At 54.8% G+C, this 57,671-nt stretch carries 48 protein-coding genes (1 of these 48 running past the window's edge); 8 read left to right on the plus strand and 40 right to left on the minus strand.

The window, feature by feature from the left end; translation table 11 throughout:
- The 8 genes from GON22_RS26465 to GON22_RS17620 form a co-directional block, all read right to left on the minus strand.
- Positions 1 to 2,585: transglutaminase domain-containing protein (locus GON22_RS26465; RefSeq protein WP_272898811.1), on the minus strand; the 2,585-nt coding region annotated here is incomplete at its 3' end.
- A complete protein-coding gene (locus GON22_RS17590) occupies positions 2,578 to 4,161 on the minus strand; it encodes a DUF58 domain-containing protein (RefSeq protein WP_160397419.1) in 1,584 nt (527 codons plus the stop codon). The genes GON22_RS17590 and GON22_RS26465, both read right to left, overlap by 8 nt.
- On the minus strand, positions 4,158 to 5,195 hold the full coding sequence (locus GON22_RS17595; RefSeq protein ID WP_160397420.1) for an AAA family ATPase: 1,038 nt from the start codon (positions 5,193 to 5,195) through the stop codon (positions 4,158 to 4,160). The genes GON22_RS17590 and GON22_RS17595 overlap by 4 nt, the downstream gene beginning before the upstream one ends.
- Before the next feature lie 137 nt (positions 5,196 to 5,332).
- Entirely contained in the window at positions 5,333 to 6,739 is a 1,407-nt protein-coding gene (locus GON22_RS17600) for a polysaccharide deacetylase family protein (protein WP_160397421.1), read from the minus strand.
- A 611-nt stretch (positions 6,740 to 7,350) separates the two neighbouring features.
- The gene (gene nrdF, locus GON22_RS17605; protein WP_160397491.1) at positions 7,351 to 8,301 is read right to left on the minus strand and encodes a class 1b ribonucleoside-diphosphate reductase subunit beta; all 951 of its coding nucleotides are present in this window, start codon (positions 8,299 to 8,301) and stop codon (positions 7,351 to 7,353) included.
- Between the two features lie 57 nt (positions 8,302 to 8,358).
- Complete coding sequence (nrdE, locus tag GON22_RS17610) at positions 8,359 to 10,443, minus strand: class 1b ribonucleoside-diphosphate reductase subunit alpha (protein ID WP_160397422.1); 2,085 nt, start codon at positions 10,441 to 10,443, stop codon at positions 8,359 to 8,361.
- Entirely contained in the window at positions 10,430 to 10,795 is a 366-nt protein-coding gene (nrdI, locus tag GON22_RS17615; RefSeq protein WP_160397423.1) for a class Ib ribonucleoside-diphosphate reductase assembly flavoprotein NrdI, read from the minus strand. Before nrdI ends, nrdE begins: the two co-directional genes overlap by 14 nt.
- A gap of 447 nt (positions 10,796 to 11,242) precedes the next feature.
- Entirely contained in the window at positions 11,243 to 11,596 is a 354-nt protein-coding gene (locus GON22_RS17620; RefSeq protein WP_160397424.1) for an ArsR/SmtB family transcription factor, read from the minus strand.
- Between the two features lie 383 nt (positions 11,597 to 11,979).
- Between GON22_RS17620 and GON22_RS17625 the strand changes: the two genes are divergently transcribed.
- Positions 11,980 to 12,969 (plus strand): cation diffusion facilitator family transporter, encoded by a 990-nt coding sequence (locus tag GON22_RS17625; protein WP_160397492.1) that lies wholly within the window; start codon positions 11,980 to 11,982, stop codon positions 12,967 to 12,969.
- A gap of 76 nt (positions 12,970 to 13,045) precedes the next feature.
- Here GON22_RS17625 and bcp read toward each other — a convergent pair whose 3' ends face one another.
- Both bcp and GON22_RS17635 read right to left on the minus strand, forming a co-directional pair.
- Entirely contained in the window at positions 13,046 to 13,543 is a 498-nt protein-coding gene (bcp, locus tag GON22_RS17630; RefSeq protein WP_160397425.1) for a thioredoxin-dependent thiol peroxidase, read from the minus strand.
- Positions 13,544 to 13,657: 114 nt separating this feature from the next.
- Positions 13,658 to 15,892 carry an MMPL family transporter gene (locus tag GON22_RS17635; RefSeq protein WP_160397426.1) on the minus strand — a complete coding sequence of 745 codons (2,235 nt, stop codon included), beginning with the start codon at positions 15,890 to 15,892 and terminating at the stop codon, positions 13,658 to 13,660.
- Positions 15,893 to 16,126: 234 nt separating this feature from the next.
- Between GON22_RS17635 and GON22_RS17640 the strand changes: the two genes are divergently transcribed.
- A complete protein-coding gene (locus tag GON22_RS17640) occupies positions 16,127 to 16,744 on the plus strand; it encodes a TetR/AcrR family transcriptional regulator (protein ID WP_160397427.1) in 618 nt (205 codons plus the stop codon).
- 225 nt (positions 16,745 to 16,969) lie between these two features.
- On the opposite strand, the gene GON22_RS17645 is transcribed toward GON22_RS17640, so the two are convergent.
- The 3 genes from GON22_RS17645 to GON22_RS17655 are packed head-to-tail and all read right to left on the minus strand — an operon-like array spanning position 16,970 to position 19,642.
- Positions 16,970 to 17,761 carry an ABC transporter permease gene (locus GON22_RS17645; RefSeq protein ID WP_160397428.1) on the minus strand — a complete coding sequence of 264 codons (792 nt, stop codon included), beginning with the start codon at positions 17,759 to 17,761 and terminating at the stop codon, positions 16,970 to 16,972.
- 7 nt (positions 17,762 to 17,768) lie between these two features.
- Positions 17,769 to 18,563 (minus strand): ABC transporter permease, encoded by a 795-nt coding sequence (locus GON22_RS17650; RefSeq protein WP_160397429.1) that lies wholly within the window; start codon positions 18,561 to 18,563, stop codon positions 17,769 to 17,771.
- Entirely contained in the window at positions 18,560 to 19,642 is a 1,083-nt protein-coding gene (locus tag GON22_RS17655) for an ATP-binding cassette domain-containing protein (RefSeq protein WP_160397430.1), read from the minus strand. The genes GON22_RS17650 and GON22_RS17655 overlap by 4 nt, the downstream gene beginning before the upstream one ends.
- A 171-nt stretch (positions 19,643 to 19,813) precedes the next feature.
- Here GON22_RS17655 and GON22_RS17660 point away from each other — a divergent pair, with 171 nt between their 5' ends.
- Complete coding sequence (locus tag GON22_RS17660) at positions 19,814 to 20,869, plus strand: LCP family protein (protein WP_160397431.1); 1,056 nt, start codon at positions 19,814 to 19,816, stop codon at positions 20,867 to 20,869.
- A gap of 153 nt (positions 20,870 to 21,022) precedes the next feature.
- The gene (locus GON22_RS17665; protein ID WP_160397432.1) at positions 21,023 to 22,339 is read left to right on the plus strand and encodes a glutamate-1-semialdehyde 2,1-aminomutase; all 1,317 of its coding nucleotides are present in this window, start codon (positions 21,023 to 21,025) and stop codon (positions 22,337 to 22,339) included.
- Positions 22,340 to 22,447: 108 nt separating this feature from the next.
- Here GON22_RS17665 and GON22_RS17670 read toward each other — a convergent pair whose 3' ends face one another.
- From GON22_RS17670 to GON22_RS17700, 7 genes are all read right to left on the minus strand, one after another.
- Entirely contained in the window at positions 22,448 to 23,182 is a 735-nt protein-coding gene (locus tag GON22_RS17670; RefSeq protein WP_160397433.1) for a nucleoside phosphorylase, read from the minus strand.
- Positions 23,183 to 23,268: 86 nt separating this feature from the next.
- Positions 23,269 to 24,129, minus strand: coding sequence for an inositol monophosphatase family protein (locus GON22_RS17675; protein ID WP_160397434.1), 861 nt, complete (start codon positions 24,127 to 24,129; stop codon positions 23,269 to 23,271).
- Positions 24,130 to 24,247: 118 nt separating this feature from the next.
- Positions 24,248 to 25,069, minus strand: a complete 822-nt coding sequence (locus tag GON22_RS17680; protein ID WP_160397435.1) for a sulfite exporter TauE/SafE family protein — start codon at positions 25,067 to 25,069, stop codon at positions 24,248 to 24,250.
- A gap of 84 nt (positions 25,070 to 25,153) precedes the next feature.
- Positions 25,154 to 26,185 (minus strand): UV DNA damage repair endonuclease UvsE, encoded by a 1,032-nt coding sequence (gene uvsE / locus GON22_RS17685; protein WP_160397436.1) that lies wholly within the window; start codon positions 26,183 to 26,185, stop codon positions 25,154 to 25,156.
- Complete coding sequence (locus GON22_RS17690) at positions 26,182 to 26,502, minus strand: hypothetical protein (protein WP_160397437.1); 321 nt, start codon at positions 26,500 to 26,502, stop codon at positions 26,182 to 26,184. The genes uvsE and GON22_RS17690 overlap by 4 nt, the downstream gene beginning before the upstream one ends.
- 69 nt (positions 26,503 to 26,571) lie before the next feature.
- A complete protein-coding gene (locus GON22_RS17695; RefSeq protein ID WP_160397438.1) occupies positions 26,572 to 27,705 on the minus strand; it encodes a D-alanine--D-alanine ligase in 1,134 nt (377 codons plus the stop codon).
- Between the two features lie 45 nt (positions 27,706 to 27,750).
- The gene (locus GON22_RS17700; RefSeq protein ID WP_160397439.1) at positions 27,751 to 28,884 is read right to left on the minus strand and encodes an amidase domain-containing protein; all 1,134 of its coding nucleotides are present in this window, start codon (positions 28,882 to 28,884) and stop codon (positions 27,751 to 27,753) included.
- 276 nt (positions 28,885 to 29,160) lie between these two features.
- Between GON22_RS17700 and acnA the strand changes: the two genes are divergently transcribed.
- Positions 29,161 to 31,872 carry an aconitate hydratase AcnA gene (gene acnA / locus GON22_RS17705; RefSeq protein ID WP_160397440.1) on the plus strand — a complete coding sequence of 904 codons (2,712 nt, stop codon included), beginning with the start codon at positions 29,161 to 29,163 and terminating at the stop codon, positions 31,870 to 31,872.
- Positions 31,873 to 32,438: 566 nt separating this feature from the next.
- Here acnA and GON22_RS17710 read toward each other — a convergent pair.
- Positions 32,439 to 33,320 (minus strand): LysR family transcriptional regulator, encoded by an 882-nt coding sequence (locus GON22_RS17710; RefSeq protein ID WP_160397441.1) that lies wholly within the window; start codon positions 33,318 to 33,320, stop codon positions 32,439 to 32,441.
- Between the two features lie 111 nt (positions 33,321 to 33,431).
- On the opposite strand from GON22_RS17710, the gene dapA reads away from it, so the two are divergent.
- On the plus strand, positions 33,432 to 34,310 hold the full coding sequence (gene dapA / locus GON22_RS17715) for a 4-hydroxy-tetrahydrodipicolinate synthase (protein ID WP_160397442.1): 879 nt from the start codon (positions 33,432 to 33,434) through the stop codon (positions 34,308 to 34,310).
- Between the two features lie 448 nt (positions 34,311 to 34,758).
- On the opposite strand, the gene GON22_RS17720 is transcribed toward dapA, so the two are convergent.
- Positions 34,759 to 35,511, minus strand: a complete 753-nt coding sequence (locus GON22_RS17720; protein WP_160397443.1) for an IclR family transcriptional regulator domain-containing protein — start codon at positions 35,509 to 35,511, stop codon at positions 34,759 to 34,761.
- 235 nt (positions 35,512 to 35,746) lie between these two features.
- Here GON22_RS17720 and GON22_RS17725 point away from each other — a divergent pair, with 235 nt between their 5' ends.
- Both GON22_RS17725 and GON22_RS17730 read left to right on the plus strand, forming a co-directional pair.
- Positions 35,747 to 36,844, plus strand: coding sequence for an alpha/beta hydrolase (locus GON22_RS17725; protein ID WP_160397444.1), 1,098 nt, complete (start codon positions 35,747 to 35,749; stop codon positions 36,842 to 36,844).
- Between the two features lie 77 nt (positions 36,845 to 36,921).
- On the plus strand, positions 36,922 to 38,136 hold the full coding sequence (locus tag GON22_RS17730; protein ID WP_160397445.1) for a Fe-Mn family superoxide dismutase: 1,215 nt from the start codon (positions 36,922 to 36,924) through the stop codon (positions 38,134 to 38,136).
- A 109-nt stretch (positions 38,137 to 38,245) separates the two neighbouring features.
- On the opposite strand, the gene GON22_RS17735 is transcribed toward GON22_RS17730, so the two are convergent.
- From GON22_RS17735 to queG, 18 genes are all read right to left on the minus strand, one after another.
- The gene (locus GON22_RS17735; protein WP_160397446.1) at positions 38,246 to 39,130 is read right to left on the minus strand and encodes a sugar phosphate isomerase/epimerase family protein; all 885 of its coding nucleotides are present in this window, start codon (positions 39,128 to 39,130) and stop codon (positions 38,246 to 38,248) included.
- Between the two features lie 22 nt (positions 39,131 to 39,152).
- Positions 39,153 to 40,154, minus strand: a complete 1,002-nt coding sequence (locus GON22_RS17740) for a DUF6005 family protein (protein WP_160397447.1) — start codon at positions 40,152 to 40,154, stop codon at positions 39,153 to 39,155.
- Positions 40,151 to 40,420 (minus strand): phosphopantetheine-binding protein, encoded by a 270-nt coding sequence (locus GON22_RS17745; RefSeq protein ID WP_160397448.1) that lies wholly within the window; start codon positions 40,418 to 40,420, stop codon positions 40,151 to 40,153. Before GON22_RS17745 ends, GON22_RS17740 begins: the two co-directional genes overlap by 4 nt.
- A 6-nt stretch (positions 40,421 to 40,426) precedes the next feature.
- On the minus strand, positions 40,427 to 41,752 hold the full coding sequence (locus tag GON22_RS17750) for an AMP-binding protein (RefSeq protein ID WP_160397449.1): 1,326 nt from the start codon (positions 41,750 to 41,752) through the stop codon (positions 40,427 to 40,429).
- Positions 41,749 to 43,647 (minus strand): IucA/IucC family protein, encoded by a 1,899-nt coding sequence (locus tag GON22_RS17755; RefSeq protein ID WP_160397450.1) that lies wholly within the window; start codon positions 43,645 to 43,647, stop codon positions 41,749 to 41,751. The genes GON22_RS17750 and GON22_RS17755 overlap by 4 nt, the downstream gene beginning before the upstream one ends.
- Before the next feature lie 41 nt (positions 43,648 to 43,688).
- Positions 43,689 to 45,005, minus strand: coding sequence for a lysine N(6)-hydroxylase/L-ornithine N(5)-oxygenase family protein (locus GON22_RS17760; RefSeq protein WP_160397451.1), 1,317 nt, complete (start codon positions 45,003 to 45,005; stop codon positions 43,689 to 43,691).
- Positions 44,998 to 45,612 (minus strand): GNAT family N-acetyltransferase, encoded by a 615-nt coding sequence (locus GON22_RS17765; protein WP_442954388.1) that lies wholly within the window; start codon positions 45,610 to 45,612, stop codon positions 44,998 to 45,000. Before GON22_RS17765 ends, GON22_RS17760 begins: the two co-directional genes overlap by 8 nt.
- Positions 45,572 to 47,518, minus strand: coding sequence for an IucA/IucC family protein (locus GON22_RS17770; RefSeq protein ID WP_160397452.1), 1,947 nt, complete (start codon positions 47,516 to 47,518; stop codon positions 45,572 to 45,574). The genes GON22_RS17765 and GON22_RS17770 overlap by 41 nt, the downstream gene beginning before the upstream one ends.
- Before the next feature lie 60 nt (positions 47,519 to 47,578).
- Positions 47,579 to 49,135, minus strand: a complete 1,557-nt coding sequence (locus tag GON22_RS17775) for a pyridoxal phosphate-dependent decarboxylase family protein (RefSeq protein WP_160397453.1) — start codon at positions 49,133 to 49,135, stop codon at positions 47,579 to 47,581.
- Positions 49,132 to 50,496, minus strand: coding sequence for an aspartate aminotransferase family protein (locus GON22_RS17780; protein WP_202113296.1), 1,365 nt, complete (start codon positions 50,494 to 50,496; stop codon positions 49,132 to 49,134). The genes GON22_RS17775 and GON22_RS17780 overlap by 4 nt, the downstream gene beginning before the upstream one ends.
- A 297-nt stretch (positions 50,497 to 50,793) precedes the next feature.
- Positions 50,794 to 51,675, minus strand: a complete 882-nt coding sequence (locus GON22_RS17785; RefSeq protein ID WP_160397455.1) for an ABC transporter ATP-binding protein — start codon at positions 51,673 to 51,675, stop codon at positions 50,794 to 50,796.
- Between the two features lie 16 nt (positions 51,676 to 51,691).
- Positions 51,692 to 52,744: a FecCD family ABC transporter permease gene (locus GON22_RS17790; RefSeq protein ID WP_160397456.1), complete on the minus strand. Its 1,053-nt coding sequence runs from the start codon at positions 52,742 to 52,744 to the stop codon at positions 51,692 to 51,694.
- Positions 52,741 to 53,754, minus strand: a complete 1,014-nt coding sequence (locus GON22_RS17795; protein WP_160397457.1) for an iron chelate uptake ABC transporter family permease subunit — start codon at positions 53,752 to 53,754, stop codon at positions 52,741 to 52,743. The genes GON22_RS17790 and GON22_RS17795 overlap by 4 nt, the downstream gene beginning before the upstream one ends.
- Positions 53,755 to 53,857: 103 nt before the next feature.
- The gene (locus tag GON22_RS17800; RefSeq protein ID WP_160397458.1) at positions 53,858 to 55,150 is read right to left on the minus strand and encodes a stalk domain-containing protein; all 1,293 of its coding nucleotides are present in this window, start codon (positions 55,148 to 55,150) and stop codon (positions 53,858 to 53,860) included.
- Positions 55,151 to 55,256: 106 nt separating this feature from the next.
- Positions 55,257 to 55,721 carry a hypothetical protein gene (locus GON22_RS17805; RefSeq protein ID WP_160397459.1) on the minus strand — a complete coding sequence of 155 codons (465 nt, stop codon included), beginning with the start codon at positions 55,719 to 55,721 and terminating at the stop codon, positions 55,257 to 55,259.
- Between the two features lie 214 nt (positions 55,722 to 55,935).
- Complete coding sequence (gene folE / locus GON22_RS17810) at positions 55,936 to 56,529, minus strand: GTP cyclohydrolase I FolE (protein WP_160397460.1); 594 nt, start codon at positions 56,527 to 56,529, stop codon at positions 55,936 to 55,938.
- 40 nt (positions 56,530 to 56,569) lie between these two features.
- The gene (locus GON22_RS17815; protein ID WP_160397461.1) at positions 56,570 to 56,782 is read right to left on the minus strand and encodes a YneF family protein; all 213 of its coding nucleotides are present in this window, start codon (positions 56,780 to 56,782) and stop codon (positions 56,570 to 56,572) included.
- Between the two features lie 240 nt (positions 56,783 to 57,022).
- Positions 57,023 to 57,671 carry the 3' portion of a tRNA epoxyqueuosine(34) reductase QueG gene (gene queG / locus GON22_RS17820; protein WP_160397462.1) on the minus strand. The gene runs 545 nt beyond the window's last position, so the window shows 649 of its 1,194 coding nt (coding positions 546–1,194); its start codon lies off the right edge, out of view — the gene reads right to left on this strand; its stop codon occupies positions 57,023 to 57,025.

Below are 57,671 nucleotides of genomic sequence, written 5' to 3' on the forward strand. Positions count from 1 at the left end.
GCTGCGCCAAGCGCCGCGGCCTGCGGCGCGGACGGCGGCCATGCCGCCGCCAATGCGGCTGCGCCGGCGCTTGCGCCGCCGGCGGCTTGCCGCCATGCTTGCGCGAGTGCTTCGCCGGCTCGCGCGATCGCTTCGGCGGCCTGCGAAGCGGCCGCCTTCGCCCAAGCGGGCGCGCTGCTTGACAGCACAGCGCGCGAGCTTGCCGCCTCGGGCCCAGCGTGCTGGCCCGAGGAGCTGCCGACGGCATCGGCTGCGGACAGCGAAGCTGCAGCCGTGCCGCCGAACCCCGGAGTCGGCTCGAACGAAACCCAGCCCACTCCAGCAAAATACACCTCAACCCAAGCATGTGCATCCGAGTCCCGGACGACAAACACTGGCTTCCCGCTTACAGAAGCAACATTTGCATCTGCACTTTCACCTGTACTTACACTCTCTTTCACGTCATCACTTGCATTTGCATTTGCATTCTCACTTAAACTCGCCCTCACATCATCACTTGCACCTGCACTTGCACCTGCACTTGCACCTGCACTTACATTCCCACTTACACTCGCCTTCACATCATCACTCGCACTCGCACTTAAACTCTTACCTGCACTTAAACTCCCGCTTAAACTCGCCCTCACATCATCACTTGCACCTGCACTTACACTCGCCTTCACATCATCACCTGCACTCACACCTGTGCCTACTCTAGCACCTGCACCTACACTCTCTCCCCCTTCTCCCCCATCCCGCGCACGCAACAACAAGCCCGCAGTTTCTGCCGTCGTCACTCCCCCAGCACTGTTGCTCGGCATATACGACAACTCACCGGGAACATACCCCTTCACCCAACGCGCTGGGATGCCTTGAGTACGGAGCATCACGGCCATCGCGGTTGAGAAATGCACGCAGTATCCTTGGCGCTGCCCAAACAAGAAATCATCCACGAAATCAGCGCCCGCAGGCGGGACTTCCGAACCTTCCAACGTATAAGCATAGTGTGTTTTCAAATACGATTCGATCGCTGCCACCTTCGCATACCGGCTTGCGCCAGCTGCGTCCCCAACACTGTCGGCGATAACCTTCGCAGCCAAATCGCCTACTCGCGCCGGCACCGTATCTGGCAATTGTGTGTAGGCGGCCAAGGCAGCTGCTGAATCTGAAAGCCGCCCAGCCTCAGATGTGTGAGTGCCCCCTGTTCCCTCTCTGTTTCCAGTGCCATCACCCGCCAAAGCCTCAAACGCCTCCAATCGCTCACCCAACGCTTCCCCGTCAATTGGCGGCTGTGCCGTTACGGTGTAAGACGATATTTTTAACATATCTCCCGGCGGGGAAAGCGTCCCTGTTGCTGCATCCTGCCAGTACCGATACAGCTGGCGAGAGGGCCCATCAGCAACCAACCCCGTAATGCTCGCATTCGCTCCCCCTGCAAAAAGCGGCAACCCCGCTTCCGGTTTTACTAGTTGAAAAGTTTGCGTAACCAGGGCAGGCTTCAACGCCTCTTCCTCTGCCAGTGCTCCCTTATCCCCCTCAGGCTCTCCTTCGCTTTCACTCGCAACATGGTCCAGCGAAATGCTCGTCCAAGACATCGGGCTATCTGCCCACCCCTGGCCGGTATAAACAGATTTGCTCGTCCCGCGCCAATACATGGCCGTATCCGATTGAACGGTAAATCGTACAGAAGCGTTGCTTCCGAGCGACGAACCGAGCCTGCTGTCATCAAAACCATACCCCGTCGAATTATTCGCTTCACGTGTATTCGCCACCTGTGCAGAGTAACGGTCCGCCAGCTGCCGGATCGTTCCGTTCCACTGGTCCGTCCAAGCTGCTGTCCAGCTTGCGGGCTTCTCCGCCCACGGCCTATTGGAAGCTCCAAGCAGCGCAACACACGCTAGCATGATAACAGCCACAACTGCGCCACCCGCCCATGCGGTACGCCAGCCTGCGGCCCATCCAATATGCCCATGCTCAGCCCCTTGCCCATACAAACGGTGAACACGAGCAAGCGTCACAGCAACAGCAAGAAGCAGCCACTCCAATGCTGCACGTACTAGCCCCCACTGCGTATCCATTCCTACCCACTCATGCAGCATCAACAAATAAACAATCGTTACAATGCCTAATCCATGCGCGAATTGCCTAGCCCAAATAATTAATTGCAGCGCCGGAACAAGCAGTGCCCAGCCCGTCAGCAAAATAAGAGCACGAAGCTCGCCAGACATAAGCCACATGCCGCCTTCAGATAGCTGCGTTATTTGATCGATCAGGCGTGTTGGAAAGCTAGCTAGCCAGTCCAACACCGGCTGGCCTTCCGGACGATACAGCTGCATAACAGCCGTTACAACGACAATCAGGTTCCACATGAACGCCCCTATGGCGCGGAACCGGAACAATTCGCCTACCGTGAAGCCTAACACCGCAAGCAAAAGGGGCGCCGAGCGCACTTCCTCTCCGCCCGCCGCGCTCGTCCAAGGCCATATCCATTCCAGCAGCAGCCCATATAACAACAGGCTCGTCCACATTCGCTGCCCAAATGGAACCGTATCGCTTAACCGCAATAGCCCATCCTTGTCCGTACGTTGAAACACTCGCTTAACCATGCCCGTCACCGCCCTCTGCTACTGCCCCGGCTGAATCAGGCCCAAGCTCTGGAAGGGATACCCATACGACACGAATGCCCGCGCATTCCCAATCGCGCTTTCGTTCGCGCATGCCCAAAGACGGCACTCGCTGTGGGGCCAACACATGAATCTCCACTCGCAATCCGTTTGCTGCAGCTATCTCCGACACTCGCTCGCCTAACTCACTGCTTCGCCAATCGGCGGTCACGACAACGAGGGATGCACCGCGAGGCACATCCGCTAACCGTTGCTCTAACGATGCCGCCACACGTTCTGCTGCATGTACCGGCCGAATGCTCCCAAGCTGCTCCAAAACAGCTCTCTCCATAGGCACCCGGCTCGCCCGTGCAGCTCCCTTAGCTTGAAAAGCCCCGTGCAGCACCGGCTCTTCTGCCGCACTCCACACCATACGGAACGGCTTATCCGCTCTCGCCGCATGCCGAACAAGCGCTGCCATATAGCCTGCTGCACAGTCGAAAATACGGTCATCTCCGCCATACGCCTCCACCGACGTATCCAATAGCAGAACAAGCTCCGGCGGCCATTCCGTGCGATCCCGTTTCGTCAGCCAAATGCCGCCTCTCGAAGCCGCACGCCAATCGATCCGCCTTGCGTCGTCGCCGGGGCGGTAAGGAAGCCGCTGCGCCCCCGACGGATCAGCAGCCGTATGCGGCCAAGCAGCAGCCGCTCTGCGCTGCTTGCTTTCCGCCAATCGGGAATGCCCTCCTGCAGAAGGTGCACCATATCGCCCATCACCTGCTTTATTGGCTCGCCCGCCTGCCGAAACAGCCTCGGCCGAACCTTTCCACTCCGGCATAACAAGCAACGTCATCCCTGTGTCAGCGCGATTAACCGGACTATATTGGACGCTCCCCGCCTGATGCCTTGCATGCTCCGCAGCCTTCCCGCTTGCATGCCGCCTAGCGGTGAATCTTCTGCTTATCGCGGTAAGACCCAGTACATCGCCAATCGTTGCCTCACAATCAAGAAAACGATAAACGCCGCGCTCTAGCTCTTTCACGGTATAGGAAACGGCCCATTCCTTACGCCACCGGGGCAGCATGATTTGGCGAAAAACAACGATCCGTTCATTCGCGCCGCTCTCGTTCACGAGCGTTTCGCGAAACGCCAGCCACACCAACGGCAACGGAATTCGCGAACGAAGCATAACCGTTACCGTAATGTCCCCACCTGCTTGCCCTTCAGGCTGCGATAAGGATCGAGATGCCTCCAGTTGTGCCAGAGATGCCATTAGTACAGGCAGCAAGCCTATCATGCCGATTCCTGTCAATAGAAACGCGACGAACAGCTCTGGCTTTTCTCCACGCCACAACGCGGCTCCAAGAGCGATTGCCCATCCACTGATGAACAATGCCCACAAATAGCTGCGTGTACGGTACTGCGGCGACAACACTGCCGCGCTTGATTTGCCTAAGTGCGAAGGCTGGCCTGTAACGCCTTTTGGCCCTGCCAAGCTTCCTTTTCCCCCTGCTCCGCCCGTTTGCCCATTACCCGATCCCACTCTCTTACGCTTAACACGCTGCTTGCCGTTCATCGGCGCCGCCTCCCGCCGCTCACCGATGCGGGCAATGGCGTGTCTCGAATGATTCGCTCCAAAACGCTTGCCGCCGTATGGCCAGAAGCTGCATAAGAAGGACGCACCGCCAACCGATGCGCGAGCACATGCCCTGCGGTCGTGACCAAATCATCCGGCAGCAGAAAACGCCGCCCTTCCATATAAGCGCACGCTTGCGCCGCCCTCAGCCAATCGCGTGAAGCCCGTGGGCTAGCGCCTGCCTCCAGTTCAGCCGCAGAGCGCGTCTCGCCCACAATCGTGACGGCATACGGCAGCAAATCTGGATGCACATGCACCGCCTTGCACTCCCGCTGCATCCGGCGCCATTCCTCTACCGCTACAACGGGCTTCATTGCCGACGGGTCGATCACCCGATTATCTGCGAGCGCAGCCAATAATCGCGTTTCATGCTCATGCGAAGGATAGCCAATGGACAAACGCATCATGAACCGGTCCGTTTGCGCCTCTGGCAGTGCGAATGTGCCTTCATAATCCCAAGGGTTTTGGGTCGCAATAAGCATGAATGGATCTGGCAGCCTGCGGCTTTCTCCATCGGTTGTCACGCAGCGCTCCTCCATTGCCTCAAGCAAGGCAGACTGCGTACGCGGCGGCGTGCGGTTCAGCTCATCCGCCAACACGACATTTGCCATAATCGGGCCTGGCACGAACAGAAACGATCCGTTACGGCCATCCCACACCGAGCCGCCTGTCACATCCGCTGGCTGCATATCCGCCGTCAGTTGGATCCGCTTGAATTGGCCTCCGATTGCGGCAGCGAATGCCCGCGCCAGCATCGTTTTGCCAACGCCCGGCACATCCTCCAGCAGCACATGGCCGCCTGCGAGAAAAGCAACTAATACATTTGTAATGACTTCTTCCTTGCCAAGCAGCACCGTCCCGATCTTATCCCTCATCCGTTCAAGCAAACGCTCAGGCGGCTCATGCCACTCCCCAATCCCGCTGCGCACTCCTTCATCCTCCGGCCAACGCTCGTAATTCGTCACGGTCGTCATCGCCAATCACGCCTCCTGCTAGATGATAGAAATCCCATCTCGAAATCTCTTTATCTATCAGTCTCTCCGAAAACGCCAGCGATTAGACCTGCTGAAAGCCCGGACCTATCGAATGCGCCTGAACACTCGCTAGTTCACTAGGAAGCAAGTGCCTCTGTTGTAATGCCGAATTGCTTCAGAGTAGCGAGCAAAGGCGCATACGCCGTCCCGCCGCGCAGCTCGCTCCCCCCTGATCCGCCAATGCGCACTTCGTACCGCTCGCCATTAGCGAACGCCACTCGCACCGCACGCTGCCCGTTATCCCAGCTCACGCTGCCGCCTATTCCCTCTGCCAAATTGCGCAGCGAAACTTGCCAGTCCTCCCCAATCTGCGAGAAGCTGCCCGACGGGAAGACAACAGACCGTTCGCCTGCCTGCACAATAAGCTCACGCTCTTGCTCCTCCTCCTGCTGTCCAACTGCCCACTCACCCGAGAATACGAACGGCTTAGCGCCTTGCTCCTGCGCGATGCCTCGCCCAACCAACTCGCGATCAGATGCCGTAGCCTTCGCCCTGCTCCACTTCAGCTTGTCCGCCAAGCGGAATATGACCGGCTTCACCTGCTCCGTCAACGCAGCGAACGCGTACCCTTTGTTCTTGTAGTATTGAATAATGTCAGGCAGCGCCTTGACCGACTCTGCATGGCTTTGGCTATCGTGCAGCAGAACAATCGTTTCATGGGACAGCTTCGATTGGTGAATATTGCGCACGATTTCGGATGCTGGCACGCCGCGCCGTACCGAGTCGCCGCTGTCTACTGTCCAATCGAACAAGGTGTAACCCGCTCCCTTCATCGCATCAAAATACGACTGGTCAAAATTGCCGAACGTACCGCCCGGCGCCCGCACCAGCTTCGTGCGAATGCCTGCCGCTTCCTGAAGCGCCTCCTCCGTCTTGACAACCTGTTTGGCGAATTCGCCAAATCCGCCGTACAGCTCCTTGTAGACATGGTCATACGTGTGATTGCCGACCGTATGCCCTTCCGCCACGATGCGCTTCAGCAGCTCCGGATGCGCCTTCACTTGCTCGCCGAGCACGAAGAACGTCGCGTGAATGCTATTCTTTTTCAAAATATCGAGCACTTCACCTGTCAACTTGCTTGGCCCGTCATCGAACGTCAAATAAACGGTCTTATTCGCTGGCTCCGCCTGCCTCTCCCCTGCCGGATGCTGGGCTGGCTCGACGGCTGCTCTGCCCACTGTCTTGACACTGACCGTTACTGTGCTAACCTTGCTCCCACTATGCTCATCAGATGGGTTCGCCGCCGTGTCGCCGATCGCGGTTGGTTTAACACTGCTGCCTGCTGCCGTAAAGCCTGCCGCATTCATCGTGTTCACATCGCCGCTATATGCCGCCGCTGGAGCGCTTAGGTAGACTTTCTCTCCCACGCTCCCGCCAAGCTCGCCCGATGCTTCCCCCTGATCGACAAACCACCCGCTGAATGCCGCCGCACTCACTGCAATGACCGTTGCATACACAGCTCTCACGATTCGACGACGAACCATATCCGTCCACCTCACCCTTCATTCCGGCCTTGTCCGCCCGGTTGATAGAGTATATGAGAGACGAGTCTAGCAAATGACATTCGATCGATAGAATTATGGACAAAAAAAAAGCACCTGCAGATGGGACACTTCCTCAGAAGTGTCCCATCTGCAGGTGCCTAATAAATACGCAACCCTTCTAACCCTTCTATTGCTGATCCTCGTATTTCAACTTCACCTTCACTAGCTGTCTCGTCGCCGTTGCTCGATCTTTGATGTAGAAGAACCCTTCGTCATGGCTCGATGAGATTAAGTCAGCGATGTATGGATCGGCTCCGAATGGCTCTTTATGTTAGTCAGTGACTCTAACGGACCTCAGGGCCGTTATCCCCCTCAAAAAGTGCCCAATTCAAACGTAACGGACACCACAGCCGTTATTTAACGATTTTGCTGCCTCGTGAGGGTTGTTTGGGTCAAATAGCGGCTTCTCGGTCCGTTAGAGCAAAACAGTGGCTGATTTTAATCAAATAAGGGCGGCTCGGTCCGTTAGAATTTCCAACAATCCGCTTTTTCAACGAAAAAAAGTGCCCCCAAGTTCACGCCCTGGGGACACCCTTCTGTCTCTATTCCATTTAAAAATCGAAATCCTCGTCACGCAGCGTCTCTACGTTCAGTGTACGCACATAGCCGTTGCCCTTCTTCGAGAAGAAGTCATGCTGCTTCGTCCGCGTGCTGATGCCGTTAAAGACGATTGGGTTGATTTCCTCTTCGGGGAAAATCGGGTCCAATCCAAGGTTCATAAGCCCCTTGTTGCAGTTGTACCGGACGTAGGCAAGCACTTCGTCCGCTAGCCCAACGCTAGTGTACAGCTCTCTCGTGTACACTTCTTCGTTCGCATGCAAGCGATCGATCAGCTCGCGCAGCTCCGTATCCGCTTCGCCACGTTCTTCCGGCGTAAGGTCGCGATATACCTCTTGCGCCAGTACGCCAACGTAAAGGCCATGGATGCTCTCGTCGCGAAGGATAAGGTCGATGATCTCGCCGCTGCTCGTCATTTTGCCTTGGCCAGCCAAGAAGAGCGGATAGAAGAAGCCGCTGTAGAACAAGTAGCTCTCGAGCAGCACGGATGCTGAAAGCGCAAGATACAGGCTCTTCGGCGTCTTGATATTATTGTAGTAAACCGAGATCCACTCCGCTTTGTTCTGAAGCTGCGGTTGCGTCTTCACCCATGCGAACACGCCGTCAATCTCTTCGGTGGATGCCAGTGTCGTGAAGATGCTGCTGTACGACTTGGCGTGGATTTGCTCCATCATGCCCATGAACGACAACACCGCTTTGCGCTGCAGCCCGTCAACATGCTCAACAATTTTCGGAATGCCTACGCCGCCTTGAATCGTATCAAGCAACGTGAGGCCGCCGAGCACCTTCATATATAACTCGCGCTGCGCGTCACTAAGCTCGATCCAAGACATTTTGTCATCGGAAAGCGGAATTTCTTCGTCCGTCCAAAATTGCATAATGTTCTGGTTCCAGAACGTCAATGTGAAATCATCGTCCGGCCGGTTCCAGTTTACAGCTTCCATCGCCATCGTTCATCCGTCCCTCTCGAATCTATATAGGAAGAAGCCACAACAGCTGGCCTACACGGCGCAGCTGATGCACTCCTCAACGCTTAAGCGGTTAGTCCGCGTGTAGTAGAGCGATTTAAGCCCTTTTTTGGCAGCATAAATGTAGTAACGGGATAGCTCGCGCGTCGTAACATCGCTGTTTACGTGCAGAACCGTCGAAATCCCTTGGTCAATATGCTGGGAAATCTCAGCGATCATGTCGATCACTTTGAATTGGTCCATCTGGTAAGCCGATTTATAGAAGAAGTAGTTATCCTGTGCCAGGTAAGGCATCGGATAGTACGTCGTCGAGTTCGCGTACGTACGTGTCTCGATATGTTCAACGACCGGCATAACGCTCGAAGTCGCATTTTGGATATACGAAATGCTTTGCGTTGGCGCGATTGCCAAGCGATAAGCATGATAAGCGCCATGCTTCATCACTTGTACCTTCAGCTCCGCCCAATCGTCCGGCGACGGAATGTGCATTTCACCGAACAGCTCAAGCGCGCGCGCCGTCTGTGGACGGAAGTCCGTCGACAGGTAGCGGTCGAAGTAGTTGCCGTTCGCGTACTCCGATTGCTCGAAGCCTTTGAACGTTTCGCCGCGATCGCGGGCGATGTGCATGCTCTTCTCCAGCGAGTAGAAGTTCATCATCATGAAGAACGTGCGGGCAAAATCACGTGCCTCTTCGCTCTCATAAGCGATTTTGTTCTTCGCCAGATAGCCGTTCAGGTTCATTGCGCCAAGGCCGACGGAATGCAATTCCTCATTCGCCTTGCGAATGCCTGGTGCGTTCGCGATCTGCGCCATGTCGCTGACGGATGTTAAGCCTTCTATGCCCTCGTACACAGATTCTTTAATCTTGCCAAGATCCATGACATTTACAATGTTCATCGATGCCAAATTACAGCTAATGTCGCGGCGAATGACGTCGGATTGGCCATAATCGTTAATCTCGGACGTCTCTTGCAGCTGGAAGATCTCCGTGCACAGGTTCGACATCTTGATTGCGCCGATGCCCTTAAGCGCATGGTCCTTGTTCGCATTGCTGCGGTTCATAATATATGGATAGCCCGATTCGAGCTGAATCATCGCGATTTTTACAAGCATGTCCCGTGCGCTCATGATTGCTTTCTTCTTCACGCGCTCGTCAGCGAGCAGCGTGTCGTACATTTCGTCCAGGTCCATGTCGTCCATGTGGATGCCGTATGCTTTATGAATGGAATGCGGCCCAAACACGACGAGCGGCTTATTTTGCGCTGCCAGCTCATAGAACTTGTTCGGTACGATCAAGCCGATTGACAACGTCTTCAGGCGTGTCTTCTCATCAGCGTTAATTTTCTTGCTATCGAGGAACTCCATAACGTCCCAGCCGAAAATGTTATAGTAACCTGCACCCGAGCCTTTACGCTGGCCCATTTGGTCCGCGTAGGAGAACGCATCCTCCATTAGCTTCAGCACTGGCATAATGCCCTTAGCTGCGCCTTCAACGCCTTTGATCGGCTCGCCCCGTCCGCGAAGCTTGGACAGATTGACAGCAACGCCGCCACCGATCTTCGACAGCTGCATGCACGTTCCGAGTACGTAGTTGATCGAGTTCAGGGAATCGTCCATCTCCAGCAGGAAGCAGGAAACCATTTCGCCGCGGCGGCTCTTGCCCGCGTTCAGGAACGTTGGCGTCGCCGGCTGCACGCGCTGCTCCATCATGGAGACAGCCAACCGCTTCGCTTTATCGAAGTCGCCTTCACCTAGATGCAGGGCAACCATTGCGACGCGGTCTGGATATTTCTCCATATAGACCGTACGGTCATCGCTCTTCATGGCATAATCCGTATAAAACTTCGATGCGGCCATGTAGGAGGAGAATTGGAAGTTAAAGCCGTGCGTCGTAGCGAAGATCTCCTCTACTTGCTCCGGGGAGTACCGCGCATATACGTCTTCGTAGAAGTCGTTTTGAATCATATAAGTAACTTGCTCGGTGAAGCTATTGAAGCGCATGCTCTTCGCAGCGACCTCTTCCATGAACGCAGCTACCGCCTCTTGATCTTTCTCTAATCGGAAAAATCCGTCCTCGCCACGCTGCATCAGTTCATTATTGAGTTCAATATGCCGCAAGCTTATTCACTCCTTGCTGAAATTGATCGACGTCCCGTCCGGTGCCGGACAGCTCGAATTTATGGATAACCGGTACATTGTACCGTTTGGAAATATCGTCTGCGCTTCGGGCGAATGATTCGCCCCAGTTGCGGTTGCCGCTTGCCGACACGCCCTTAAGCTTGCTAGCGTTGCGGCCGAGGAATTTTTCCACGCGATCCGGCACTTGCCCGAACCCTGTTGTAAATGTCACGAGCACGAATGGCTCCTCCACCGTCATGTCTCCGTCATTCTCAATTGAGAGTGATTTCATATTCAATTTTTCGACAAAGCGGCGGACGTTCCCCGTCCTCGAATCGTATACAACAAGCATGTTTTAGCCCCTCCAGATCTAGCGTTCCGTACATGTCCCTAACTCTATCAAATCAATATGTAGGATGACTGAGACAATGATATAACTATATATTGTGCGTGTCAATGGTCGGCGGCCTGCATTTGGCAACAAAAAGTGCTTGACAGAGGACGAGCCCAATCAGGGCAAGGGCTAGCGGTTTTGTCTGACTTTTCTGCACTTATTAGATAGCCATAAGAGAGAAATGTCGAATGATGGGGAAGGCTATTCGCATGAAAATTAAGGCTGTTTTTCATAACACCAAATGCTGTGCCCGAATGAAAAACAGCACAAAAAAAGCCGAAGTCCGGCCGGTAAGCCAACTTCGACTTTTTCAGAAAACGTCGGTTTCCTACAAAATGATACACGCCCTGTTCCAATTAACATCACAGGAGACACTTCGCGAGCATACAATTGCCTATACTAGATCTAGTCGTGTTCAAGATGTTGCAGGGTCAGAACGAACAACTGCTCGATATGGTTATCATCTAATGAATAATAAACGGTTTTGCCTTCCTTCCGCCGTTTCACGATCCGCAGGTTGCGCAAATACCGCAATTGATGCGATACGGCCGACTGCCCCATTCCGAGCACGACCGTCAAATCATGCACATTAAGCTCATGCTGCAGCAGCGCATGAATGATTTTGATGCGCGTTGGATCGCCTAACGCTTTGAACAGCTCCGACATGGACGCCGCTGAACGGTCATCCAGCAACCCGTCCTTTACCTGAATCGCGATTTCCGGGCTTCCGCCCTCATCTGTTGTTTCCAGCTTGCCCATCGGCCACGTCACCACCTGTTTCTATTATAACCGTAAAATAGGCTTGTAGGAATGCCGCGGCACTGATACAATAAAGTTAATATATGAGCACTTATTCATATGTAGTTGAGGGGGTATAGGATATGAGCCATAACCACGACAATCCGGCACAAACCAACACTAATAAAACGACAAAAGACACCAATCGGCAGGAAGAGCCTCATGGACGCAGCAATTCAATCACTGCTGGGCAACACGAGCACGGCTCGCATGGCAGCCACGCTTGCACGCACGGGCATGATGCAGATGGGCATGAGCATGGTCCTGAGCGCAGGCATGGCGATAGAGATGGCCACGCGCACGATCATGGGCATGCTCATGGAGCTGGCCAGGCACATGAGCAGATGCAGGCTCGGGGGAAGCAAGCGCACTCGCACGCCCATAATCATGCCCACCACGGGCACTCCCATCATGGGCATGCTCATCACGGCCATTCGCATCATGGCCACGGCCACTCCCATGGGCAGCCCGGCAATCGGCGCGGGCTTGCTATCGCACTCGGCATAACCGGCGGCATTATGGTGCTAGAATTTGTTGGCGGCTTGATGACGGGCAGCCTCGCACTGCTTAGCGACTCTGGCCATATGCTGAGTGATACAGCCGCGATTGCGCTCAGCCTCGTCGCCTTCTGGTTTGCGGCGAAGCCCGCAACACCTGCCAAAACGTATGGCTATCACCGTTTCGAAATATTAGCAGCGCTCTTCAATGCACTGACACTATTCGTCATTGCAGGCATGATTGCCGTCGAAGCGTACCATCGTTTCGGGGAACCGCCACAGGTCGCAGGGCTGCCAATGATGCTGATCGCTTCTGTCGGGCTGCTTGCCAACTTGGCCAGCGCCTGGTCGCTTCATCGCCAAGGCGATGTCGAGCATAACTTGAATGTCCGATCCGCTTACCTGCACATCCTTGGCGATGCACTCGGTTCCGTCGGCGCAATCATCGCGGGGCTCCTCGTCATCGCATTCGGCTGGAACTGGGCCGACCCGCTCGTCAGCGTGCTCGTCGCCCTGCTCATCCTGCGCGGCGCATGGGGCATCCTGAAGTCTGTCATCCATATTCTTATGGAAGGCTCGCCCGAAGGCGTTGCATGTGATGAAGTGAAACAAACGTTGCTCAATATTGAAGGCGTGCGTGACGTGCATGATTTGCATATTTGGACCATTACATCCGGCATGCCTGCGCTAAGCGGACATCTGCTCATCGAGGAACAGCAGGATTGCCAACTGGTGCTGCAGGAGGCGCTAAAGCGGCTAGCTGACGATTATGGCTTGGAGCATGCAACGCTACAGATTGAGAAGTCCGATACGCTTCATGGCCCGACAGCATACTAAAAAACCGAGCAACCAGCCTGCCGCTAAGATGCGGGAAATGGCGGTTGTTCGGTTTTTTCCTTATTTTAAGAAACGGTTACACTGTTGCCGACTCCGCAGCCGCAATTGCAGCGACTACATTATCCACATGCCCCTTGACCTTCAAATTTCGCCACTCTTGCACGAGGACACCTTGCTCGTCGATGAGGAACGTCGAACGGACAATGCCCATATATTCACGGCCATACAGCTTCTTAAGCTGCCAGACGCCGTACAGCTCGCAGACGGCATGCTCAGCATCTGTCAGCAGCTCATATGGCAGCTCGTACTTGGCGATGAATTTGCCATGGCGTGCCGCGTTATCCATACTAATGCCGAGAATGACCGTGTTCTGTTCCTTCAAGGCAACATGTGCATCGCGAAAATCGCAAGCCTCCTGCGTGCATGCTGTCGTCATATCCTTCGGATAGAAAAACAGAATAACCTTCTGTCCAATATAGCTGCTGAGTGACACCTGCTTGCCGCCAGAACCTTCTAATGTAAAATCAGGCGCAGGCTGGCCGATTGTCGGCGTTATTTGCTTCTTTTTCGCCATTTCTGGTCTCTCCCTCCGTTCTCCACGATTGCTGTTTCTACATTATACGCCAAAACAGCCCTCCCTCGCAGCCTGTATCAGCCAAAGGGAGAGCTGGTTAATAAAAAGATCCTGTTACGCCTGGCCCGTTACTTGCGGCTCTTCAGCGATTTCCACATGCTTGCCTGGCCAAAATGCCGCACGGCCGAGCAACGCCGTAATCGCTGGCACAAGGAACGGCCGCACGATAAATGTATCAAGCAGGACACCGACGGCGGTCACGATGCCGAAGTGGACAAGCACCTGAATCGGGAGCGAAGCCAGCACGGCGAACGTGCCTGCCAGAATGACGCCAGCCGACGTGATGACCGAGCCGGTCTCGCTTACGCCCTCGCTGATCGCGCGGCGAAGCGGCATCCGCTTTCTTTTTTCCCAAATGCTCGAAATCATAAAGATGTTGTAATCTTCGCCCAAAGCTACAAGGAACACGAACGAATAGAGCGGAATCGAGCCAGCGATGGCATCCGCGCCTAACCCGTAATGAATAATAAGCCAGCCGAGACCCAGTGCGGAGAAGTAAGAAAGAATTACCGTGCCGATCAGATAGGCTGTCGCAACGACGGAGCGCAGGTAGCCGAGCAGCAGCAGCGTAATGAGCCCGATGACGACAGGGATAATAACCGCCGTGTCGCGGTCTCCCGCTTCCTTGGTATCGTATTGGTCTGCTGTCTGCCCGCCGATCCATACGCGATCCTCGGCGCCTTGCCCGTCACCTGCTGCTGCAAGCAAGGACTGTGCTTCCTGGCGAAGCTCGGGAATCAGCTTCATCGCTTCCAGCGAATAGGGATTCATCGTTAATGAAACATCGACGGCAACGATATTCGGACTTTGCTTCCCTTGCTGGGGATCAGACACTTGCGCAACATACGGCAGCTTCGAGAGCTGGCCTTTGAGATCGACGGGCTCACCCTTCGTATCAACGATCACCTGTACAGGCGCAAGCTCACCCGGCGAGAACTGCTCGCCAATAATAGTGAACCCTTCACGCGACTCCATATCCTCTGGGAATGATGACAAAATATCGTACGTCACTTCGATTCGTGACGAGAAGCCTGCCAACGTGCCCAGCACGATAAGCGCCGTCAACACGACTGTCCAAGGGCGCCGAACGACGATTCGCCCGATAAAGCTGTTTTGGCGCTGGCGGGCTGGCTTCGACGGCTTGCCTCTCTTCTGCGCACGCTCGGCGATCATCTCTGGCGTACGCGGCACGAATGGGTAAAACGATGCACGGCCGATAATAGCTAGCAGCGCTGGCACGAGCGTCAGGCTTGCTATTGCCATAATGAGAATCGACAAGCTGAACGGCACTGCGAAGCGATGGTACGCGCCGTACTGTGCGAACAGTAATGCCAGCAGCGATAAGACAACGGTTAGCCCGCTCATAGCGATAGCGCCAGTCGAACCGGTTATCGCATGGCGGAGTGCCTTCCCTTTATCCCGCTCCGTGCTAAGCAGTTGGCGGAACCGCGAGATCAAGAATAGGCAATAGTCCGTCCCAGCGCCGAATAAAAGCACCGTCATGATCGAAATGCCCTGCGAGTCGACCGTAATCCAGCCTTCGCGAGCCATCCAGCCGAGAATCGGGCCAACGACCATGTATGCAAAGCCGACCGCGATAAGTGGAATGAATGCGAGCACAGGCGAGCGATAGATGATGAGCAAAATAATAAGAACGAGCAGGACCGTCGCCAATAACAGCGAGACGTCCGCATTTTTGAATAGCCCCGTTGCATCGACCTGAATGCCGACAGGGCCGGTTAGGCGTGCACTGATGTTGCCTTCTTCGGCATCGCCTTTTACTGAACTAAACAGGTCTCCGCCGAACCTTTTGTTCACATCTGCGCGCAATTGGTCAAGGCTTTCTTTCAACTGATCCGTATCCGCTTGTTTACTGAACAGGATCGGCGCCACAATCGTGCTGCCATCCTTGGACAGCTGCTGTTGCAGCGCAGGCAGCGGAAGCTGGTGCAACGGTGGCACGCTCGTTTGATGTGGCAGCGGGTTTGCCCCCCATTGGGCTGTCAGCTGTTGCAAGCTTTCCAGATCAGCCTGCTTTAGCCCGCCTTCCCGGTGCAGCACCAACAACGCAGGCAAGCTGCTCCCGCTTGGAAACTCCTGATCGGAGACTGCCGCTGCCTGCACAGACGGCTTCGCATCGCTCAAATTCGCTGCATTATTGTTCTCTTGATCGCCGACAGATGGCAGCGTGAGCGTAAGGATAACTGCGATTGCAAGCCAGACGAGCAGCGTAACCCAACGCCCTTTTTTTCCTGCGACATAACGGCTTAACCCTTTATCTGTATCCATGATCACTTCTCCCCTTCACCGCACCCAACGTCTGCCCTCTTACATTTCGTTATAAGGAGGCCTTGCGACTCACACGCTTACGATTGCCATATCGCGGGAACGATACTACAATGGTACGTGCTAAGATTGGGCGACGGATATATAATAATGATAGCCAACATAATTATATATACCGTACGGTTAATTAATCAATGTCTAAATTTCAAACATTTTATTTCATAGAAGGTGTTAGTGATGACCCCACCGCGCACAACCAAAACACTAGGCAGGCCCAAACGCACCGGCCAAGATGCCCCGACGAATGATACGATCATACGGACGGCTTCCAAGCTATTTATGGAGCACGGCTACGAGCCGATTTCGCTCAATCAGATTGCACAGCTATGCAATGTGACTAAGGCGTCTTTGTATTACCATTTTGCAAATAAGGCCGTGTTATTCACGGAATCGCTCATATGGATGCTCACGGTTTCACGGGTCAATACCGAGAAGCTGCTCGAGCAAGCAGCGGATATCCGAAGTGGGCTCGAAAAGCTGGCACTAGTCAAAATGTCGACGCCTCACATGGATTTTGAGTCGATGATGCGTGATGCGACTCCTCATCTGTCCGAGGAACAGCTAACGCGTATCCGTGCAGCTGAGGAAGCGATTCACGGCGTGCTCGCGCACTACTTCCGCCAAGCGATAGACGCCGGCCAGCTTCGCCCCGCTAACCCGCTGCTGCTGTCGCATACGCTTAGCGCGCTTCTCATGCTGGGCAACCGCCGCCACCCCGCTGATTTGTTCCAATCAACCCCTGAGCTTGCCAAAGCGATGGTCGATTTGTTTTGGAATGGGGTTGCTCCGGCGTAAGGGCGGGCGCTTGCGTCCACAATACTGCCCTATTCACTCGCTCTCAGGCTTTTCTGCCCAATAGGGCAAAATTTCCTGCCCTATCCCATCCCTACTCCCGTGCTTACAATAGAAGAAGCCTTCAACTCCACTGGCAGTGGGCTGAAGGCTTCTTCTATTTCTTTTTCTTTACTAATTCTAAATTTCCCATCTCTGTCTTCCCGCCATTCTCACCACAACCCAGCGCTATGAGCCTGCCCCGCGATACCGTTTCACGCCATGGTTCCATACCATAAGGCCAATCACGAACACAACCACACCGACAACTGGCGTCAGGAGCGCGAGCGACGAAATGCCGTCCCCTTTGCGCTCAAGGAAGTACGACGCCGGAATGACGCCGACGAATGCGAATGGCAGCACCCAAGTAAGCACGAAACGGATGATCTTGTTGTAGATGTTGATTGGATAACGCCCGTAGTTCTGGATGTTGTACATGAGCGGCAGAATGCCCGTTGGCGCATCCGAGTAAAACGAAATCGCCGTCAGTGACGTATACATGCCCGCATAGATCAGCACAGCCCCGAGAATAAGCAGAACCATCATCGGAATTTGTACCCAATCGAATGCTAGCCCAAGCTCGCCCCAGCTGATCACCATTATGATCGCCCCGACGAGAGAACCAATGAGCGACGGCGGGTCCATATTTTCGAGCGTGACTTGGAATAGGTTATGTGCCGGGCGCGTCAAGATGCGGTCCATTTCGCCTTTGGCAATATAACGGTCGCCGAAATTCCATAAGCTGAAGAACGTGCCGAAGATGCCGTAGGGCACCATAAAAAATCCGTATACGAACACAACCTCGGCCTCCGACCAGCCCCCAAGCGATGGCGTATGCTGGAAGACGATCAAAATAAAGATCAGGTTGAGCCCTTGGAACATCAAGTCTGACAGCACTTCAATCCAAAAGTCGACGCGATAGGTCAGTTTTGTTTTGGCGTAGTTTTTGAGGTATTCCCAAAATAATGACAAATATAACATCGCTGCATTAACCCCCTTGCACGAACAGCCGATTACGCGCTGCGCGCCATGTGAGCGCCATAGGTATGAGCAGCACCACAAACCAGATCGCCTGCAGGCCCAATACCTGTCCAGCCTCCGACAAAGGCGTACGGCCCGTGAATACCGAGCTTGGCAAATACGTAATCGCTTGGAACGGCAACCATTTCATCGTAACCGACAGCCATCCTGGGAAAAACGCGATCGGCACGACGACACCCGAGAACAGGTCGACGATAACGCGCTTCATGCGCATCATGCCCTCGTTATTTTCCACGAAGAAAGCAAACAAGCCCGTAAGCATATTGATCTGTGTATTAATTAAGAAAGCAAACAGAAGCATCACCAGATAAATGCCCCATACGGCTGGGTCTGTAGGCAGTTTCACCGGGAACAGCAGGCAGACGATGACCATGCCCGGCGCCATGAACAGGAATAGGCGGAAGATGCCTTCACCGAAGCCCTGCATCATTTTGACCGCAAGGTAGGAATAAGGCCTTATGAGCTGTATCGCTACACTGCCATCCCGAATTTCATTGGCGATCTCACGGTCCAGGTTGTTAAAATAAAACGCCCGCGCCATCCACGACACAGCGACATACGTCGTCATCTGCGAAATGGTGAACCCGGCCAGCGTCTTCTGGTCGCCATAGATCGCCTGCCATAGGAAGTAATACGCGCCAATGTTGATCGCATAGATCACGATGCCGCTATAATAGTTAACCCGATAAGCCAACATCATCAGAAATCGTATGCGGATAAAATCGATATACGCGCTCATCATGGCCGCGTCGACTCCTTCTCTTCCGTGTCGCCAGCAGATGCTTCCAACGCAGCAGCCGTAGCCGCTTTCGTCTCCGCGCTGCCCGATTGGTAAATCTCACGAACGATCTCGTCCGTATTCGTCTCATTGATCTTGATGTCGCGGATGTCTGCGGACGAGCCAACGACACGCGCCAGCGCGTCGGATACGTTAACCGCGTGAGGCAGCCACATCCCCGCTTCGACGTTGCTGTCCATCGTCCACGTTACGCCCAGCCCGTCTGTCAAATCACGCAGCCGCTCAATGCTGATCGCCGAGCCGAACTGGAACTTGATCTCCCGGCCCTTGCTCCATCTCGTCTTCAGCTCCTCCAGCCCGCCATCATAAATGATGCGTCCATCGTCGAGCATAATAACGCGGGAACAAAGCGCTTCAATATCTTGCAGGTCATGCGTTGTTAATAGAATCGTCGTGCCATGCTCACGATTCATTTGTTTAAGGAACTCGCGAATTTCTGTTTTTACAATGATATCCAAACCGATCGTCGGTTCGTCCAAGAACAGAATAGAAGGATTATGAAGCAGGGAAGCAACAAGCTCGCAACGCATCCGTTGGCCCAAGCTGAGCTTGCGCACTGGACGATTCAGCAGTTCGCCCAATTGCAGCCGCTCAACCAGTTCATCCAGCCGCTTGCGGAAATCCGCTTCCGGCACGCGATATACTTTGCGAAGCAGCTGGAACGATTCAATTACGCCGATATCCCACCATAGCTGCGAGCGTTGGCCAAAAACAACGCCGATTTCTTTGACGAATTTCTCACGATCCTTATGCGGAACATATCCATTAACGCGCAGCATGCCGGACGTTGGAACGAGTATGCCCGTGAGCATCTTGATCGTGGTCGATTTGCCCGCTCCATTCTCGCCAATATAGCCGCAAATCTCGCCGTGTGGAATTTGGAACGAAATATCTTTGACCGCTGCGACCTCACGGTATTCGCGATTAAATAGGTCACGAATAGCCCCGCCGAGCCCTGTACGATTGTTCTGCACCTTGAACTGCTTTCTTAAATCGCGTACGTCTATTGCTAATTGTGTCACCGAACTTAACTCCCTTCAACATCGACAAATATCGATAAAGTCGCTGTCCATTCATGCATTTTGTATAAGACTTGATTCTAACCGACATTCCATCTTATAATTTTATGATATGTAATCATACAATATCTTATGGACAAGTGAAAAGCATACTCCAAAAAGGAGCGACATTCAATGGAAGCGCGTCAAAAAAGTAAACGCAGGAAGCCGTGGTGGTTATGGGTTTTATTCGGCTTATTAGTTATCATAGCCGCTGTCTTTATCTGGCTATTCACCGTATACAATGCAGTAGGCAATCTGCAGAAGAGCGGCGAAGATTCGAAGTTCAGCCAATTTGAGAATGACACGACGACAGCAGAGCCTCCCAAGTGGGAAGGCACGGAGCGCGTTAATATATTGCTTATGGGCGGCGATGGCCGGGGTCTTGAGAAAAACCAGGTTGCCCGCTCCGATTCCATGATCGTTCTGTCCATCGATCCAGCTACGAAGAAGGGGCATGTATTCTCCGTTCTTCGCGACACATACGTTGAGATCCCTGGACACGGCTCAGGCCGCATCAATACGGCAGTTACGCTCGGCGGCGAGCGGCTCGCCCGGACAACGATTGGCAATCTCCTTGGCCTAGATATCCAATATTATGTGTACACCGAATTTGAGGGCTTCAAATCGCTTGTCGATGCAATCGGCGGAATCGACTTCTATGTTGAGAAGGATATGAATTACGTCGACAATGCAGATAAGAACAGATACGACATTCATCTCAAAAAAGGCCAGCAGCATCTCGATGGCGACAAAGCGCTTCAATACGTAAGGTTCCGCCACGACCAGATGAGCGACTTCACTCGGACAGGGCGCCAGCGTGAATTCTTGTCAGCGGTTGCCCATAAAGTATTGAGCGGCTGGAACATCCTTCGAATGACGAACATCATTAACAGCGTCAGCGACGACATCGAGACGAACCTATCTGTAGAAGATATGCTGAAGCTCGGCCAATTAGGGCTTGGCGTCAACATGGCAGGCTCGGAGCAAGTGCCGCCAATGGACTTGATTTCATCTGACAAAGTGGGCGGTGCCGCCGTCATCGGCATTAGCGACGAGGACAAGCTTCGCGAGTTCGTCCAAGACTCGTTGCTTAAGGACTCCACGCCCGCAACGGGAACAGGCACCGACGGCACCAGCACTGATGGCACGAATAGCACGGACAGCGGCACATCGTCTTCGTCGAACTAGAACCAGACCGGAACAAGAGCGCTCTTCCCAACCAACGGGAAGAGCGCTTTTTTTATATAAAGCTGCCCGAATAATGAATCCTGCCAAAATAGCCCGTACACCCCCATGTTTGTTATAATACTCAAGAAGCAGCCATAACGGAGGGTACTTATTATGACGATGAATCGAACGCGCTCGGCGCAATTATACGAAGAAGCATTACAACACATCGTAGGCGGAGTTAACAGCCCGTCGCGATCGTTCAAAGCTGTAGGCGGCGGCGCGCCAGTGTTTATGGAACGGGCCAGTGGCGCCTATTTCTGGGATGTAGACGGCAATCGCTATACCGACTACCTAGCAGCGTATGGGCCTATCATTACAGGGCATGCCCACCCGCATATTACAGAAGCCATCATTCGGGCAGCCACGAACGGGACACTATATGGCACGCCAACCGAGCTTGAGATTAAGCTGGCCCGCATGCTGAAGGAATCCATTCCATCGCTCGATAAAGTCCGGTTCGTTAACTCCGGCACCGAGGCAGTCATGTCAACGATCCGCGTGGCACGCGCCTATACCAAAAAAAGCAAAATCATTAAATTCGCGGGCTGCTATCATGGCCATTCCGACTTGGTGCTCGTCGCAGCAGGTTCCGGCCCATCGACGCTCGGCATTCCAGACAGCGCAGGCATTCCGACAAGCATCGCGCATGAGGTCATTACGGTGCCGTTTAATGATATCGATGCGCTTCGCGCAGCGTTGGACCGTTGGGGCAGTGATACCGCTGCCGTCATGGTAGAGCCGATCGTCGGCAACTTCGGCATGGTCATGCCTAAACCGGGTTATCTGGAGGAGCTGTGCAAACTGACACGCGAAGCTGGCGCTCTCGTTATTTATGACGAAGTCATAAGCGCCTTCCGCTTCCATTACGGCAGCACGCAGACGTATCATGTGTTCCCGGACCAAACAGCCGTAGAGCCTGATTTAACCGCACTTGGCAAAATCATCGGCGGCGGCCTGCCAATCGGCGCTTATGGCGGCCGCAAAGAAATTATGGAGCAGGTCGCTCCGCTGGGACCTGCTTACCAAGCAGGCACGATGGCGGGCAACCCTGCATCGATCTCTGCGGGCATCGCATGCCTTGAGGTGCTTAGCGCCCCAGGCGTATACGAAGAGATGGAACGCCTCGCTATTCGCCTCGCAGACGGCATCGGCGCTGCCGCTCATAAAAATGGCGTGCCTCTAACGATCAACCGCATTCGCGGCGCTTTCTCCACGCACTTCTGCGGCCATCCGGTCACGAACTACGAGGAAGCGCAGGACACAGACGGCGAGCAATTCGCCCGCTTCTTCCGCGGCTTGCTCGAAGAAGGCGTAGTCATTGCGCCGTCCAAGTACGAAGCGTGGTTCCTAACGACAGCGCATACGGATGCGGATGTCGATGCAACGATCGAAGCGGCGGACCGTGCGCTGAAACACGTGCTTCAATAGCCGCACGCCTCTCCAGCCTGCCTATTCAAAATGGCCGGGCACCTCTTGCCGCCGTGGACGATTCGGCGAGGAGGTTTCCGGCCATTCTTGCGCCAACTGCAACGCACGCTAAACGTTTTGGGCTAGCTTGGCAATCGCTCCAAGCGCCGCATCAATCTCTCGCTCGACCGCTTGCGCCACAGCATCGGTATGCGGGTCATATTCCGCAGCAAGATCTGCGTCTGCATAGCCGTCGAGCGCAACAATTGCGCCTGCCCGTGCGCCGCGGAGCGAAGCGATAACGTACAGCGCAGAAATCTCCATCTCGACCGCAAGAGCGCCTGCTGCTTTCAGTTTTTTGTGAGGGAATTCCTCGACGCCATTGAAAAACACGTCCAGCGTTACCGTCATCCCTTTGCCAACAACGCCTGCCCCTCCTGTCTCTAGGGCAGCAGCATAGATCGCATTCACTACATCGCTGTCCGCAACGGCCGGGAAGCCATCAGGCACGAGCTGGCGTGTTAATCCATCTGTCCGAATCGCTGCCGTGCTGACAATTAAGCTGCCTGCCGGATAATCCGCTGAGTACGAGCCAGCCGTTCCAACCCGAATAAGCGTCTTTACGCCCGCCCGAATCAGCTCCTCGAAGCAAACCGCTGCACCTGGGCAGCCAACGCCGTGGCTTACAACCGCCAGCTTAACTCCCTGATACTCGCCCACAAACGTCCGATATTCCCGAGCAAATGCTAATTCCTGCGCGCCTTCCAGCTTCTCCGCTATAACAGCAGCCCGCCTAGGGTCGCCGCATACGATCGCATATTCCGGAATTTGTTCCGAATCCACCTGCAAAATAGGCATCAACATCGTTATTTAACTCCTCTCATCTCCTATATCTATCAAAATAAGCCCCCGGCATGCGCCGAGCGGCTTATTATTGAACATTCGGCTGGCTATCCCTCCGTTCGGGGCGCCCCTGCCTTCTTTAATTCATCGATAAAGCTATCATGGATCCGTCCATTCGTCGCTGCCACATGCCGTACGCCCAGATGGTACGGTTCGCCTGCCATATCACTAATCTGCCCGCCGGACTCCTTGATGAGCAAATAGCCGGCTGCAATATCCCATGCATTCAGCCCCTGCTCCCAGAAGCCGCTCAGCCGCCCTGCCGCCACATATGCCATATGTAACGCGGCCGAACCGCCGGAGCGAACATTTCTTACTTGCGGTGCAAGCGCCTGCAGCTGCTGCAAGTTAGGCTGCAGCATAAGCGGGTCCGCCGGGAACCCTGTTGCAACTAAGCTTTCACGCAGCGTAGCTTCTTCGGATACCGACATCCGTTGGCCATGCACATAAGCGCCTTTGCCTTTCTCTGCGACGAATAGCTCGTCTCGCATCGGGTCATATACAATGCCTACGATAACTTCTCCCTTATGCGCCAATGCTATGGATACAGAGAAGAACGGAAAACCATGCACGAAGTTCGTCGTTCCGTCTACCGGATCAACGATCCACAAATACTCTTCATCCTGCACGTTGCTAAGCGCGCGCTCGGATGCTTCTGGGCCTGGTTGAACGCCTTCTTCGCCTAAAAATGAATGATGAGGGAAATGGGTCATAATGAGATTTCGAATCATCGTCTCGGCGCCTTTGTCGACCTCGGTCACGAGGTCTTGCGCCGAATATTTTAGATTAAGCGTCGTATGCTTGCCGAGCTTCGTCTTAATCCACTCTCCTGCTTTGGCTGCGCTGTTAATCGCGACAGCCGTGAAGCTTTTGCCCCCGATTGCGGGAACGTCTCGCTGTTCACTCACTTTCGATCACGCTACCTTCCTATTGTTCGGGTTGCTTACTACAATACGCCTCGCACCCTGCAAAGTTTCGCCCCTTTGCCTCATTTGGCCAACAATCCGCGATTGATAGCTGTGCAATTTAGATCGATGACAATCCTTCCGTAATGAGCTGCGCCGCCATAATAACCAACGTGATCCGAAGCACCCAGAGCAGCGCCTTACCCGTCATTCTTGACGCGATCCATGCTCCAACCTTGCCGCCCACCCAAGCGCCAGGCGCAAGCACCAGCACGATCCACCAATTCGTCTCGCCTAGCCATGCATGCACGCCCGTTCCCAGCGTAGAAGATAAAAAAATGACAAACATCGATGTTGCTGTAGCAACATGCGGCGGAAACCGGAACAGCAGCACCATCACCGGCACGAACAGCGATCCGCCGCCGATGCCGAATAAGCCTGAGATGAGCCCTACCGCGAAGCCAACCAACAAGGCTGGCAATATGGCGTACCCATATTGATGCAACTCACCTTTGTCATCGGTATATGTACGAACGACAGGCCACTGCCGGCGGATTGGCTTCATATATTCGCGTGCCACGAGAAGCCCAGCCATTAAGAGCATGAATATGCCAAATGATAATTGAAAGGGGCCGTTGCTCATATGCCCGGTCAATGCCGAGCCAACCATAGCAGCAGGCCCGCTCGTCATAAACAACAGCCAACCGCTGCGCCAATCGACGCGCTTCTTCTTAGCGTAAGCCATCGTCGACGCTAGCGCAGTGACGATCAACACAGCCAATGAAGTTCCGACAGCCGTCGCATGGTCGATCTCAGAACCAGCCAACTGGGGTCCAAGCAGCGTCAGCGCTGGAACGATAATAATGCCGCCCCCTAGCCCGACGATGCTTCCGAATATGGCGGATATGAGCCCAAGCAGTGCCAGCAGAACGATCTCTAGCAATATATTTCCCTTCTTTCGTTCGCATGCCTGCCAATGTGCGCAGCTACGCACAAAAGCCGCCAACATCCCATATGGCGGCCTCCCCTACAGCTCGATCGCCGATTCGCTAATCACGCGCAAGCCCTCGCCTCGCGCTTCCAATTCCCGCAATTCATCCATCAGCCGCAGAAGCGAGTCATCCTTGCGCTTCGCCTCCAGCATGCAGTCTATTGCAGCAACTGAACCAGATATTGCACGTAAAAACTGGAGCAGCGGCCCGGTTTCTACATAGTCAGCGTGGCTGCGCGGATCAGTTAAGCTCTTGGGGCTTGATGCGTGTATTTTGGGCGGCAGCCACGTTACAGCTTGTCCTACATTCGCGCCTGCTTCGGCCAAGCGCATGTTCTCCTGTTCCCAAGTGCGAACGATGCGCGGCCATAGGCCACCGTATAGCGAGCTATCGCTCTCTCCACCGTCATTCACCGCGTGGTGGTGAATGTCTAACACCATCGGCACGCCAACTGCCTCTGCGATGCCCAGCGTCTCCCGGACATTAAACGTCTTATCGTCGTTTTCAAGCGTAATCCGGTTCCGGTAACGCGCTTCCATCTCGCTGAACTGTTGAATAAATCGGGCGCCCGACACTTCCTTATCGCCATAAGCGCCGCCCACGTGAATATTATTTTTGAACGCTTCGTTCAGCCCCATAGCCTCAAGCATCCTAACGTGATAATGCAGGTCCTCGCGGGACTTGGCCAGCACCTCAGGGCGCGGCGTGCTAAGCACGCAAAAATGGTCCGGATGAAACGATACGCGCATGTTGTTGTCCCGTACGAAAGCCCCAATTTCGGCGAACTTGTCCGCGAGTGCAGGAAATGGGTCCCAGCCAGCCAGCGCATCATGCGTCGCCAGCGGAATCAGCTTGGAAGAAAACCGATAAACCTGAATGCCGTTGCCACGGCAATGCTTCAGCATGCGCAGCGTATTGTTCAAGTTTTCCTCAGCTATCCGTTCCAGCTTCCTAATCCCTGCTTCCCGATCCTCAAGCTTCGAGAAACTCGCGAATGTCATCGTCTTGGAGGGCGATGCATTTTCCAGCAACATGCTCATCGCTACGAATCCGAACCGGACAATCATGCGCTATGCTCTCCGAAGAACATTTCATGCGCAAGCGCCGTCTGCACGTTCGCTTCTTCCTCCGTCAGCTTCCGCACGAGCACCATCTCAACCTCTGTCACTTCTTCGCCTTGGAAATTGATTTCCGCAATCGAAGCAACGATGGCTACAATCGCAATTGCCTGATTGGTTGGGGAGTAGGCAATCACCTTCTGGCCGGTCGGGAATACACGGAACCCGCTTTTTACCATTTTGCCGCGGCCATACTCCAGCAACTCATAGAGCTCCTGCTCGGATTTGAATTTGCATACAGAATTAAATTCGGTTTGAAAGCCCATCGAACAATTGCCTCCTCTAACGAATAAAGTATAAAAGCTTGTCCTCAGTATAGAGGGCAAGCGGTCCCATTAAAGTGGGGAACCGCCGCCGTAATCAATGCGTTGCTTGTCGGCATGCCGCTGCAACGCCAGCTCGATAAGCGTATCCAGCAGCTCGCGATAAGGAAGCCCTGTTTCTTGCCACATAAGCGGATACATGCTGAATGGCGTAAAGCCCGGCATCGTATTCACTTCATTAATGAACAGCTCGCCATCCGACTTGCGCATGAAGAAGTCCACGCGGGACAGCCCTGAGCCGTCAATCGCTTGGTAAGCACGGATCGCCATCTCGCGGACAGCCTCTGACGTTAGAGCCGGGATGTTCGCTGGAATTTCCATGACGGAGGTCCCATCAATATACTTTGCTTTATAATCGTAAAAATCATTCGACGGGCGAATCTCGCCTGGCACGGATGCCTTTGGCTCATCGTTGCCTAGCACGCTTACTTCGATTTCGCGCGCATCGACGAACTCCTCAACGATAACTTTGCGGTCGTAACGGAACGCATAATTGATCGCCTCGATCAGCTCTTCGCGATTTTTCGCTTTGGAAATGCCTACGCTAGAGCCGAGGTTGGCCGGTTTAATAAAGCATGGATAACCGAGCGATACTTCAATCTCTGTCACGTAGTAATCCGTTTCTTTGTCCCACTGCGTCCGGTTGAAGTAACGGAACATGCATTGCGGCAGCCCTTCATGTGCGAACACTTTTTTCATCATGACTTTATCCATGCCTACAGCCGAAGCAAGCACGCCTGCGCCGACATAAGGAATGTTCGCCATCTCAAGCAGCCCTTGAACCGTGCCGTCTTCGCCGAACGTGCCGTGCAGCAATGGGAAGATGACGTCGATCGAACCGTTCCCTGCTTCGTTTGCCGATCCGGCTTGAAGCCCTTGGAAGACTGGAGCTAGCGCCCCGCCCGAACCAATCGCCGTCGCATCGGCACGTTCAGTGCCGTTCAAACGAAGCGCTGCCACGTCCGCTGGAGGAGCGAGCAATACGTCCGCCGTATGCCATTGGCCATCTGTCGTAATATAGAAAGGCTTCACTTCATACCGGCTAAAGTCAAATTCCCCCATGACTGCAAGCGCTGTGCGCAGCGAAACCTCGTGTTCCCCTGATTTTCCCCCGTAGATAAGACCTACGCGAACCTTCTCGCCCATTTTGATTAATCCTCCGAAAGTTTATAATTGGTAGCTATGAACATCTCAAAATTGATCGGCTATATGATACAAGCGATATCTCGTTCGTTCCGTCCAGGCGTAAGAATCTTTATAATCCCAATATCGGTGGCGGCTAGCGACCGTATTCGCATTCACGAGCGGCATTCCGTCCGCATCGAACGCGGTTACGATCGTGCTATGCTGAAAGCGGTAGTCGCCATTCCAATCATATAAAATGACATCGCCCAGCTGCAGCTGGTCCGCCGATTCAACAACCGTCGCTCGCATGCCGCTATTGCGGCCTGATGCCAAATTCGATTGCAGCGCATTCGCAACTGCCCAGCTATAGCTCCACATTTCACGCCCGCCGGACCGGCCTTGATACCACCAGCCGCTTTCCCTTTTACCAGTATAGTTCATTGGGGCATGGCCTGCAAAGATGCACTGGGACACGTAATTCGTGCAATTTACTTCAAAATTTTCGTATGCCGGATTCGGGTCGTTCCACCATCGGTCCGCGTAAGCTGCCACAAGGTCCCTGCGATATATTTGTTTGGCACGATGTTTGATTTCGGGCAAAATATCATAATTTAAGAACGGCGCCGAAGGCGGACGAGCTTTACGGCGGGAGGAATCGGCAAGGCCGTTGTCCTCCTCTGGCAGCAAGCTGAGTTCACTGGAACCAAAGCGCGGGCGCCTCTCCGACACGACAGGCTCAATCCGCGTAATTGCCCAGCTTCCGCCATCCCGGGCGAGCCAGATTCGCTCATGCTCGAATCGCTCCTCTGTATAGGAACGGTTCTTCTGCTCCATAATGCGTTTTATGCGCAGCTTCAATAATACCGTCGTCTCAGACACGGACTCGTTCACCCGCACGATCTCTGCTTTCGTCTCGCTGCGGGACGAAAGCACCCCGCGCAGCAGCTCCCGCTCGCGCAGGCGCTCCAATCGGGAATCGAGGCGCAGCAAATGGTCCCGATCGGCAACCAGCCCATCGAACACCGATGAATGCTGGTCGACCTCTGCTTGATTAAAGCAATTAATGTACGCATGGACGCCGGTTTTCCAGCCTTCGGCGACAGGCTGCTGCGGTTGAAGCTGCAGCGATTGACGCTGCTGCGGTACCCGCGGCGCGATGCCGCCGCGTTTTCCAGCCCCACGGTTCGCCGAACGCGGCATAACGATCAACTCCTACCGTTTGCTCCATCCAAGGATGGGCTTCGAGCTTCGAGTGTGCGGCAACGTGATAAACGAAAGCAATACGCTTCATCATATGAGCGTATGCGCCCATTCATGTAATTTACACGCCGAAATGATCGTTTACGGGCTTTACGTACCCCCCTCCTAAACGATATACTGTACACATAAGCTCTATTTTGAAATTGTGTTTCACAGAGTGAAACCGGAGCATGAACACATTGCTTTTTTGATCCCATTAAGGAGGCGTTATTGTTTATGGCAAAGCAAGACCAATACGGCGTCCGCTCGACGCTGGAATCCGGCGGCAAATCGTACGCTTACTACAACCTGCCTGCACTTGAGAAACAAGGGCTCGGCAACATTTCCAAACTTCCATTCTCCATCAAAGTGCTGCTCGAGGCGGCGGTTCGCCAATTCGACGGACGCGGCATCACGGCTGATCACGTTAAACAGCTCGCAACTTGGGCTGACGGGCGTTCGGAGAAAGAAATTCCGTTCATCCCTGCACGTATCGTCCTTCAAGACTTCACTGGCGTTCCGGTTGTTGTTGACTTGGCAGCAATGCGCGACACGGTGAAAAAAGCAGGCGGCGATCCAAAACGGATCAACCCGCTCGTGCCAGTTGACCTCGTTATTGACCACTCTGTCATGGTCGACGCTTTCGGTACGCCAGACGCACTCGAAACGAACATGAAAATCGAGTTCGAGCGTAATGCTGAACGTTACAAATTCCTTCGCTGGGCACAAACGGCTTTCGATAACTTCCGTGCGGTTCCACCAGCAACGGGTATCGTTCACCAAGTTAACCTTGAATATCTCGCATCCGTAGCAGCTACGAAAACGGTTGACGGCGAAACTGTCGTATACCCTGACTCGCTCGTAGGCACGGACTCCCATACAACGATGATCAACGGTCTTGGCGTAGTTGGCTGGGGCGTTGGCGGCATCGAGGCGGAAGCCGGCATGCTCGGACAACCGCTGTACTTCGTAATGCCAGAAGTTATCGGCTTCAAGCTGACGGGCAGCCTGCCAGAAGGCTCGACAGCAACTGACCTTGCACTGACAGTAACGCAAATGCTTCGCAAAAAAGGCGTAGTCGGCAAATTCGTCGAGTTCTACGGTCCTGGCCTGTCCAACATCGGCCTTGCTGACCGTGCAACGGTTGCCAACATGGCACCTGAGTATGGCGCAACGATCGGTTTCTTCCCTGTCGATGACGAGGCGCTTGCGTTCCTCCGTTCGACTGGCCGTGAAGAAGAGCAAATCAGCCTCGTGGAAGCTTACTACAAAGAGCAAGGCATGTTCCGTACGGACGACCTGGCTGATCCCGTATTCTCCGACGTGATCGAGCTTGACATGTCGACGGTTGTTCCTTCACTCGCAGGTCCTAAGCGTCCACAGGACCGCGTAGAGCTGACGGCGATGAAAGAAGAATTCAACAGCATCATCCGCACGCCGATCGACAAAGGCGGCTACGGCCTGTCCGAAGAGAAGATCGAGCAAAAAGTAGACGTGAAGCACCCAAGCGGCGACGCTAGCGTAATGGGCACTGGCGCTGTCGTTATCGCAGCAATCACGTCTTGCACGAATACATCCAACCCGAGCGTAATGGTCGGCGCAGGCATCGTGGCGAAGAAAGCAGTCGCTCGCGGCCTGACGAAACCAGGTTACGTCAAATCGTCCCTGACGCCAGGCTCCCTGGTTGTTACGGAGTATCTCAAAAACGCTGGCCTGATCGAGCCGCTCGAAGCAATTGGCTTCCATGTTGCAGGCTACGGCTGCGCGACTTGTATCGGCAACTCTGGCCCGCTTCCAGACGAAGTTGGCCAAGCAATTGCTGACAACGACATGACGGTAGCTGCTGTATTGTCCGGTAACCGTAACTTCGAAGGCCGCGTCCATGCACAAGTAAAAGCCAACTACCTGGCTTCGCCGCCACTGGTCGTTGCATACGCACTGGCTGGTACGGTTAACATAGACTTGGCTAACGACCCAATCGGTTACGACAACGACAACCAACCGGTTTACCTGAAAGACATCTGGCCTACGAAAGCGGAAATCCAAGAAGCAATCAGCACGGCGATGAGCCCGCAAATTTTCCGCGACAAATATGCCAACGTCTTCACGCAAAACGAGCGTTGGAACGCAATCGACGTACCGCAAGGCGAAAGCTACGAGTGGGATGATGCTTCGACGTACATCGCGAACCCGCCGTTCTTCTCCAACCTTGGCGCTGACGTTGGCGACATCGCTGACATCAATGGCTCCAACGTGCTTGCCCTGCTCGGCGACTCCGTAACGACGGACCACATCTCGCCAGCTGGCAACATCAAAGCCGACAGCCCGGCAGGCAAATACCTGATCGAGCATGGCGTTAAACGCGAAGACTTCAACTCGTACGGCTCGCGCCGCGGCCATCACGAAGTGATGATGCGCGGAACGTTCGCTAACATCCGTATCCGGAACCAAGTGGCTCCAGGCACGGAAGGCGGCGTAACGAAATACCTGCCTACGGACGAAGTAATGTCGATCTACGACGCTTCGATGAAATACCAAGCTGAAGGCAAAAACCTCGTCGTAATCGCAGGCAAAGAGTACGGTACGGGCAGCTCGCGTGACTGGGCAGCTAAAGGCACGTTCCTCCTCGGCGTCAAAGCGGTTATCGCTGAAAGCTTCGAGCGTATCCACCGCTCCAACCTCGTTGGCATGGGCGTTCTCCCGCTCCAATTCCAACCAGGCCAAAGCTGGTCGTCGCTCGGCATTACGGGACGCGAAACGTTCGACATCGTCGGCCTTAGCAATGACGTGCAACCAGGCCAACTGGTTACCGTTAACGCGAAGCGCGAAGACGGCTCGACGTTCGAGTTCCAAGCCATCGTCCGCCTCGACTCCCTCGTGGACGTCGACTACTACCGCAACAGCGGTATCCTGCAGACGGTACTTCGCCAAATGATCGCAAGCATGTAATAGGATGACAAACAGCCCCATCGACCGTTAGGTTGATGGGGCTGTTTTTTTATTTTGAAACTTCTGGCGTTCCGGACGATCCGAAAAACTGAAACTCCGACGCTCCGAAGCTCCGGCGAGTTCCCTCCCATCTGCCGCTGCCACTTCTAACGGACCCCCGAGCCGTTATACGACCTGAATTCGGCCTTTTGAAATTCTAACGGACTCAGGAGATCTTATTTGCCGATAAATGCCCTGCAAACACAGCAAAAACAACAAATAACGTCACTGGAGTCCGTTACAGGTAAAACACTGTGATTTCGCATCATTTAACGGCATTACGGTCCGTTAGAGCGTGGAGGAACAAGCTGCCGATTGTCCACAATGCGCGCGCGGTAGAAGGATTACCTTCTATCTCGTTACCGATACGTTCCTGCTCGGCTTCAAGCCGATTACCGCTGTGAGCTTCGCATGCACTGACCGCTCCAATCTCAAGTAGGGGTAAGCTGCCCATTGCACAGCATTGCTGCGGAATGCGTATTTTTTGCGGCCTAGGGGCCGCAGCTTCCACGGGTTATCGGCATTTTTTACTCCGGTTCATTCCCCTTCAGGATTTCGATAAATTGCCTCAACGCATGTGATTTCCACTTCTTTGGGTGCATGGCCAGCAGCAGCTCCAAGCAAAGCTCTGGCTGCTGTAACGGCAACTCCGCCAGCTCGCCACGGCTAATTTCCTCCTGCACCGCCATGCGGGGCAATATCGCAATGCCCGAACCCGCTTTGACGCATCGCTTGATCGCTTCCGGATTGCCCAGCTCCAGCCCGATATGATAGGAAATCCCCTGCGACCGCAGCAGCTTTTCCAGCATAATCCGATAGTTGCAACTCTCCTCCGTCATCATCCATTCCGCGCCTTCCAAATGCGTAAGTTCCAAGTCCTGCACCGCCAATAATGTATGGTCCGGACGGGCTATGATGACGAGTGGCTCCTTGCGAATGGTTATCCATTCTAACGCTGCATCCACCGGCCTATGATCCAGCAGCAGGCCAATGTCGATCTCGCCTTCCCGCAGCTTGTTCAGAATAGACGGCTCCCGGTCCGGTTGCAGCCGAATAGACAACTCTGGCTGTGTCTCCCGAATGCGTTGGACGAACGGCGGAAGATAGTACGAAGCCAACGAGTCAATCGTCCCGATTGCAAGTGTCCCGCCGCCCTGCTTGGCTAGCTTCTCTTGTGACTCTTGGTACAAATCGAGCATCTGAACCGCAATTCTGAGCAGTTCTTCTCCTGCTGGCGTCAGTCGCAAGCCTCTGCCGTACCTTTCAAACAACTGGACATCGTACGCTTTCTCCAGCTTCTGAATTTGCGTCGTCACACTGGACTGTGCATAACCAAGAGCTTCTGCCGCACGCGTAATGCTTTGGCGGACGGCGACCTCTCGAAAGGTTTGAAAATAAGTCAGCTCCATATCGTCTCTCCATCAAAATTATTGATATCCACTATCAATTATTATAGATAACACCGATACATTATTCCATGCTAAAGTAAAGCCATTCCACATTAGGGGAGGCTGTTACGAATGTTAAAAGAACAAGAGCTGCGCGGGATCTACGTACCTATTGTTACTCCTTTTCTCCCGAGCGGAGAGCTCGATCTTGCATCCTATCACCGGCATCTGGGCGGATTGCTGCACCATGATATTCAAGGCCTTGTTCTGAACGGCACGACCGGCGAATCGCCAACAGTCGCATGGGAAGAGGTGTCCCACCTGATGCAGGCAACCTCGTTACGCATGCAACAGCATCAGAAGCATATTCCAGTGGTCATTGGAACAGGAACAAACAATACTGCCTCATCCGTCAAAAGGGCCGCACAAGCTGGCGAACTCGGTGCCGATGCTGTCCTCGTCGTCGTGCCTTATTACAGTCGGCCTTCAATGGAGGGCATCATCGCGCATTACCGTGCGGTCGCACAAACCGGGGTTCCTGTTATCGCATATGAGATTCCTTCCCGTACTGGCGTACGGCTTGACGTTCACACGATGCGAACCATTCTTGATATCGATGGCGTAATCGGCCTCAAAGACAGCTCCGGCGGCATCGATCTCGTCTCAGCATTAACGGCAAGCAAGGATTGCAAGCCGATCATGTGCGGAGAGGACCAATACTTCCACGCGATGCTATGCGAAGGGGCAAGCGGCGGCATGCTGGCTTCAGCCAATGCCAGTACGGACGCCTTCGTACAAGTTTACCGCCTTGCCGCCGAAGGGCGGATCCATGAGGCCCAAGCCGCATTTGGCCAACTGCTGCCGCTCATCCATTTGCTATTCCAAGAATCCAATCCAGCACCGCTAAAATGGCTGCTAGCCCAAAAAGGCATTATCTCCTCCGATACGCTCCGGCTCCCGATGATGCCGATCTCCAGCACGCTTCAGTCCGAGATGGCCGCGCTGCTCTAAGGCAGCTGTAGGGCTGCTCTAGGGTAGCCCAGCCTCCTAGTTGCTCCAGTATGCCCCATATCCGACGAATCTCTACGCCTTACACTCTGTAACGGACTCAAGAGCCGTTATTCGGCCTGAATTCAGCCTTTTGAAATTCTAACGGACTCAGGAGACCTTATTTGGCTATAAATGCCCGGCAAACACAGCAAAAACAACAAATAACGTCACTGGAGTCCGTTACAGGCACAACTTGCTTATTTCGCATCACATAACGGTCATACGGTCCGTTAGAGCGGATACGCAAGTTCAAACGGTACCATCGGCAATCGCCTCGCCTCCTCCCTCCTTAGACTCAACCTCAAGCCGCTTTGCAGCCACGCAAAAAAAACGCCTCGCCGGCCCACTGGCCGAGCGAGACGTTTCCCTATAGCATGAGCGTGTCCCATCCCGTCATCCCACGCCATCATTATCGCGCCATCGTTCCCATCCGGGCAGCTGCCTCAATGACCGTCGGCGCGATTTCTCTCATCAATTCCAGCGTCAGTCTGCTTGATGGCCCAGATACGGACAAGGCAGCGGCTAACCGGCCATGGCGGTCAAAAATCGGCGCAGATACTGCCGCTGCACCCGGTTCCCGTTCCTCCATGCTTGTGGCATAGCCGTGATGGCGAATTTCATTCATTTGGCATTCAAACATATGCTTGTTGACGACAGCTGGCTGAATTGATTCCAGCTCTCCCCATATTTCTGCTTGCGTCGCTTCGTCCGCGAATGCGATGAGCACTTTGCTGGATGCGCCAACGTATAGCGGCAGCCGGGCGCCCACCGTTGCGACCCGCCGAACCGCCTGGTTGCTCTGAACAGCTTGAATCCGAATCCGTTCCCCTCCGTCGCGTACATACAAGCTCACGGTCTCGCCGAGCACGTTACGCAGCCGCTCCATCTCTGGTAGCCAGATCACTGCCGGATCATCCGAAGAGGTCAGATGCGCAGATAGCTCCCATACGCGAAACCCGAGCCGATACCGCTCCGTCGCAGGGTCCCGCTCTACGAATCCACGATCCTCCAGCGTCGACAGCATGCGGTGTACGGTGCTTTTATGCAACCCGACCCGGTCGGCGATTTCCGTCATTCCGAAATCCGTTCCTGCTGTAAAGCACTGCAATATATCAAGTGCGCGCTCCACAGCGCGTACAGTCGATTTGCCTTCCTCTGCCACCTCGCACCCACTCCCTTTTCCACCGATTGGCTGAAGATTGTTGTTTCGCACAATGAAACCTTATTGCACTAAGTATAACGTAAGATTACAGCCAGCGTAAAGAACTTGGCCCTATTTTACAGCTATATTACAAACCGATAACAAGTCGTCGACATCGATTGACACACTGATACGAGGGACATACGATGGTAGTACCAAACTACTAAAGCGCTTCCATAGAGAGGGGATGTTCCGGATGAGCAGCACCATTATTACGACATCATTGCCAGTCCCAAATCCGTTGGTTCCCGCCGTCCGTCCCGTTCCGCAGCACCACTCGCGTACGAGGCACGGGCGCCGCAAGCACGCCATGTTCGCTACGCTAACTTCCATCGTGTCGTTATGCGTACTTGCGGTCGTCGCTTTCCACGGGTATATCGCTTGGATGCTAGCCCATCCATACGTCGCCCCTCTCTATTCGAATCCAACGGAGGCTGTCGGTCTCCCTTATGAGAATGTAAACTTCCCAAGCCATAGCAACCGTACAACCGTCGGCGGCTGGTTCATTCCATCCGGTGCGGACGGCGATTCCTCAAGCGCAGTGGCGCAGACGGCTGCTGCTGCAGCTGAGCCTGCTGTCGAGTCGGGACGGACCGTTATTTTCAGCCACGGCTACGGGGCCAATCGCGAAGAAACATGGGTTCCCATGTATGACTTAGCAACCTTGCTCCACCGTTTGAACTACAACGTGTTCATGTTCGACTACGGATATGCGTCTACGGATTACAAAGCGCCAGCAACTGGCGGCTATGAGGAATCCCAACAGCTGCTCGCCGCTGTCGATTATGTCAAATCCCGCGGTGCCGACGAAATCGTCGTCTGGGGCTTCTCGATGGGTGCAGGCACGGCCCTTCAGGCAGGATTGCAAACGGATAAAATCGACGCAATGATTCTCGACAGCCTGTTCCTTCCAAGCCCAGACACGCTGTTCCATAACGTAAAACAAATCTTGCCATTGCCCAAATATCCGTCGTTGCCGCTCATCGAGCTGATGCTGCCTGCTTTCACCGGCACATCGCTCAGCGGCATTCCAGCGAAGCAGGTGCTCACGAAGGATTATCCGATTCCGCTGTTTATCATGCACGGCACGAAGGATTCCAAAGCTCCCTATGAGATTGCCGAGCATATCGCTGCTAAGCAAACGAACCCGCTATCCCGCGAATGGATCGTAGAGGGCGGCAAGCACGAGTTGCTGTTCCAAGTCCATGCGAAGGAATACATCCAACGGGCGGCCCTATTCCTAGGCCAAGTGCATCAGCAGCATGTCGATGATGCGAGTTCAATTGTCCTCTAGTCCCAAAAGCACGACATAGCGCCGCGTTCTTATGAATACATCTTAAGAGATGTTCATTGAACGAGGAGGCTGATGTCGTGCTTTTTGTATATGGTCCCCAAACGCCGATTCGCCTGCTAGAGGAAATTCGCGATTGGAAAAGGCAAGAAATCGAGCACGCAGCGATGATCCGCCGCTTCACGCCTACGCTAGAACCCGAATTCAAGTGGCTCCTGACCGAATGGGAGCAGCCACTGCGCGCAGCGGAACGCATCGCTGACCGCTGCCTCAACGAGGCGCTGGCACGCAGCGACAGCACAGGCGAGGCCGACGGTCCCAGCCCCGCTACAACGCAGGCACAAGCCGATCTGCTGCTGCAAGCTTCCGCCTATCAGTCCCAGAAGTTTGTCGAGCATCTGCTTGGCCTGATGGAGCGGAGCCCATCGCTCGCTTCCGCGCCAGCGGCAAGATCGTTCATTCTGCATGCCGTGCGGGAATCCAACGGCTTCCTAGGCCTGCAGGAGACGTATCGTTACGCATACTCGCCTGAACAGGCATTGGCGCAATCCGCGGAAGCGCTGCGGAACGCCAGCAGGAACAGCCATGCAGATGCTGGTGCTAATGCCAACGCCGATGTACCAGACAGCTCCAGCCCTGGCTCCAACTCAGAACGGGCGCCCGTCGCCCAAGTGCCAATCGGCGGCCACAAGCTGCCTCCGCTGCCGTATCCATACAATGCGCTTGAGCCTTTTATCGATGAGAAGACGATGCGCATTCATCACGACAAGCATCACCAGAGCTATGTCGACGGGCTGAACAAAGCCGAGCGTGAACTGGAGCAGGCCCGGCGCTCCGGCAATTTTGATCTCGTGAAGCATTGGGAGCGTGAACTAGCGTTCAACGGCGCCGGCCATTATTTGCATACGTTATTCTGGACCGTAATGGCGCCACATGCCGGAGGCCCTGCAACCGGTTCGCTCGGCGCGCAGATCAAGCATGATTTTGGCAGCTATGAAGCATTCAAGAAACAATTCTCTGAAGCTGCCGCTAAGGTTGAAGGCAGTGGCTGGGCTATACTAGTGTGGAGCCCGCGCAGCCGGCGCCTCGAGATATTGACCGCTGAGAAGCACCAAAACCTGTCCCAATGGGACGTCGTGCCGATTCTCCCGCTGGATGTGTGGGAGCATGCCTACTACCTTAAGCACCAGAACGATCGCGCCGGCTATATTAAAGATTGGTGGAATGTCGTGAACTGGCCCTATGCCAACGAGCGGTTCGAGAAAGCGAGCAAACTCATCTGGGAACCGTTCTAACAAACCCGAAACAACGAGCGGCTTCGACACCTATTCCGCTAACGAACGGATAGGCGCCAAAGCCGCTATTTATGCTGCTCCCTCTCAGGCCTCGCACTTTGCTTATCGCTTATTCAGTGATTCCCGCTTGTACGAGAGCTCCGCCAACGCCCACTTGCCCGCTGCCGTCCGTTAACTGGCGGAGCCATGCAGCATCTGCAGCCAGCGTCTCGAACGGTTGTGCGCCGAACCATTCCAATGAACTAAACAGCTCACTCTCGCCGATTGCAGCGATGATAGGCCGGAAGTCGAGCGCTCCGTCAGGCAATGGAACCATGCCGGTCCGGTCGCTGCCGGATGCATACACTTGAGCAGGCTCGAAGACGTGCAGCCGGTCGGCGGACGTAACATTTTTGAGATGAAAATGGTGCACCCATGGCTTTAGCTCCGCGTACGCCTGAAGCACATCATCTCCCGCTTCCCACAAATGCAGGAAATCGAGGTTAATGCCAAATGCGCTATGCCCGACCTCATCGATGAGCAAACGGGCGGAAGCAAGCTCATCCGACAACGTGCCGGGATGCGTCTCAGCCAGCAGCGTGACGCCATACTGCGCGCAAATGCCGCTAAGCGCCCGAAGCCGCTTCACATAATCCCGCCTCAGCTCAGGCGAGACCTGCCGGCTTGGCAAGGGACCCGCGAACGTACGAAGGCGAGTCGTGCCATACCAGCGCGCAAGCGCAGCCATGCGGTGCGCTTTCTCCTGCGTTGCCGCGAAGCGTTCCTCCGAGCCGATATCGAAGTAATCGCTAATCATCGCAATCCGCATGCCGCGCCCATGCATGAGCCGCAGCTGCTCCTTGGTCGATTCGCGCTCCTCGGCAGTCGCAAGCCATTCCGCATGTGCGCCCCACAGCTCAATCCCATCGAAACGCTCCCGCAGCGCGAAGCGAACAATCGTCGCGAAAGAGACGAGCGAGTGGCGGAACGAAATCGTGCATAAGCTAATTTTCATGCTAGCTGCCTCCTTCCGTTCTTTACGCTTGGCCTACAACAGTCCGAACCCGCTCGCCGGGCGCCAATTCCGCTTGCTTCCACATCCGATACTGGCGGTCAATCTCACTTTTAATCGAGAATTCAATCGCATCCGCCCGGTCCAGATGGCCCAAAATATCAGGCAGCAGCGCCAGATCCTTCGTCATCGACAGCTTCACGCACATATACTGCACCGTGTGGAATGCCTGTACGAGGTCGCGGATTTCTTGGCACCACCGCTCGTAATTGTCCTCGGACAACCCCAGCCTGTCGCGGAAAAACATCAGCGCGTAGTCGTAGCTATATTTACGAATAACGAGTATATTCACTTGCTGGACAGCAGCGAGCAGCGTACCCAGCGTACGCCCGCCCCGCCCTTCTGCCATGCTTACGACAATATCCCGCAGGCGCGAAACAAGCTCGTTCTCATCCTTGCGCATCGTCGCTTCATACAGGCCAGCAATCACGTCAGGCGCCGGATTCTCGATCTGCCCCGCATCAATGAGGTAGCCGCCGCCATATCCATTGGCCAAGAACGCTTCCTTAATCCGTTCCGTAGGCAAATTGCCTTCCCAACGGAAATCCGGATCGAACATGAACCATTCGTCCTCATTTTCTGTCTTGGACAGCATCAGGAAATGCGGGAACGGCTTCGCCGCAAACTTATTCTCCCGCTCCGGCAGCATCGACATGTCGATTTGGACGACGACGTATTGGTCTTCCGTCTTGTTGTCCAGCAAGTCCAGCAGCAGTTGCCAGTTATGCTCAGGATCTTTCGCGAAATCATACCATTCCCGAATGCCTACCCCGAAGAACGCCCGATACCAGTCGACAAAATGGTCATGGTCCGTGCGCGCAGAGTAGTAGGTGATGCGCCCGTCTTCCGTTACGTCAAAGTCAGAGTCCCACACGCCAAAATAAAACGGGCGATGGTCGGCGCGGCCGCCTGCACGCCGTTTAATAATTTCGCAGAAGCAGCTGACGAGGCAATGCACTTTAATCATGCTGCGCCTCCGTCCATCGGCTCCAACCGCGCAATGAAATCAAGCAATGAGCCAACTGTCGCGAATGCGCGTGCGTCAACCTCTTGCTCCGGCACTCGCAATCCGAGCTCTCGCTCCAGCAAAACGATCAATTGCAGCATCATGATTGAATCGATTCGCAGATCCTCATTCAACCGGAGCGACTCTTCTAGCGCACCCGGAAGCTGCAACTGCAAATTTTCACGCAGGAGCGTCTCCACCTGCTGTAACACGACTATCCGTTCCATCTATGGTTAAGCCTCGCTTTCTTGTTCCCTTGCTAGCATCGCACGGCTTACTTTGCCTGTTGCATTGCGTGGAATCGCCTCTACGATCCGTACTTCTGACGGCACTTTATAAGGAGGCAGGCCTTCCGCGCACCATGCCCGAATGTCCGCAGGCGATAGCTTTTCCTCTGCTCCTGCCTCTACCGTGACGAGCGCCAGCGCCCGTTCCCCCATAATCGGATGGCGTCCGCGGAACACGACCGCTTCCTTCACGCCGTCTAGCTCAGTCAAACGCTCCTCCACCTCAAGCGGAAATACGTTCAGCCCGCCAACGTTAATAACATCATCCAGCCGGGACATAAAATGCAGCCTGCCTTGCCCATCCGCATAACCGAGATCGCCCGTTGCAATGCGGCGGCCAGTGCCTACCACCTCAACGAACAGCTCCTCGGCAAGCGCTTGGCCAAGCCCTGCCTTCACCAACACATGCGATAGCGGCAAGCCGAGGTCGCCGCAATGCTGCATCTCGCCAGCCAGCGAAATACAGCCCGCTTCCGAGCAGCCATACTGCTGCATAATAGCTGCTGACATGCCCGAAAGGCGTTCCAGCAACGCGCCAGTCATCGGCGCGCCAGAGCTCATCAGCCGATGGAACCGGAAGTCGGCCGGTGCCAGCGACGAGATTACATGCAACAGCAGCGGAACGCCATAGACGAGATGCTCCGGCGTGTCCCGGATGATGCCTAGCGTCAGCTTCGGGTTGTTCGCAGTTACGACGATTGGCGCTTTGCCCCGAGCGAATGCGGACAATACGCCGCTGATTAGCCCATAGGCATGCGAGACCGGCGCGAGCACGATTGGCGTAGCGTTTGCCCCTTCACCCAATGACTCGTTATAAGCCCGTACCTCAGCATCAACTTCATGCCACGCCCGCTGAATAAGCTTCGGCGCACCCGTTGTGCCTGAGCTGAATTGAAGCAGTGACGGCTCCGCAGAGACCGGTCCCCGCTCCCAGCCGTTCGCCAGCTTGCCAGCGGCTTCAGTCCAGCTAGCCGAACTATGCACAGCAGCGAGGCTAATATAGCCATCCACGCTGCCATATAGCAGCGCTTCGCAGCCTGCATCTTCCGCTCGCTGCCTTGCGGTAGCCTCCGGCGTCTCCGCATGCAGCAGCAGCGCAGATGCGCCCTGCTCCTTCACGATGAGCACCGCCCCGATCATATCGATCGGGTCCTGCAAGCAAATCGCAAGGCGCTTGCCTGAGCAAGCGCGAAGCGCATCCGACTTGCGAAGCAGCGCCAGCCGAGCCTCGAACGAGCCCGCTTGAACAGGCTCACGGTTGATTGTAATCATGTAGACAGCTCCTTCTGTGCCGTAACAAGATGCAACGGATTCGATACTTCATGCATTAACGATCCGGATGGAGCGCCTTCCGCCGGCTTAACGAGCCGTTTTCTCGTCAGTTGCTCCAATCTTGTCGTCGGACCGAATAAATCAAGCTGATCGAACCGTTCCCGAAGATGCGGATAGCGTTGCAGATGCGTTTCAATCGCTTCGGCCGCCAGCGTCCAGAACCGGCGCTCTTCGAACCGGTAGCGATCGGCCAGCATCATGGCAAGCTCAGCCAGATTAATGCAGTACAATGCGCCCAGCAGCATGTAGCGCAGCGGGGCAATCGACTCGCACTCCCGCCCTTTGCGCGGATCGCTGAATTGGCGATGGGCTTGCGTGAAATCCGGGCATGCCGCCGCGGCTTCCTTGCTTAAGAACGGGCCGTAATACATCGCATCCTCGTGAAAATCTTTCAGCGCGGCACGCACAGGGCTGCCATCGCAATGAACGAGCCCCATATTCTGTGCATGCGACTCCAGTGCGATGCCGTGTGCGCCGAGCAAATGTACGACTGGCATAACCGCGGTTTCGAACAGCCGCGACAGCCATTTTTCGATCCCATATTGCTGCAGCCATGGCTCGATAAACGGCGTGCCGTCGATATCGAGCGCACTGAGCACATGGAACGGAACCGCACGTTCGCCAGGCTGCAAGTAAGGCTCAAGGCTTTCCCGCCAAATGCAGCTCAACGCGCCTTCATCGCCAATCTTTAATTGCGCCGCTGCTCCAAGCCTTGCTTCCGAAGAACCAGCGCTCGCTTGCGCTGACGCTGGATCATAGGCGACTGCTGCATATTCCGCGAGCAAGATTGTGCCTGACTCAACCAAATAAGCATCACCGCTTACAACCTGCTTAAGCCACGAAGACACATATGGCGCAGCGACCGCATCATGCGGTTCAATGTGCCGGTACGAAGACGTATTCAACAGGCTCATCGCCAGTTTGACCGACGACTTGTTCGGCGCCGAAGCATTGGACATCGTCCGGATGGACTGCTGCGGGCGGTACGTATCTTCCGATTCACCAAGCGGCACAATCTCCCCGTCACGAATGGCGGTGGACAACTGGAAGGCCAGGTTGCGCCATTGCCAAGGATGGACCGGGAGCAGCGCCCATTGGACAGGCACATCCCCCTCCGCAGAAGCTTCCTTCTCGAGCAGCGACATAAATTGGCTATACTGCGCTTGGCCAAGCTCCTGCTGCCATAACGCCTCGAACGAACGGCCCGCTTCAATCGCCATTGCCGCATCCGAACGCCGAATCGCCAGCCATATTGGCCGAACATCTGGCGCGAACTCCGGACCGAACGCCGTTTGATCAGCCAGCGTAAAGCCAATCCTCGATTTATAGCATGGATGATACGGATGCCCGTCCATCGCCGCCGTCTCCAGCTCACTAAAGCTGGATGCAGCAGCTAGGCTTCTGCCCGCCTCACGCCGATGCTGCTGGGCCAGCGCGTCGTTCGCCAGCGTCGCTTCAAGCTCCTTGACGAACGCGTTCAGCTTGCCCTTATCCGCTGCGCCAGCTTCAAGCACCTCCTGGAGAAACAGCCGATAATCGTCTGCTTCCCGCCGGCCTTCCTTCGCAATGCGCAGCGGCGGCGAATCGCTTAATCGAATCCGCCCGAACGACATCCGGCTTCCGCCTTTGACGTTATACGTAATCGGCACGCCATCCTTATCACGGCCATGAATCAAAAACAACGTTTCCTTCCCGAGCTGGACCGTCTCTGCAGAAACAATCCGCTCGTACAGCATCGACTCCACTAGCTGCCGGAACACTCGCCGCCTTACTTGAACATATGCATCCGACTGAATCGCTTTTGCCAGCTGCATGTCGAACGGCTGCGCCTTCATCACCCGATTCCCCCTCGTCCCACCGTTTCTAATCGCCTTGCTTATTCGCCCTTCACGCCGAATTGCTGGAATACGTTGCGCTCGCGCACCTTGTAAACCTCTCGGCCGGCTAATCCATTCACGATCACGCTGCTGCGATGGGCGCCAAGGCCAAGATCCGGCGCACCGATGCCATGCGTGTGAAGCTCGCCATTTTGGACAAAAATGCGGCCTCCAGCAGTGCCAGCCAGTTGCACACGATAATCCTGATCGATCAGCAGGCGGCCCTGCCCGTCATACGGGATGAGCGAGCCCAGCGGCTCAATGCACGCAGGCAGCTTATGCGCATAGCCGGTTGCCATAATGACAACTTCCGCTTGCCGCTCGAAAGCAGCTTGCTGCTCCAGATGGCGAACGTCCAGCCGATAGCCCTCGCCATCAGCCTGCGGCGTAATTTCCACAACCTCTGCGTGCGCAAGCAGCCGTACAGGCGGCTTTTCCCCGCCAATGCTGGCATCGTACATCGCATCATAGATATCGCCAATCGTCTTGGCGCTAATCCCTTTGTACAGCAGATGCTGCTTGCTCCGCACCTTATCCTTGGTCTCCTGCGGCAGCCCGTAGAAGTACTCGGTATAGTCAGGGGAAAAATGCTCCAGCCCCAGCTTCGAATATTCCATCGGGAAGAAGCCCGACGAACGCGTTAACCAATCCAGCCGGTAGCCATGTTCCCGCTGCTCGCCGAGCAATTGCAAGAATACTTCCGCCGCACTCTGGCCAGAGCCGATGACCGTAATCGATTGCGCTTCCCGGCAGCGCGGCAGCCGATCCATGAACGAAGCCGAATGGAAGATGTCTTCCGCAGGCAGCCCACGGAATTGCGACAGCACATTCGGCACGCTTCCGACGCCAAGCACGAGATCCCTCGTGTAATGGACCGTTACTTCTCCGCTTGCCACATCGCGCGTCTCGACTGCGTAATTTGCGCCCTCAGGGCCTTCGCTTGGCCGAATCGCAACAACATCCATGCCAAACCGGCAAGACGGCAGCTGTTCCGCCGCCCACCGGCAATATTCGTTATATTCACGGCGGGGAATTAGGAACTTCTCCAAGAAGTAGAAGTGGTACAACCTTCCCTGCTCATGCAAATAGTTCAAAAAGCTTAGCCGATGCGTCGGATCAGCCATCGTCACCAAGTCGGCAAAAAATGGCACCTGCAACGTTGTGCCCTCGATTAGCATGCCAGCATGCCATTCGAATGACGGTTTACGCTCAAAAAATACCGCATCCAGCTCTGGCGCCCCTTCGAGCAGCGCCGCTAGACCCAGATTAAAAGGCCCGATGCCGACGCCAATAACGTCATGTACGTGGTTAGTCAAGGAAGCCGCCTCCGATCAAACGTTCACGGCTAGCGAACATTAATGCGCCCGTCTTGTCGGGCAGCTCCACGTCCTGTGACCACTCGAAGCCGCAGCTGCTAAAGATGTGAATCATTTTGTCATTTCGAACATCTGGCTCTGCAACAAGCTTCTCGGTTCTGCCATGCTGCAACAGCATGCGCATCATCGTCTTCAATAGCGGTGCTGCGTAACCGCGGCCAAGATACGACGGCTCTCCAATGAGCAGATGAATGCCCTGATCCTCAGGATGCGGATCATAATAACGGCCGATTATATCCCGATTCGCCCAATACGCTTCAAAATAGCTCATCGGCTCGCCACCCAGCAGCCCGATATAAAGCGTCTGGTGGTCATCCGCCAAGAACGCTTCCAAATGCTCGCGGTACGCTTGCTCCGATATATTGAGCTTCCAGAAGGGAATGACATGCGGCTCATGCTGCCAGCGCAGCAGCCGCTCAAAGTCTAGCTCCAGCGAGACCGGACGGAATCCGATCATCCGCCCGATGCCCGCATGGTAGCTCTCGTAGACAGCGCCGCCCAGCCCGTTACCGGACAGCTGCGGCCTCATTTTCGGCGTTGACGCCATGGCCCGACACCTCCTCCACCAGTGGATTCGGCACTTGCACATAAACCGACTGCGTATCGAGCGATCCAACCAGCTCATCCATATCATGCAGGCGAGTAAGCAGATTTGCTTTGCACGGCAGCGTCGGCTCGTTCAACAGCGAATGCAGGAACACCGATGGCTCGCGATTAACTGGCAGGAACGACGCCAGCGCAGCACGCAGCTTGCCCAGCAGCACCCGCTCGTCGATCAGGCCCGCTGCACCAAACCCATTAATAAGCCCGAACATATGGTTAAAAATCAAATAATAACGGAACCGCTCATCTGCAATCGCGTCTTCGCAAACCGTCTCGCTCCGCTCACCGATGCCCGGGAGCTGTTCATTCAGCAGCGACTCCGTCGATTTGCAGAAGTAGTACCCTTGGTTGTCCCGATAGTAGAATTTCGTTGGATAGCCCTCTTCCAAGCTAACTACGCTGTTCTGCTGATGCGCCTCCAATGCGATTCCCCATTGCATGTAGAGCGAAACCATCGGCTTGAGCGACAGCTCAAGATAACGGCCGAACCAATCCGCGCTTACGTCGGCTGTCGTCCGCCCTTCACGCTGCGCCAGCTCCTCGATAATGACGCCAATGCGTGACTTGTATCCTGGCAGCGCATCCTGTACGAGCGAAGCGACTGGCGTCGCCTCCGCAGCGCCGTTGCCGGCCTGGAACAGGTTGTCGCGCAGCACCAGCTCGAAGCCCGTCTCGCGAATGCCTTCTGATTCGCCAAGGCGCAGCGTAATGAACGCAGGGTCCGTCACGATGCCGAAGCCTTCGTATTGCTTGCGAACATCGCCAATTGCCGTGTCCAGCAAGCGGCTTACCTCAACGCCGCGCTCCAGCTCCTTATACAGGTTGACGCGCAGCGAGTTCGTTACTTTGACAGGCACCGAGCATTTGTACATGAAGCGCGACTCCGGATGATAGACCGTGCGCAGCGAAGAAGTCGCCGCATAAGCCTTCCCTTGCGGCCCCAAATATTGCAGCAACCCAGCGCGAATCGCTTCCTGCACATAGGGGCGATCCTGCAGCCAGTTCGCCTGCAGCGGATGAACCGGCAGGAGCGACCAACCTGCATCAGCCGATGCATACGCCGCAACCCATTCTGCCGGCACGCTCGCGTCATCGCGAAGCTCCTGCTTCACCAACTCCGTGGCACTCGTTTCTACCGAGGAATCCTCGATCACGATTGAACGGTGCGCACGGTAATAATGCAGCTGGAACGCGCCCTTAAGCTCTGGCGAATAATCCGCCTGGCGTTCCTCTGGCACGCCTTGCCGGCTTTTCGGCGTTGGGTGCAACAGATGGCCAAACAGCAGCGCCTGCTCTTGCTCGATAAAGCCAGAAGCGAACGCATATAGCGTGTCGGCGTCAATCGCACGCGCTTCAACGAATTGGGCAACGTTCGCTGTGCTTTGGATAATGCGAAGCATCAGCTCCTCGGAGCCTGCACCAGGCGCCGAGCTAGCGCCTTCAACTGCATCAGCTAATTGCCCTGCCTGCTTAGCCGCCTGTTCGGCAGCAAGCGTCAGCTCCTTGGTCAGCAGTGCCGCTACCGTTAAGTAGTCAGCCTCTACAACCCGATCAGCAGCCCCGCCATATACGATAACCATCGGGAATCGGAACAGATGCCGCCCCGTCACCGAACGGTATTTGACGCCAATTAATAATGCAGCTCCTTGCTCTGGCAGCGGGCAAACCACGAGCCCATCCGCTCCTGCAACCGTCTCTGCCGCCTTACGCCCGCCAGCAGCCATGCCGCTCGGCGTTTCCCCTGCCTTTAACCATTCCCCAGCGCCAGTCTCGCGCAAATAACAGTTCAAGAGCCCTTGCAAAGCCGCTTCATTCGCAATCGCTCTTGCTTTGCTTGTCGTCATCACCATGAAAGTCCGTTCCTCCCAATCCATTCAAAAAACGATCCGCGCTGCAGGGAATCATCCCGCTTATTGATCCAACTCCAGCGCAAGCCCCGCCTCTACAATTTTTCGTATAATAATTGCCGTATGCGCCGACTCCGTCAGCGGATTCAGCAGCGTCATTTTCAAGCATTGCCGCCCCTCTGCTCTCGTGCGGGCCAATACCGCCCAGCCATCAGCAAGCAGCCGGTCACGGATACGGGCATTGAGCCCATCCGCCCATTGCAGCGACATCTCATCATCCAGGCCGCGGCTAGCTGGGATGTACCGAAACACAACCGTGCCCAGCTCCGGCTCAGCCAGCAGTACAAGCCGCTCCTCCGATCGGATCAACGCCGCCGTATCTTTGGCCAATTGCACCGTGTGGTCTACCATCTGGCCAAACTTGCGCCCGCCGACATGCTGGAGCGATAAATACAGCTTAAGCGCATCGAACCGCCGCGTCGTCTGGATCGACTTCACGACCAGGTTAGGCACGCCCGCTTCTTCATCCGATTCCGGATTCAAATAATCAGCGCTCATGCGTATCGTCTGGAACGTTTCCTTATCCCGAACGAGAAACGCGCCGCAGCTGATCGGTTGATAAAACCCTTTATGAAAATCTACGGTCACGGAATCCGCTTCCTCGATCCCGCGCAGCCTTGCCCGCTGCGACTCGCTCATCGCCAGCGCTCCGCCATATGCCGCATCGACATGGAACCACATGCTATACTGCTTCGCAATCGCGGATAGTTCTTCTAGCGGGTCAATCGCGCCAAAATCCGTCGTCCCTGCTGTCGCTACAAGCGCGAATGGCAGCAGGCCGCTCGCTTTCATCTCTTCCAGCTTCAGCAGCAAATCGCCTGTCCTCATCCGATGGCGGCCATCAGCCTTCACCGTTACGACCGCTTGCTCCCCTAACCCTAGCAGCGCCGCCGATTGCTTCACCGTGAAATGCGCTTCTTCTGAGCAAAGAATGCGCAGGCGGCAGCTAGCCGCCGGCAATCCCCGCTGCTGAATATTCCAATTCCATCGAACAGCCGCATAGTGGTTGCGCGCCAGCAGCAATCCCATCAAGTTCGACTGCGTGCCGCCGCTCGTGAAGACGCCGTCGCCTTCCTCTTCAAGCCCGAACAGCTCGCACAGCCATTCCATGACATGCTCTTCCAGCATCGTCCCCGCCATGCTCTGGTCCCAAGAATCCATCGATTGGTTCGAAGCAGCGATCCACGCCTCAGCCGCCAGCGATGCCATAAGCGGCGGGCAGTGCAGATGCGCAACGCATGCGGGATGCGTCACTACTGCGGAATGCCGCAGCATCTCTGCCCCGAGGCGCTTAAGCAGCTCCGACATCGTTTCGGAAGGCTCCTCCGGACAAGCCGGCTGTTGCTCCAGCGACGCCAGCAGCGATTCCGGAGAGGCTCCGCTGTATGGCTTCGCCGAGGAAGCAAACTCCCGGATCAACACATCGGTTGCCGTATTGACCATGCTTCGGTAAGCGTCTTGGCTTGCCAGGTCCGGTCCAAGGAACAAGCCGCCGAACAATTGCCCAGCAGAAGCCGGGCGTTGTTCTAATGCTTTCTCTTGTACGCCTGCCGCCGTCATGCCCGCACCTCTTCCTTTACGCCATTGCACGCAAGCTCCGCTGCACGCACCGCATCATGGAACCGCGATGCGACTTCATCCGCCTGTTCCGGCGTCATAATAAGCGGCGGCAGGAACCGCACGACGCTGCCATGCCGTCCACCTAGTTCTAAGATGATCCCGCGCGCCAAGCACGCTTGTTGAATCGCACGCGCCAGCTCCGGCCGTGCAGGATAAGAGCCGAGGCGATCTGGCGCTGCATCGGATTGGACAATCTCAACACCAATCATGAGCCCCCTGCCCCTTACTTCGCCGATGCAGGACACATCTGCTTGAATGCGGCGCAGCGCGTCTTGCAGCCGCTGCCCTACTTCAGCCGCATGCAGCTCCATTCGGTTGTCGCGTATAAACTTCAGCGTCGCCGCCCCTGCGGCCATCGCCATCTGATTGCCGCGGAATGTTCCCGCGTGCGCGCCTGGCTCCCAAACATCAAGCGACTCGTCGTAAACGACGACAGCCAGCGGCAAGCTTCCCCCGATCGCCTTCGATAACACGATAACGTCCGGCACGATGCCAGCATGCTCGAATGCAAACATTTTGCCCGTGCGGCCGATTCCGGCTTGCACCTCGTCCATAATGAGCGGGATGCCGCGCGCAGCCGTCATGGCACGCATCTCCTGCAGCCAGCTGTTCGGGGACGGAATGACTCCGCCCTCACCCTGCACGGCTTCCATGATCATTCCTGCGGGCTGAACAATGCCGCTCTCAGGATCAGCGAGCATCCGCTCCGTATACCGCGCAGCCACTTGCGAGCCCTGCTCGCCCCCTAGCTCGAATGGACAGCGGTAGCTGTACGGATAAGGCAGAAAATGAACGTCGCTCATCAGCGGGCCAACTGATCGTTTCGGACCGAGATTGCCCGTTAATCCAAGCGCGCCATGCGTCATTCCGTGGTAGCCCCCATGGAACGAGAGCATCGTCCGCCTGCCTGTCGCCGTCTTAACGAGCTTAAGGGCAGCCTCAACCGCGTCAGCGCCCGATGGGCCGCAAAATTGCACTTTAGCCCGCGCCGCAAATGCCGGCGGCAGCGAGGCGAACAATTCATCGACGAATTTCTCTTTGACAGGCGTCGTGAGATCCAGCGTATGCAGCGGAAGCCCCGTATCGAGCACGCCGCGAATGGCTTCGACTACGACGGGATGATTATGTCCCAATGCCAGTGTTCCTGCACCCGCCAGGCAATCGAGATACCAGTTGCCGTCCGCGTCCTTAACTTTCATGCCTGCTGCCTCTGTCAGTGCGATAGGCAGCTTACGCGGATAGGAGCGTGCATTCGACTCCCTCCGCCGTTGACTTTCCAAGTAAAAGCCGTTTCCCGGCATTACACCATTCATCTCCTTTTCGTTTTCAATGCCTGCATGAATAACCAATCATTATGCGAAGTTAGTGATAATGATTATCAGTGTCGTTTAATCATCGTTATTGTAAATGATTATTATTATCAATACAAGAGAAAAAGTGGATACCGCTTCCTGTTTTTTTACCCCATGTTGCCATATTGGCGGAGGCTGCCCTCGTTTCACAAGGTTGTTCAACACACAACTGCGAAGCGCGTGCTTGAACAACCTAGCTACGAACGAGGCGCAGCCTCCCTCCATTCTTCTTCCCGATTGAATGGCTTACGCCGATGTCGGCTCCGCAGCTGGCGCTGCTTCGGCATGCCCCCACGCATCATGTGCAACGCGCCCGCGCCCGCGAGGCACGCACAACGGCGTGCCAAAGAACGGATCTGGCAGCAGTTCGCAATCCATGCCGAATACATCCTTCACCAGCTCTTGGCTTACAATCTTCTCCGGCGCCCCCTGCGCATATACACCCTTCTCCCGAACGGCGATCAAATGATGCGCGTACCGGCATGCCAAATTCAAATCATGCAGCACCATCACAATCGTACTGCCCTTGCTTTCATTCAGCTCAAACAACAGATCCAACACGTCAATCTGATGCGCCATATCAAGATAAGTTGTCGGCTCATCGAGCAAAATCGTATTCGTCCCTTGAGCCAACGTCATCGCAATCCACGCACGCTGCCGTTGGCCACCCGATAACGAGTCAACTTGCCGGTCTGCTAGCGCCTCTAGCTTCGTTGCAGCCAGCGCTTCGCCCACCATCCGCTCATCCTCGCGTGACCATTGGTTCATCCAGCTCTGATGCGGATAGCGCCCTTGCTTGACCAACTGGTACACCGTCAATCCTTCTGGTGCCGTCGGCCCTTGTGGTAGAATGGCAAGACGCTTCGCCACTTCCTTCGTCGATTGCTTGGCGATATCGCGGCCATCCAGCAGGACAGCTCCAGATTGCGGCTTTAACAGGCGCGCCATCGATCGCAACAGCGTCGATTTGCCACACCCGTTAGGGCCGATCAACACGGTAATTCGGGATTGCGGGATGGCCAAATCGAGGCTGTCAATGATACAATCTCCCCCATAGGAGAGCGACAGCTGCTTCGTTTCAATCTGCCCTGCGCCTACATTCTGTCCCTTGCCCACGCTCGTGATCATCCTATTCATCCCCCCGTCATCGCGCGTTGCGCGTTCGAAATAGCAAATAAATAAAGAACGGCGCGCCGATCGCTGCCGTGAACACGCCTGCTGGCACATCATGCGGCAAAAACATCGTGCGCCCGACTAAATCCGCCCCCATCAGTATACAAGCGCCGATCAGGGCAGAGGCCGGAATGAGCCCTCCTGCGGAAGCGCCTACAAGGCGCCGTGCCATATGCGGCGCGATCAAGCCGACGAAGCCGATCGTTCCGACCATCGATACAGCCGATCCCGCAAGGCCAACTGCAAGCAGCAGCATCCATAACCTTTGCCGTTGAACAGCGCTCCCTGCCCCTGCCGCTATATCGTCGCCTAGCTGCTGAATATTAAGCGCGCGCCCCCCAGCAAACCATGCAAGGATGAGCAGCGGAACCATCCATGGCAGCAATGTCCGAACATTATCCCAGTTCGCCCCGTAGACCGTGCCGGTTAGCCATATATAGGCCGAAGACGCCGAATAGCTAGAGGGAGCCATGATGAGCAGCATCGATACGAGCGACGACAATAGCGCCGCGATGCCAATGCCAACCAACACGAGCCTGACAGTAGAAACGCCTCGTTTCCAAGCAAGCACATAGACCAGTAATGCAGCAATAAGCGCACCTGCCATTGCAGTAACCGGGAGCAGGCGAATATCGTATAAGCCTGGCATCTGCGTAATGAAGAAGACAGCCCCTACGGAAGCCCCTCCCGTTATGCCAACAATATCAGGCGCCGCAAGCGGATTCCGCACGATGCATTGCAAAATCGTGCCAGCAGCAGCCAAGCCAGCGCCCGCCAGCATGCTGATGAGGATGCGCGGCAGCCGCAGCGTTTGAACGACGAGCACTTGCTCCTCCGTTCCAATACCACGAATGGCTCGCAGCACGTCCATCGGCATGATCCGGTAATCGCCAAGGCCCGCGCTCACTAGGGCGAGCACGGCAACTGCCGCCATAAGCGACATAATGATGCCTGCCGTCCGGCGATGGATTTGTACAGACACCGGCAGCGCTGGCACACGAATCGTCATATACGCTTTGTTCATCGTTTGCGCTCCCTTCTCGCAATGGCGATGAAGAATGGCACGCCGATTATCGCTGTCATTATGCCAACAGGAAGCTCCTGGGGCATAATAACAAACCTTGCAATCAGGTCCGCTAACAGCAGCAGAATAGCACCTAGCACGGCGCTAAAGGGAATAACCCACCGATAATCGATACCGCCAAGAAAACGGGATAGATGCGGGATGACGATGCCAATGAAGCCAATCGGGCCGGCTACGGCAACCGAGCTGCCTGCGAGCAGCACAATGATGATCCCGCCTGCGATTTTGACCGCTGCCGTTCGTTGGCCCAGCCCCTTCGCTGCATCCTCACCCATGATCAGAACGTTAATCGGCCGTCCTAGGAATAGCGCTGCAACCCAGCTAATGGCCATATACGGCAACACAGCTGCCAATGCCGACAGGTCTTTGCCCGAAACCGAGCCCGTCAGCCAGTACAGTACATCGTTAAGCCCATTCTCATTCATAACTAGCAGCCCTTGCGTCACAGAGGCGAACAAGGCGGACATTGCCGCACCTGCCAAAATAATGCGCAGCGGCGACAAGCCATCCCTGCCGAGCGAGCCTAACAAATAGACCGTCATGGCGCCAAAGGCCGCCCCTCCAAATGCAATCCAGATCAGCGCATTCATGCCGCCGATTCCGAGTACTGTAATGGCGAATACGACAAACGCCGCAGCGCCTGCATTAATGCCCAGCACCGTTGGCGAAGCTAATGGATTGCCCGTTATTGCCTGCATCAAAGCTCCTGCGATGGCAAGGCTTGCACCGATCGCGGCAGAAATAAGCGCACGCGGAATCCGTGCCGTTCGTACGATAATTTGCTCATTAGAGCTGTCATCATATTGCGTAATTGCCCCGATTGCGTCATGCACACTAATTCGTGTTGCCCCCAGCATCGTGCTGGCACCGAGACAAATAAGCAGCAGGACGAAGCCGGCTAGCAGCACCGCTGCTCTCGCACGCGCGCTGGTCAAGCCTTGTGCTATCACAGAAGCCCTTCCTCTCTGTCGTACGCGCGAAAGAAGAACAGGACATAGGCCCATTCTTCTTATCGTTGCGTCGCTATTTATTAGCTTGCCGCCAACCTATGTTCTATTCCAGATCGAAGTAGAAGTACAGATCGTCGAGCATTGCTTTTGCAGCCATTGGACCTGCAGAGTAGTTCCAAGTAATAACGTTTACTTTATAGTATTTGCCGTTTTTAACAGCTTCGAGGTTTTTCCAAAGCGCGCTGGACGTCCAGTCCTTCTGCACTTTGTACACGCCGCCGTCGCCTACCCAGTCCGTCGTGAAGTCGAAGATGTAGTCAGCATCAAGCAATTTCGTTTGCTCTTGGTTCGTAACCGTTACAACCGTCGATTCGCCAACACGTGCTTTCAGCTGTGCTTGCGTCAGTTTGAAACCAAGCTCTTTAAGGATGTTAATTGCGAAGCCGTCCAAGTATGCACGGGAGCTGCCATCTGGGTTGAAGCGGATAACCGAAACATCCGTGCTTTTCGCTTTGGAGCCAATTTCTTTCTTGAACGCTGCAACTTTGCTGTTCCACGAAGCCAAGAATGCGTCTGCTTTCGTTTCTTTGTTCAATGCTTTTGCTTCAAGGGCAATCGTGCTCTTGAACGAGAATACGTCTTCTGTCATCAGCGTTGGCGCGATTGCTTTCAGCTGGCTGTAGATTTTCTCATGGCGCATTTTGGAACCGATAATAAGATCTGGCTTCAGTTTAACGATTGCTTCCAGGTTCGGTTGCGTTTCGTCACCCAGGTTTTTAACGCCTGCCATGCCGCTGCGAAGGAATGTATACCATGGTTGCTCCGCGTACGATTCAACTGCGCCTACTGGTTTAACGCCGAGGTATACGGACGAGTCAACAAGGCCATTCGTCAGAACAACAACACGTTGCGGTACCGATGTCAGTGTTGTCGAACCCATTGCGTGCGAGATCGTTCTTTTCGTTTCTAGAGCAACTGTCGACGTTGCTGCTTTCCAGTTGACCCAAATGCCAAGCGATTCGCCGAGGAAGCGAAGCGGCACAAGCGTCGTGCCGTTTTTAACTGTAGGCACAGCATCGAGCTTAACGGACTTGCCGTTTACCGTTGCCGTTTTGCTGCCGACCGTCAGAACGACCGTTTTCGTTCCTTTAGTAACTGTTACTTTTTGCGTTTGTTTATTCCAGCCAACCTTCGCGTTCAATTTCTCTGCAATTGTACGGTAAGGCACAAGCGTTGTTCCGTCTTTAATAACTGGGCTCGTATCGAAGGAGAGCTTGCTTCCGTTCAAGGTAACGGATACAGCGCCTGCTGCATTAGCCGTGAATGGCACGAGTGCAACTGAAAGCGCAAGGATAAGCATGAGTGCGATGAAGCGAGATTTGAAAGTAGCTTGCATGATAAGTTCAATCACCTTTCCATTATGAGAATTACGATGCCTTTATGACTGTTAGTGGTGTAAGGCTTGTGCGACGTGGCGACATATCACATGATGCAGCCTAACGTTAGTTCCCTTCCAAAGCCTTGGACAAATCCCGGAACCGCTGATAGAGCTGGTAGGCTTGCTGGATGGCAGTCTCATTATCGAGCTTCTCGCTGCTGAACAGGCCTAGGAAACTTGCTAAATCCTGCTCCAGCTGCGGATAAAGCTCCGCGTTCTTCGACTGTGCCTCCTGCTTGACGGCTTCCCAGACGCCTGCGATTTCTGCTGCGATTCGCTTAGGCTCCTCATCGTTGCCAGATTCGACCGCTTGCTTGAATTGCTTGGTCAAATCACGGAGCTCAGACACGCCAGTCGGATAGTCTGCTACTTCAACTTTGGCCGGGGCAATCGTCGAAGCTTCCGTTCCTTCCTTCTTCGCCTGTCCCGCGATGGATGCCGTTTCACTTCCGCCGCCGGACGAACCGCATCCGTTCAGCAGTAGGGCGACTGCAAGCGCAACCGCACTTGCCTTGAATAACCTTGTCATGTTAACCTCCCAAGCTGTTTGCATTGATAATGATTATCATTCACTTGCTCGATTACTATGATAATGATTATCATTATATCTGTCAATATTTATTTAAAAATATTTTTCGATGACAGTTTTGTGACAATCGCATCCAAAAGTACAAAAAAAGAGCATGCATCTAACCCGAGTGGGGTTGGAACATGCTCTTCTTCTTAATTAATTTGCAAATGTACTAATCTCTAATTAATGCCATAAACTCTGCACGCGCTGCGGCGTTGCGATGGAACTGGCCGCGAACAGCTGACGTAATCGTCTTGCTGCCCGGCTTCTTGACGCCCCGTGCGCACATGCACAGATGCTCGCCTTCCACTACGACCATTACGCCATGAGGCGAAAGCGTCTCAGCTAGAATATCCGCGATCTGCGACGTGATGCGTTCCTGCACCTGCAGCTTGCGCGTTACCGCCTCAACAAGCCTTGCAAGCTTGCTTAAGCCTGCGATTTTGCCGCTAGGAATGTATCCTATATGCACTTTGCCGAAAAACGGCGCCATATGGTGTTCACATTGGCTATAGAAAACGATGTCCTTCACAATAACGAGTTCCTCGTGCTGTTCATCGAACGTCACGCCCAGCACATCACGTGGATCTACCTCGTAACCTGCGAATATTTCCTCATACATGCGCGTGACTCGCGCAGGCGTCTCAAGCAGCCCTTCCCGCTCGACATCCTCACCGATGAGCTTCAAAATTTCTTTCACATGGAACTCGATTTTTTCGCGGTTGCTGCCGACTGCAGCATTGACATAATCCTTCATGCCCGCCATCCGATCTCCTCCTTCCGGATGCGTAGAAACTCCCCGTTTCCTAACGCTTGAACTTCTGGTTTTTCATCATATGTTGCGCTTTTTGCATCTGCTGTTTATTCATGTTATAGCCCATTTGCTTCGCCATCTTTTGCAGCATTTCTGGGTCGCTTTGCATCCGCTCCAACTGTTTGCGCAAGTAGAACACGCCTGCAAAAAATCCGCCGGCCGCACCGACGATTAAAGCCACAATGGCTGTAATTGTAATCCACATCTCGTAGGGTCACCTATCCTTGTCCTATTTGATAATGCTAAACATCATTAAGAATAATGCAATTAATGATAGCATGTTAACTTTTCGTGCGCAAACGGCGATTTTTCCAATCGTGGCTAGTCTTGCACATTACATTGAGATCTTAGGGCGATCGTTCGCGCAATATCGCACAATCGCCCTCGAATGGCTAAAACCGTCGAGCCGAACCTGTCGGAATTTCCTAGGTTTTTCAACGCTCAGCTAGGCTTCGACATCATGCTCCGCCTGCAATGTAAGCGCAGTCATTGCCCGGGCAATTTCCGCTGTCGCTTCCGCATCTGTTTCGACGGCTTGCGCCTGTCGAAGCGCTTCCTCAGCAGCATCTCCCCCGATTCGACCAAGCGCCCACGCCGCCGTTCCTCGCATGACGGGCCTTGGATCACTGTGCAGTACACCTATTAAAGCTGGCACAGCAGATTGTTCGCGAAAATTGCCCAACCCGATGATCGCGTTACGCTGAATCGGTTTTTTGCCTCGCCATGCGCCCGATATTGTACCGAACTGCTCCTTAAACTCCCGGTTTCCTATCTTCAATAAAGGCAGCAGCAAAGGCTTCGCCTGCTCTGGCTCCGGCTGCAATTCGGGGTGATGGGTCCAATTCTTCCCTCGGTTCTCAGGGCAAACGATTTGGCACGTATCGCAGCCGTATAGGCGATTGCCGATTTTGCGCATATATTCATCCGACAGCATTCCCTTCGTTTGCGTTAGAAACGAAATGCATTTCCCCGAATCCAATTGGCCTGGCCCCACCAACGCGCCTGTCGGGCAAGCGTCAATGCATTTGGTGCATTCTCCGCAGCTTTCCGTCACAGGAGTGTCCGGCGGCAGCGGCAAATTCGTAATCATTTCC

This window comes from Paenibacillus sp. MMS18-CY102, from assembly GCF_009789195.1.
In the GTDB taxonomy this organism is placed as follows: Bacteria; Bacillota; Bacilli; order Paenibacillales; family Paenibacillaceae; genus Paenibacillus_T.

What these genes read in the sequence shown, in the direction of transcription:
- GON22_RS17620 (WP_160397424.1), bottom strand. Translation starts at nt 11,596, where the DNA reads ATGGGCAAGCTGGAAACAACAGATGAGGGCGGAAGCCCGGAAATCGCG.
- GON22_RS17625 (WP_160397492.1), top strand. Translation starts at nt 11,980, where the DNA reads ATGCAGGCTCGGGGGAAGCAAGCGCACTCGCACGCCCATAATCATGCC.
- bcp (WP_160397425.1), bottom strand. Translation starts at nt 13,543, where the DNA reads ATGGCGAAAAAGAAGCAAATAACGCCGACAATCGGCCAGCCTGCGCCT.
- GON22_RS17670 (WP_160397433.1), bottom strand. Translation starts at nt 23,182, where the DNA reads ATGTTGATGCCTATTTTGCAGGTGGATTCGGAACAAATTCCGGAATAT.
- GON22_RS17695 (WP_160397438.1), bottom strand. Translation starts at nt 27,705, where the DNA reads ATGGGCGAGAAGGTTCGCGTAGGTCTTATCTACGGGGGAAAATCAGGG.
- GON22_RS17755 (WP_160397450.1), bottom strand. Translation starts at nt 43,647, where the DNA reads ATGAAGGCGCAGCCGTTCGACATGCAGCTGGCAAAAGCGATTCAGTCG.
- dapA (WP_160397442.1), top strand. Translation starts at nt 33,432, where the DNA reads ATGTTAAAAGAACAAGAGCTGCGCGGGATCTACGTACCTATTGTTACT.
- GON22_RS17790 (WP_160397456.1), bottom strand. Translation starts at nt 52,744, where the DNA reads ATGAACAAAGCGTATATGACGATTCGTGTGCCAGCGCTGCCGGTGTCT.
- GON22_RS17785 (WP_160397455.1), bottom strand. Translation starts at nt 51,675, where the DNA reads ATGATCACGAGCGTGGGCAAGGGACAGAATGTAGGCGCAGGGCAGATT.
- GON22_RS17735 (WP_160397446.1), bottom strand. Translation starts at nt 39,130, where the DNA reads ATGAAAATTAGCTTATGCACGATTTCGTTCCGCCACTCGCTCGTCTCT.
- acnA (WP_160397440.1), top strand. Translation starts at nt 29,161, where the DNA reads ATGGCAAAGCAAGACCAATACGGCGTCCGCTCGACGCTGGAATCCGGC.
- nrdF (WP_160397491.1), bottom strand. Translation starts at nt 8,301, where the DNA reads ATGGAAGCTGTAAACTGGAACCGGCCGGACGATGATTTCACATTGACG.
- GON22_RS17700 (WP_160397439.1), bottom strand. Translation starts at nt 28,884, where the DNA reads ATGCCGCGTTCGGCGAACCGTGGGGCTGGAAAACGCGGCGGCATCGCG.
- GON22_RS17775 (WP_160397453.1), bottom strand. Translation starts at nt 49,135, where the DNA reads ATGACGGCGGCAGGCGTACAAGAGAAAGCATTAGAACAACGCCCGGCT.
- GON22_RS17665 (WP_160397432.1), top strand. Translation starts at nt 21,023, where the DNA reads ATGACGATGAATCGAACGCGCTCGGCGCAATTATACGAAGAAGCATTA.
- GON22_RS17590 (WP_160397419.1), bottom strand. Translation starts at nt 4,161, where the DNA reads ATGAACGGCAAGCAGCGTGTTAAGCGTAAGAGAGTGGGATCGGGTAAT.
- GON22_RS17780 (WP_202113296.1), bottom strand. Translation starts at nt 50,496, where the DNA reads ATGCCGGGAAACGGCTTTTACTTGGAAAGTCAACGGCGGAGGGAGTCG.
- GON22_RS17815 (WP_160397461.1), bottom strand. Translation starts at nt 56,782, where the DNA reads ATGTGGATTACAATTACAGCCATTGTGGCTTTAATCGTCGGTGCGGCC.
- GON22_RS17595 (WP_160397420.1), bottom strand. Translation starts at nt 5,195, where the DNA reads ATGACGACCGTGACGAATTACGAGCGTTGGCCGGAGGATGAAGGAGTG.
- GON22_RS17740 (WP_160397447.1), bottom strand. Translation starts at nt 40,154, where the DNA reads ATGATTAAAGTGCATTGCCTCGTCAGCTGCTTCTGCGAAATTATTAAA.
- GON22_RS17805 (WP_160397459.1), bottom strand. Translation starts at nt 55,721, where the DNA reads ATGACAAGGTTATTCAAGGCAAGTGCGGTTGCGCTTGCAGTCGCCCTA.
- GON22_RS17600 (WP_160397421.1), bottom strand. Translation starts at nt 6,739, where the DNA reads ATGGTTCGTCGTCGAATCGTGAGAGCTGTGTATGCAACGGTCATTGCA.
- GON22_RS17800 (WP_160397458.1), bottom strand. Translation starts at nt 55,150, where the DNA reads ATGCAAGCTACTTTCAAATCTCGCTTCATCGCACTCATGCTTATCCTT.
- folE (WP_160397460.1), bottom strand. Translation starts at nt 56,529, where the DNA reads ATGGCGGGCATGAAGGATTATGTCAATGCTGCAGTCGGCAGCAACCGC.
- GON22_RS17645 (WP_160397428.1), bottom strand. Translation starts at nt 17,761, where the DNA reads ATGTTATATTTGTCATTATTTTGGGAATACCTCAAAAACTACGCCAAA.
- GON22_RS17690 (WP_160397437.1), bottom strand. Translation starts at nt 26,502, where the DNA reads ATGGGCTTTCAAACCGAATTTAATTCTGTATGCAAATTCAAATCCGAG.
- GON22_RS17745 (WP_160397448.1), bottom strand. Translation starts at nt 40,420, where the DNA reads ATGGAACGGATAGTCGTGTTACAGCAGGTGGAGACGCTCCTGCGTGAA.
- GON22_RS17765 (WP_442954388.1), bottom strand. Translation starts at nt 45,612, where the DNA reads ATGGCGTCAACGCCGAAAATGAGGCCGCAGCTGTCCGGTAACGGGCTG.
- GON22_RS17725 (WP_160397444.1), top strand. Translation starts at nt 35,747, where the DNA reads ATGAGCAGCACCATTATTACGACATCATTGCCAGTCCCAAATCCGTTG.
- GON22_RS17770 (WP_160397452.1), bottom strand. Translation starts at nt 47,518, where the DNA reads ATGGTGATGACGACAAGCAAAGCAAGAGCGATTGCGAATGAAGCGGCT.
- GON22_RS17640 (WP_160397427.1), top strand. Translation starts at nt 16,127, where the DNA reads ATGACCCCACCGCGCACAACCAAAACACTAGGCAGGCCCAAACGCACC.
- GON22_RS17750 (WP_160397449.1), bottom strand. Translation starts at nt 41,752, where the DNA reads ATGATTACAATCAACCGTGAGCCTGTTCAAGCGGGCTCGTTCGAGGCT.
- nrdI (WP_160397423.1), bottom strand. Translation starts at nt 10,795, where the DNA reads ATGCTTGTTGTATACGATTCGAGGACGGGGAACGTCCGCCGCTTTGTC.
- uvsE (WP_160397436.1), bottom strand. Translation starts at nt 26,185, where the DNA reads ATGATTGTCCGGTTCGGATTCGTAGCGATGAGCATGTTGCTGGAAAAT.
- GON22_RS17650 (WP_160397429.1), bottom strand. Translation starts at nt 18,563, where the DNA reads ATGATGAGCGCGTATATCGATTTTATCCGCATACGATTTCTGATGATG.
- GON22_RS17710 (WP_160397441.1), bottom strand. Translation starts at nt 33,320, where the DNA reads ATGGAGCTGACTTATTTTCAAACCTTTCGAGAGGTCGCCGTCCGCCAA.
- GON22_RS17660 (WP_160397431.1), top strand. Translation starts at nt 19,814, where the DNA reads ATGGAAGCGCGTCAAAAAAGTAAACGCAGGAAGCCGTGGTGGTTATGG.
- GON22_RS17635 (WP_160397426.1), bottom strand. Translation starts at nt 15,892, where the DNA reads ATGGATACAGATAAAGGGTTAAGCCGTTATGTCGCAGGAAAAAAAGGG.